The organism is Saprospiraceae bacterium, assembly GCA_016717265.1.
Classification (GTDB): domain Bacteria; phylum Bacteroidota; class Bacteroidia; order Chitinophagales; family Saprospiraceae; genus Vicinibacter.
Window position 1 is genome coordinate 4,057,843 of sequence record JADKFX010000001.1, and the last position, 57,671, is coordinate 4,115,513.

Consider the following 57,671-nt stretch of genomic DNA (forward strand, 5'->3'; position numbering starts at 1 on the left):
ACAGAACAAATTGACGCCATGGAGGTAAGTGGCACGAATCCATTTAAATATATCGTCGTATCCAGGATAATTAGCACCACCTTAATGATCCCGATCCTAATTATTATAGGTGACGCTATAGCTTTATATGGCTCCTATCTTGCCGTAAATGTAAAAGGTTCCGTTAGCTATACCCTATTCTTCCATCAAGTCTTCGATAGTTTACAGTTTAGTGATGTAATTCCAGCTTTTATAAAATCCTTTTTCTTTGGATTTGCGATCGGATTAGTAGGCTGTTATAAAGGTTATAATTCCAGAAAAGGTACCGAAGGCGTCGGAAGATCTGCAAATTCAGCTGTTGTTGTTGCATCCCTTTGCGTTTTTATTGTGGATTTAATCGCTGTCCAAATTACTGAATTTTTGGGATTTTTATGATTCAAACCATCAAAAGCATAGATCCAGATAATTTGTCACCAATAAAATTTGGTGAACCCATTATCGAAATAAAAAATCTAGAAAAAGCATTTGGTAAAAATCAAGTATTAATTGATTATAATCTGGAGATCCGCAGAGGAGAAAATCTTGTAATTCTTGGAAAATCAGGAAGTGGAAAATCTGTACTTATCAAATGTATCGTCGGTTTACTAAGTTATGATGCAGGTTCTTTAAAAGTATTTGGAAATGAAATTTCTGAAATTCCACAACAAGCTTTAGATGAAATGAGGGCTAGAATTGGATTTGTTTTCCAAAGTAGTGCCTTATACGATAGTATGACAGTTCGGGAAAATCTCGAATTTCCACTCCGAAGACATGGTAAAAACAAAACAAAAGAGGAAATAAATGAGTTAGTTGAAGAGACCTTGAATAATGTAGGCTTATTACATGCAATGAATTTAATGCCATCTGAACTTTCTGGTGGCATGAAAAAAAGAATAGGATTAGCTCGTTCCCTAATTCTAAAACCTGAAATTATGCTTTACGATGAACCAACAACCGGATTAGACCCGATAACAGCAAAAGAAATTAGCTATCTAATGCTTCAAGTACAACAAAAATATAACACTTCTTCAATTATTATTTCTCATGATATGCATTGTGCTAAACTTACTGCAAATCGCATTTCAGTTTTAATTGATGGCATCAATTATGCACAGGGTACTTATGATGAATTGAATAATTTAAAAGATCCAAAAATTCATGCTTTTTTTGAATAATTATGAATAAAGATACTCCAAACAACATTAGACTCGGCATTTTTGTAACCACAGGAATAGTCCTCTTTATACTTGGACTATATTATCTGGGTAGTAGTAAAAATATGTTTGGAAATAATTTCCAAATCTATACTTCTTTTGACGATGTAAACGGACTCTCTGAAGGAAATAATGTCAGGTACCTGGGAATAGATATAGGTACCGTTGAAAAGATTAGCATTATAAATGATTCTGTTATCAAAGTAGAAATGTCTATAGACCAATCTTTAAAAAATAAAATTCGCAAAAATTCAACTACAAGTATTGGTACCGATGGTTTGATGGGAAATAAAATAGTGATTATAGATCATGGTACTTCAGACGCACCCTTGGTTTCTGAATCTGATGAAATTTCTTCCGTTAAAGCAATAAATACAGAAATGATGCTGAGAACTCTTGAAAATACAAATTTAAATGTCGCTGTAATATCCCAAAACCTGAGAACCATTACTGAAAATATAAACCAGAGTAGAGGAACCTTATATGCTGTTCTTATGGATACCGTTTTAGCCAAAAGTTTTCGTTCAACTGTTTTAAATATTGAATCCCTTAGTAAAAATTTGAATCAATCTTCAAAACAGGTTTCATCCATAATACAGGAAGTAAATAATGGACATGGCACCTTAGGTGTCCTTTTGAAAGATACTTTACTTACAGATGACCTTCAAAATATAGTACAAAAAATAAAACAAGGAAGTGAACAATTAAATAAAGTCACAAATCAATTTGAATTAATTCTAAAAGATGCACATTCTGGAAAAGGAACAATTTCATATTTATTAAAAGATCCGTCAGGTCCAAAAAATATTAATAATATTCTTTCAAATGTACAAAGTGCTTCCATAAAAATTAATGAAGATCTGGAAGCATTAAAGCATAATTTTCTTTTCAAATCGTATTTTAAAAAGCAAGAGAAAATTAAACTTCAAAGCTTGGAAAAGATTAAAAAACAAGACACAATTTTAAAATAAATCAACAAATAGATTAAAAGATATATCGCTTTTAATTAGAAAAGCAGAAATCCATTACTTTACAAGGTTTAATCGAAATTCTTTCCTGCTTTCCTAGGTATATTATTTATGATCTCGCAAACATCCAATATCTGTTCATCTGAAATTATTAATGGTGGTGCAATTCGCAAAGCAGATGAACAAAACAAAAAACTTTCTGCTAATATTTTATTTTTATAAAGTTTTTGTAACCAGGATATGAGCATGGATTCTGATCCTAATTGTACTGCTATCATCAACCCACTTGATCGGATTTCAAGTATATCTTCATGCAACAAATTACCTTTAAAGAGTTTTTCCTTAGATTCAACGCCTTCTAAAATATTGTGATTTAGTAAATATTTTAAACCTGCCAAACCAGCTGCACAACTTACAGGATGACCTCCAAATGTAGTTATATATCCCAATGCTAAGCGCTTGCTAAAAGCCTCCATTATTTTGTGATCACAAATTAATGCAGCTAAAGGCATTCCAGATCCAATTGCTTTTCCACTTAATAATATATCCGGAATTATATTCGTATTCTGAAATGCAAACAATTTTCCGGTTCTGCCAATCCCTGTTTGAATTTCATCAAATACTAACAAGGAGGATTTTTCAATACATTTCGCTTTCAATTTTTGCCAATAATCGACAGATGCTTGTCTTACTCCGGCCTCGGCTTGGACTACCTCTGTAAAAACTGCAGCCGTTTTATTTGAAATTAAATCCAGATCTGAAATATTACCAAAATCAATAAAACGGATGCCTGGAATTAAAGGTCTGAATTCAGCCTTATGAGCTTCGTCACTTCGCAGCGATTCAGCCCCCAGGGTACTGCCATGGTATGCATTCCTGCAAACAATAATTTCCGACCGATTTGTAACCAACCTAACCAATTTAATCGCAGCATCAATGCATTCACTTCCTGAACTTAAAAAATAACAAGAGTTCAAAGAAGTTGGCAAAAGTGTGGTCAAATATCCAGCAAATTGAACTTGCGGACTTTGAATATGCTCTCCATAAACATTCGTATGCAAGTATTTTTCTGATTGATCCCGAATAGCATTTTTAACATCTTCTATACTATGTCCTATATTATTTACCCCAAAACCAGAAATAAGATCTAAATAAGGATTTCCTTGCCGATCATATAAATAGCAGGCCTCTGCTCGTTGTATTTCAAAACCTTGTGGAATTTCACTTGTTTGTGCAATATGTTCTAAAAATTGTCGTCGTAAGTACATGATTTTAAAACAATGTAAATGAGAATGTTATGGATTCTCAAAGGATAATAGAATTATTTTGATATTTGCAGTAAAATTAAACGGAATAGCATGAATACACAGATTCGAATGAAAAATATACTCATATTAACACTTTTTGCCTTATTTGGATATCAAATAGCAATGACCCAAGAGGAAAACTCTGGATTAAAAGGAATCCAATTCTTTCATGGTACGTTTGCCGAAGCGCTGGCTAAGGCTAAAAAAGAAGATAAATTGATTTTTATGGATGCCTTTACCACCTGGTGTGGCCCATGTCGCAGAATGTCCTCAAATGTTTTTCCAGATGAAGCCGTTGGCGAGTTTTATAACGCAAATTTTATAAACCTTAAGGTGGATATGGAAAAAGGAGAAGGACCAGAACTCGCTCAAAAATATGGCGTAAAATCCTACCCCACATTATTATATATTGGTGCTGAAAGCAAGGTCGTTCATAATGCTTCTGGAGCAAGACCAGCTGATGCTTTTATAGAATTAGGAAGAGAAGCTTTGAAAAAATTTGATAAGTCGGGTTCTTGGGAAAAACTTTATAATGAAGGAAAACGGGATGCAGCAACTGTCTTATCCTATATTAAATCTTTAAATCAAGTTGGAAAACCTTCACTTCGAATTGCAAATGAATATCTTTCAAGTCAAACAGATTTAACAAAACCTGAAAATCTGGAGATCATTTTAGAATCCGCTACAGAAGCAGATTCTAGAATTTTTGATTACCTTATTAAAAATAAAGAAGCTATAATCAAATTAAAAACTAAGGCAATTTATGAAAGTAAAGTTTATAATGCCTGTACAAAAACTATCAAAAAAGCAATGGAATACCGCAATGAAAGTTTATTGATAGAAGCACAAGAAAAAATGAAAAACAACCCGGATAAATTTGACGAATTTAAATATACCACCGATATGGATTATTATGGTGCAACAGGTGATGCAAATAAATTTTTAACAGCTGCTAAAGGCTATTCTTCAAAAATTGCAAAGAATAATGCCATAAAACATAAAGATCTTTCTCAATTATGTTTGAAAAATTTCAAGGAGGATAAAAAAATAATGGAAATTGGTGAGAAATCAGCTAAAAAAGCATTAGAACTTCTTGAACAACAAGATCATTATATCAACTTTGGTCGAATATTATATCACAACGGTAAAAAAACAGAAGCAATAGCCATAATCAAAAAAGGTATTGAAGCAGCAAAATTAAAAGGTGAACCAACACAAATGCTAGATTATATGTTAAGAGATTGGGGTGAGAAAATTTAATATATGACTTCCTAAAAATAGGGATATAAAATCATTGTAAATGCTCTCTAGTGCTCCCTGGTTAAGCTTTGGCGTTAAGAATCTGCCACTAACCAAATGCAGAACCTTTATCTAAAAAGAAAAAAAAATCCTGATAAAATTACCAGGATTTTTTCAACAATTGGCTTAGGCCTTATTTATCTTTTCTTTACCCTTGTTGTAGTACGGGTAGTTTTCACTTTGGTATTTCCTCTTGGCCCAGTTGTAACTTTAGTCTTAGTTTTAGTAACCCTGTAGGAATGTACAGAGTTGCTATGACGTATTTTAACACTTCCTGAAGTTACCCTAACTGGTGTATAAATTCGATGCGCCCGCACAACTCGGTGTGTTTTAACTACTGCAAAACCACTATGATATCGAGCTCTAAATGGATGAAAAACCCTCCAACCCAATGGTCTCCATGGCTTCCACCAATTTGGGTAAACCCTCCAGCGTACAGGAGATACCCAGGGACGATACACAGGGCCATATACAAATCTAACACATGGCCATGGCCAAACATTGATTACAATTGCATCCTCAAAATATGCATCAAAATTTCCATTTGGACCACCCTTTTTCTTCGGTTCCATAGATTCTCCTGAATGCATTACTTTATCTTCAGCTGGCTCCACAATGGTTTGTTCGCCATAAATGTCTTCATCACCGATAATTTGCAAGGTGACCGATTCCTTTCCAGTCTTCTCCATTTCAATTACAGCAATATCCTGATTTTCGGTTTCAGAAACTATCACTTGCAGTACAAAAGCATGCACATCACCATCAGATTTATCAATTACCTTTATATAATCAATATCTCCATCAGCATTTAAATCCAAATTATTGACATGATTGTCTTCAGAGTTGATCATTTTCTCAAAATCCTCAGGGGATGAAGATTTTTTAAACATTTCCAGGGCACCCTGTAAACTAAAATGATCACCCGGCAATCCTGTGGAATCACTTTCTATAGAATCCTGAGCCTTTGTTATACCCATACTCAACAGTGTTATGGTTGCAATTAGTAAGAAAAAATTTAATTGTTTCATATTTAATAATTTTCAATTTATGGACTACGAAATTAGACAATAGTTTAAAATATTCAATTTAAAAGCCGAAAATATAAAATTAAAAGTATCATGACCCAACCATTTTAGCCTTCATTGCTGTCTTTAGAGTTGTACCATTAAACTAATTAAATATGAAACGATTCATTTTAAAAACAACAGGGATACTCTTTGCCTTTAGCCTTATTTTTACTTCTTGCCTTAAGGATGATTGCTCTTTAAAACGCACATTCTATAGATATGATCCCATTTATAAATCATTATCCCAAATTCGATCCGGTTTAAAATTAGTGGATGAAAAGGATCTAAAAGTACCAGGCAAAATTTACATTTATGGTACGCTTCTCCTTATAAATGAAATAAAAGAAGGAATTCACATTTTCAATAATGAAAATCCTGATAATCCAATTAAACTTAACTTTATTTCTATTCCAGGAAACGTAGATCTTTCTGTACGCAATGGTATTTTATATGCGGATAGTTATGTTGACTTACTTTCAATAAATATTAATAACCCCGAAAATCCTACACTTTTATGCAGAACGGAAAATGTATACTCTCCAATTTTTTTTGATCCAGTGAGGGGACTTTTAGTAGATTACTCCAAGACTAAAGAAACCATAACTCTAGATTGTCATTCTCAAAATTTTAGTAGCTTCCGATTTTGGTCAGGCGATATAGTTTTTGATTCAAATTCAAAAACATCTTCAAATTCTGCTGGAAATTTTACCGGACTCACAGGAATTGGAGGATCCATGGCTAGATTTACAATAAATGAGAACTATTTATACACAGTTGATATGACAAGTCTTTATTCATTTGACATTGGTACATCGTGCCCGGATCTTAAAACCAAAAGTCAAATTGGCTGGAATATTGAAACGATTTATCCATATGAAAATAAACTTTTCATTGGTTCTACATCCGGTATGTTTATTTACAGCTTAACAAATCCTGATGCTCCAACACTCGCTGGTAATATGAATCATTGGCGTTCCTGTGATCCTGTAGTTGTGAAAGATGATTTAGCTTATATTACTTTACATGGTGGAACAGAATGCGGTGGCTTTACCAATCAACTGGATATTGTAAATGTCAAAGATATCTATAATCCTACCCTGTTAAAAACTATAGCCATGGAATACCCATTAGGATTAGCTGTCAAAAATGAATACTTATACATTTGTGATCGCGATTTGAAAATATATAGAATAAACGGAAATACTGAAATTCAACTTGTTTCGTCTATTCCACAAATAAATCCATATGACGTTATCGTAATGCCGAATGAAAATAATATAATACTGGTAAGCGAAACTGGCATTACGCAATATGATTCAAAATCTCCAGCACAATTAATTCTGCGAAGTATTATTCCAGTGAAATAAGAAAACTAAACTATAAGCAATTTATATACGCTCATGTGGAAATTAATATTCTTACTCCTGTTGATCTTAACGAATGAGATTACTTTTAGTCAAATAAATGATCCTATTTATAAAATCTACTTGAAGGATGGCACCATCGTAAAAGGCAAGCTGTCAAATTCAAATAAAGAGCATGAATTAATTATAAGTTTGAATGACAGTACCCATTTATATATCGCTGAAAAAACAATTAAAAAAACGAAATTAATTAAAGGCTGTTCCAAGATAAACTCAGAATTAATATCTAATGATTTCCATGAAAAAGGGTTCTATAATATCACGAGTATTGGAATCAATGGTGGGATTAGAGAAAATCAGACATCCTCACTTGGAGTACACATAAATTCAACAACCGGCTACATGTTTTCAAGATATTTTGGAACAGGTCTTGGTTTTGGAATTGACAAATTTGATTATGAAGCGCTACTGAATCCAATTTCTGATCCTTTTATTCAAAACGTTTCTCCTATAACAAACAGTATTCCTGTTTTTCTGGAAATCAGGGGATACTTTTATGGAAAACAAACTGCCTATTATTATTCTCTGAATGCTGGTTATGGGTTTGTAAATAAAAATGAAGCGCTCAATGTTTATAATGCAAAAGGTGGGATGATGTGGTATCCCGCTTTAGGCATCCGTTTTGGAAATAAAAAACATTTTAACGTATGTTTAGATTTAGGTCTAAAATTCCAAAGAATGGAATACATTGTTCCAATTATATTTGATGAAGGGTATGATCAATATAATATGAATTACAAACGTTTTATCTTGCGGATAGGTATTCAAATATAGGGCATGTGCTCTTATGCAACAAAAAAAACGATCCCATATAGAACTCATAGCTGGCTGTGTTGACAATGATCGCAAAGCCCAGGAGCAACTCTATAAACTGCACTTTAAAGCGATGTTTCAAATGTGTTTGTATTACTTTAAAGAGGAGCAAGATGCTTTGGAGGTTTTGAATACCGGTTTTTTACGAGTGTTTCAAAAAATACAGTTATATAAAAATGAAGGATCTCTTGAAGGATGGATACGAAAAGTAATATATCATGTTATTATGTCTGAATTAAAATTGAAAAAATTGGTCAATAAAACGGAATCCATTGAAAATCAAGAAATCGAACAACATGATTTTACCCTGGAAAAAATATTCAAAGAAGATCTTTTAGATATGGTAAGAAGACTTCCACCGGCAACTGCTCATGCATTCCTACTTTTTGCAAATGAAGGATATTCACATATTGAAATTGCAGAAAAATTAAATATTAGTGTGGGCACTTCAAAATGGCATATCTCTAACGCACGTGAATTATTAAAAAAACAAATTGCAAATGAATCATAAACAGGATTATACTAAATTGGAAGATCAAGGATGGAATGATATGAAAAACATCCTGGATAAAAACATGCCTAATAAAAAGAAACGGTTTGCATTTTATTACCCATTTGCACTTGGCGCCATAGTGCTCTTTTTTATTGCGTTTTATTCCATTTCAGAATTCCATAAAAGAAATAGTAAGACATTGCAATCAACTGCTTTGACCGACTTTTCTTGTGACTCCATTTTTGAAAATTTTCCAAGCCCTATTGTGGTTCGTAACAAAATTCAGAATTCTGGAGCGAATTTAATAAACCCTTCGAACAAAACTCATGCTAAGAATAGCATCGTTGATTTTAAAGTATCAAATTCAAAAATTAAGAAACAAAGTATCCCTCAGCCAGAAAAAGATAAAATTTTAACAGCAAATAAAAAAGTTGAAAATGAATCAGAATTTTCAATTTCTCAAAATATCGGGTTTTTAAAAACGAATCAAAGTGAAGCAACACAAAATTCGCACAGAGACTTCTTTGATTTTGCAGTATTACCCGGAATTTTAGCTAATCTAACATGGCAAAATTCATATCCTGTTTTAAATCCTATTTCATATATGCCAGTTCGACTTCATTACCTGCCGCAAACTTCGATCCGTAAATTTGAATTCGGGATACATTCTGGTATTAAATTTGACACAAAACTAAAGTATTCAGCTTATTCCATTGGCACCCATATAGGCTATAATTTAAATCAAAAATGGAGTCTTAGCGTATCTCCTACTTTGAATATAGAACAAGGAAATTTTTTAATCCTGAATGACTTTGAAAACACTATAATTCTAAGTAATTTAGATTCCTTTAAAAATTCTACAACTGTTTTTACAAACATGGATTCCGAAAATTTTGATTCAAAAGTTGGAATAAATAATTCCTTGCTTATTAAATCCAATAAATTATACAATTTGCAGTTTCCCTTAACCGTAAATTATAAAATAAAATCAAATTGGCAGGCATGCCTTGGTATAGAATTTTCTTTACCCATTCAAAAGCTAATTCATACTTCTCAAAAAAATAATATACTCCAATGGAAGAATCAAACAATAGAAAGTTGGAATGTAAAATCAATAAACTATAATTTACAAGCTGGAATCAGATTCTTTCCAATAAAATCTTTTGGCATTAGCTTAGATTATATAGTAGACATTTTTAATTTACAAAATCAAACTTCAATTTTAAAAACATCCAGTACACCCTCAACGAATATTATAGAATTAAAACAAAAGAATTTAAATCATCTAACCATTGGACTTCTATATAAATTCTAAATATTTATGGTCTTATTTGAGTATCCGAATGTTTTTCTTTCAAAAAATTTCGGACTGCATTAAAACTTACTTTGTTTTCTGAAAAATATTCTCTAGCTAACTGACATTCAATTTCTGACGCATTTAATGTTTGTAATATATTTGCCAAATGCATTTTCATATGGCCTTGTTGAATACCCGTAGTAACCAGGGATCTAATCGCAGCAAAATTTTGTGCAAGTCCCGTGGCTGCGGTGATCATCATTAATTCTTCAGCCGAAGGGTTTTCTAATAATTCCAGAGAACGTTTTGCCATTGGATGCAGTGCTGTTAATCCACCAATCGTACCAAGAGCTAATGGGATCTCCAGACTAAAATGAAATTGACCATTTTCTAATTTGCAATCACTTAAACTACAATACCTGCCGTTTCTTGCGGCATACGCATGACCACAGGCTTCAACGGCCCGAAAATCATTTGCTGTAGCTAAAACAACCGCATCAATTCCATTAAAAATTCCTTTATTATGAGTAACCGCACGATAAGGATCTAATTTTGCAATCTGAACAGCTGTATTAAATCGTTCTGCAAATTCTTGCGCATTCATATTTCCTGAAAACTCACCAAGCTGTTCAATTGAGCAACTTACCCAAACTCGAACCAAACATTCTGGGGTATAATTTGATAAAATAGACATGATAATTTCAATATCCCGTTCATCATCGCTAAAATCATCGGATTGTGTAATAAATCGTTCCAGGCTACTACTAAACGATTCTAAACAAGAATTAATAAAATTAGCACCCATGGAATTACAGGTCTGAAATGAAATCAAAAGTTGATAATAATTTGAAAAAGTTTCAAATGTTTTGAGTTCGATTTCGCCTATACCACCGCCTCTTTCAGTCATATTTCGTGTGACATCCGTTGCATCTGATAACATTATAGTTCTAAATGCTGGAAGACTTGCTTTCAATTTTTCTATAGATCCATTCCATTTAAAATGGATTTGTCCTAGCTTTTTCGTGTTGAGTACTTCTGCATGAATTCCACCACGATCCATCCAATATTTTGCAGAAGATGCAGCTGCGGCCACCACACTACTTTCCTCTATCACCATCGGAACGCAATAGGTTTTACCGTTTATTAAAAAATTAGGTGCAACACTATAAGGCATTAAAAAATTACTGATGGTATTTTCACTGAAACCATCAAGAATTTTTTGTTGATCTTCATTGCGATGCCAATAACTCATTAATTCAAACATCACATTTTCCGGATCTTTAAAGAAGTTTTCGACCATCCATTTGATCTTTCCTCGCTTCGATAATTTTGAAAATCCGGAGATACTTTTATTAGTGGATTTATTCATTTTTTAATAGCTTGAAATCAAATTTTGATTTTTAAAAATGAATAGGCAAGATTTAATCCGCGAATTTGTGATTTTACAAATGTGCGCAAACTTTCATAATCCGCTTGAGCATATTTTAAAAATGAAGATGCTTGTCCATAAACTGCAGGAATTTTACTTTTCTGAATTAAATAATATCCATCCAAAAAATGATTTACACCACCAGATATAATCAATTGCTTGCAATGAATTTTGGCAGTTTCGTAAATTTCATTACAATAATCGACCATTTGTTCAGCAGTATGTCCAACCTTTGTTAATGGCAATAAAGCTTGAACTTCATCTCCATGTTGACGTTGCATTTCAAGGATTGAAAAATTAGTACCTCCAAATGCCCCAAATTCAATTGCTTGAAGTGGCAATTCCAATAAGGCTTTTAAACTTGCAGGACCCATTCCTTGTCCTACTTCTTTAACAATCACCGGAAACGCAAAATGATCCAATACTTTCTTAATCGTATCTATTGGCTTGTATTTAAAACGATCGCCTTCAGCTTGCATATATTCCTGCAATGGGTTGATATGAATAATTAATCCATCGGCTCGTAACAAGTCAACTATTTTCTTCAACTTATCTTGTTGTGCATTTTGAAACCATTGTTCTACCTGTGCAACTCCTAAATTAGCATAAAAAGGTAGATCCGGACCAATAATTTCTTTTACATCAAAATCTGAAAAGCTTTCGGGATTATCAATTAATTTTCTACAGGATCCTAATCCAAAACCTAAACCAAATTCCCTACAAGCACGAGCAAGATTCTTATTAATTAATTTAGCCATTTCTGTTCCGCCCGTCATACTGGATACCCAAATTGGATAAGACAGATTTTTTGAACCGAAAGCTGTTGCTTGAATTTCCTGATCTGTAGGGTGATTACTTAATACCGGCTCATAATAAAATCTCGGATCTACTTGATTTATAGGAGTTTGCGAAAGCATCGCTAGTTCAATATGGTCCTTTTTACGATCTGTTGTGCTTTTTGTAATTTTTGCCATGTTAATTTATCCCTGCCAGCTAATAACAAAGAAAAGTAAATTTAGCTTAACCAAACTAGCTTTTTAATCGTTGTAATTCTTAGGAATCACAAACGGTGTTTAAATATTCAATAAATTTGCAAAAATTTCAATCATGAACCGATATATATTACTATTAACCTTAATGTATCAAGTTGCATTGGCACAGATCTCCCCAAATCTTTTAGCTAAACTGGAAATCAATCAAAAAGTCCCTGTCTTAATACAATTTAAAGATAAAGCAGATTTATCCCAATTAAATCCAGCTTGGAGCAAAGTGCAAAAAACGAATTACGTGTATTCTCAATTGGCTAGCCATGCGAGTTCAAGCCAAACGGCAGTTATTTCCTATTTAAAAGATAACAAGATTGAATTCAGAAGTTTTAATATCGTAAATGTAATTCAGGCGGAACTCAATAAAATACAAGTGGAAACATTGTCAAAATTTAAAAAAATTGCCCTCATCAGCTATGATTCACCTACACCAGCTATTTCTGCCCAAGACCAAAGTCATTCCCTTATTCAACGGGGGCCTGCAATAACCTGGGGCATTCAAAGGGTAGGAGCAGATAAAGTCTGGGATCTTGGATACCAGGGACAAGGTGTAATAGTAGGAGGAGAAGATACTGGTATTAAATGGGATATCCCAGCAATAAAAGAGAAATACAGGGGATTCCAAAATGGAAATATTGATCATAATTATAACTGGCACGATGCAATCCATGCCATTAGTCCATTGAGTGGAAATCCAAATAATCCATGTGGTTTGGACTTAAAAGAACCGTGTGATGATAATTCCCATGGCACGCATACTATCGGTACTATGGTTGGACAAACCCCTGAACAAGCAATTGGGATGGCACCATTAGCGCAATGGATTGGATGTAGAAATATGGAACAAGGCAATGGAGCACCTTCCACTTATATTGAATGTTTTAATTTTTTTCTTGCTCCAACAGATTTGAATGATAAAAATCCAAAACCTGAATTGGCACCTCATGTTATTAATAATAGTTGGTATTGTAGCCTTGAAGAAGGTTGTGACCCTTCGAATTATTCAATTATGGAAGAAGTAATAGAAAATTTGAAAGCTGCTGGTATCGTGGTTGTTGTATCCGCTGGAAATGATGGGGCTGCTTGTAATACCTTAAGACATCCACCAGCAATTTATGATGCTAGTTTTTCTGTTGGTGCCTTTGAAGAAAATAATACAATCAGTGATTTTAGTAGTAATGGTCCGGTCAACAACTATAAAGAAGTGAGAATAAAACCAAATGTTGTGGCTCCCGGATCGAATATTTTATCCATGTTACCCGATGGAACGTATGCAGCCTGGAATGGCACCAGTATGGCCGGTCCACATGTTGCTGGATTGGTAGCCTTAATGATTTCTGCAAATCCATTATTAGCTGGGCAAGTACAGCGTATAGAAAAAATAATTGAAGAAACCGCGGAGCGATTTACTGCTGATTTTGATTGCTTTCCATATACTGGTTTAAACCTCCCTAATAATACCTATGGTTTCGGTCTGATTAATGCTGTTGCTGCTATAGAAAAAGCTTTATTAGTTGTAGATATTGATCAAGAAACAAAATCTACCTTTGAATTATTTCCAAATCCTGCAAACGCTGAAATCGAAATTAAACATTCCTTCCCAAATAACACTTTGATCCAAATAAAAGATGTGAATGGAAAATTGATGTTACAAAATAATTTAAAAGCTAATACTGCTAAAATTCATATTGAACATCTATTACCGGGAGTCTATTTTATTTCAAACACAAGTAATCATCAGGTAGTATCATTTATAAAAATGTAGCAGATTATAGAATTTTTTATGAAAAAGCTATTTAATCAAATCAACCGCCTGGAGTTGATCCAAAAAATGAAACAAAGTGAAGAAAAGCGAATCACCCTTTCATTTTATAAATATACCCGAATTTTTAATCCTGAATTTTTTAGAAATCATTTCTATTCTAAATTAGATGAAATTGGCACCTTAGGGAGAATCTATTTAGCAGAAGAAGGTATCAACGGCCAAATTTCAATCCTTGAAAAACAGCATATTCAATTTAAAAATATTATTGATGAAATTGACTTCCTTCGGGGAATTCGTTTGAATTATGCGATTGAAGATGATGGAAAATCTTTTTTTAAGTTGGCAATTAAAGTCCGTAAAAAAATCGTCGCTGACGGCATTGATGATCCTACATTTGATTCTTCTGATTGTGGTATACATCTCAATGCAAAAGAATTTAATGATTTAATAGAAAAGCCAGAAACGATTGTAGTGGATATGCGTAATCATTACGAAAGTGAAATCGGTCATTTCAAAAATGCAATTACACCAGATGTAGTGACGTTTAGAGAGTCATTGCCAATTATTGTAAATCAACTTCAAGAATGTAAGGACAGAGAAATTGTGATGTATTGTACAGGAGGAATCCGCTGTGAAAAAGCGAGTGCATATTTCAAGCATGCTGGTTTCGAAAAGGTGTACCAATTAAATGGTGGAATTATAGAATACGCACGTCAGGTAGATCAACTGGATCTTGAAAATAAATTTATTGGTAAAAACTTTGTCTTTGATGAACGACTTGGTGAACGGATTTCAGATGAAATCATCAGCAGATGCCATCAATGTGGTGTTCTAAGTGACCATCATGTAAATTGCAAGAATGATCAATGTCATATATTATTTCTACAATGTCCGAATTGTGCAGAAAAATATGAAGAATGTTGCTCCAGAAGGTGTGCAGACTTTATAAAACTGGACCCTATAACAAAACATCAAGTTCAGGAATCTTTGGAATTTAATGGCAGTAAATTTTCAAAAGGAAGATATAAAGCAATTGGCAAAGATGAAGCGCTCAATTTAGGTTGAATCCTATAAAGTATAAGCGGAAATCTTGAAGTATTAAAAATAATTGCAAACCTTGAGAACTAAAAATGAAACCGGAAAATATGATACGCATTCTAGTTTTGGTTTCTTTGTTTTTATTTACCACTTGTAATCAAAATGATTTAAAAATTGGTGACATCGCTCCAGCGTTTACTAAAATGGAGTGGATCCAATCCCCACCGTTAATATTATCTGATTTAAAAGGCAAGGTAGTGCTCATTCGATGGTGGACAGATCAATGTATTTACTGTGTACAATCTGCAGATGCATTAAATACATGGCACAAAAGTTATAGTGATTCAGGTTTGGTCGTAATCGGCTTGTATCATCCTAAACCTTTACCTAAACAATGTGATATTGAAGAGATTCGTGAATTTGCTATGGAAAAAGAATTTCAATTTCCAATTGCTATAGACAATCAATGGACAAATTTGAAAAAATTTAAGGCAGAATTAAATCCTGAAAATTTTACCTCGCTTAGTTTCCTAATTGGAAAAGATAGCAAAATCATTTATATTCATCCTGGCGGCGAATACCATGAAACTTTAGAAAAAGGGCATGAAAATTGCGTTCGCGATTATTATGAAATCCAACAAAGGATTCAGCTAGCAATCCGATCAAAATGACTTAGTTTTGCAGAATGAGTAAATGGATATTAAAAGAAATTCAAAAGAAAAAATCCCTGGGCATTAAAAGTCTGGCAGTACTCATTGATCCGGATTATTCAAAAATTAGAAATCTTGAGACCACGATTGAACTATCCAATGAGAGTAAGGTGGATTACTTTTTCATTGGAGGCAGTCTGGTGATGCAAGACCGAATGGATGAATGTGTTAAATTAATTCGTGAAACAAGTAATATACCAATTGTTTTATTTCCCGGAAGTACATTTCAAATTCATGCACAGGCAGATGCATTGTTATTTTTATCCTTGTTATCTGGCAGAAATGCAGATTATCTTATCGGCAAACAAGTAGAATCTTCAATGCGACTATTTGGAAGTAAATTAGAAATCATCTCAACGGCTTATTTATTAATTGATGGGAAAAATAGCAATACTGCATCCTATATTAGCCAAACATTACCGATACCAAATAATAAGCCAGATATCGCATTAGCCACAGCTATGGCTGGACAAATGTTGAATATGCAATTGGTCTATTTAGATGCTGGTAGTGGTGCACAGGAGCCCGTTCCTGTAAACATGATTCAAAAATTAAGTCAATTTATTGAAATTCCAATCATCATAGGTGGTGGAATTCGGGATGCTGAAACCGTTTTTCAAACAATACATGCAGGTGCAGATCTTGTTGTCATTGGCAATATATTAGAGGAAAATCCACAACAATTAAAATCCATGATGAATGTTGTTAGTAATTATTCACCATTGCATGTGAAACGTTAAGGATATGGTCGGATTAATATTGCGTTCTACAGGTAGTTGGTATGAAGTTTTGTTAGAAGAATCTAAAAAGATAATTTCATGTCGGATTGTTGGTAAATTAAAATTAGATAAAGAAAATTTAACAAATCCGGTGGCTGTTGGAGATCGCGTTGAGTTGGAATTGGAAAATGAAAACCAAGGGAATATTCATGGTGTCTTACCCCGAAAAAATTACATTGCACGGCAATCCCCTAAATCAAGATTACAATTACATTTAATAGCATGTAATATTGACCAGGCATTATTAATAAGTTGTATGCGCGATCCGATTCTCAAAATTGGTTTTATCGATCGCTTTTTGTTAACTACAGAGCCACAAAATATTCCTGTAATTATTGTTTTTAATAAATGGGACATTTATACAGAAAGTGATAAATCAGAATTTAATGAACTCAAAAATGTTTATGAAAAAATTGGGTATGAGGTGCATGCAGTATCTTCAAAAGATGCCATGGGGGTTTCCGAATTACGCTTAAAATTAAAAAATAAAACGACGCTCCTATCTGGACAATCGGGTGTTGGAAAATCATCTCTCATAAATCAATTAAATCCAGGACTTAATTTAAAAACCAGTCGCTTATCTGGTTATAGTGGCAAAGGCATCCATACTACTACATTTGCTGAAATGTTTCCTTTAGATTTTGGTGGGTACCTAATCGATACTCCTGGAGTAAAATCATTAACATTCAATAATCTTGATGTTATGGATATCGCGCATAACTATCGGGAATTTTTCAAAGCTTCTGCAAATTGTCGTTTTGGTTCACAATGTACACACCGGAATGAACCTGATTGTGCTGTTAAAACTGAAATAGCCAATGGAACTATTAGTGAAATCCGGTATAAAAACTACCTCAATGTTTTAGAAGAAGTAGAAGCTCAGAATTTTTGGGAACGAAATCGGAAATATTAAATTATTCTTGAATATTAGGAGCTATCTCAAGCAGGCAAGCATAAAAATTAGCAATCGGCAACTTCCAAAGAAAATATATTTATACATGCTTACGTTCGGATAAAAATCTACATAATGAAGAAACAACTTTTCTACTTAATATTTTTCATATTTATTATATCTGATAGTTGCGAGAAGGATAAAATTATTAACAAAAGTATTATTGGAAAGTGGACTTGGATTAAAACTTATTATGGATTTACAAATTCTACTGAAACTTATAAAGATCGAGGATATAACTTCGAAATACTCTTTGATGATTATTACTATTATGAATATAAAGATAATAATTTATTAAGTAAAATGCAATATGATTTAGTTGTTAAAGCAGATAGTAGCATGTATGTAAAGTATGAAAACGGGTTAGAAGAAATAATAAGTTATAGCAAAGATACTTTGTTACTTTATTATTATCAAGGAGAAGGATCATTAGCATATTATACAAGAAAATAGCATGCCGATAACATGTTTTACACGCAGCCCAGCAAGAAAACTTAATCTTTCATTTTTTGGCATTTATAGTAAAACCTGATTCATTATCTCGGGTGAGCGGCGGTTACGGAGCTACTTGTATACAAAAAACCTTCACTACTTCGCCTTGTATCTTGACGACATTCAAGAATAAATAATCTCCTAAACAAGTCAACCCCGATTTATAAAACTGGCTTTCTATTAAACAGAATTCTTAAATAGATTTTGTAATAGGTAATTCAATATAATTTTATAAATTAAATTCAAGATATATTTCAAATTACCTTTCCTATGAATAGTTTACGTCGGTCCTTCCTTCTTACCACGCTTGTACTTCAATTAACGAGTATCAAAATCATTCAAGAATTAGGTAGCGGCTATCCTATTTCTCCTATAAAATTGATACCATACTCCTACTATGCTAATATCAACACAACTAAAATCAAATCTACTTAGAGGCATTTTATTGCAGGGGCAGCATGGATACTTATTTGAAAGTTGTGGCATACCTAAAGTATTCTTAAATGCTTTAAAACCAGACAGTTTCATTTTTACTCTGAAAACATCCTTGATCCCAGATCATTAAACCCAAGCTCTTATAAAATTCTTTGAATTCAAATTAATACCCATATATTTAAGCAATTTTTATTTGAATAGTTATTATGGAAAATCTTAGCTTTTATAGAGCCGGCTTATTTACTGCCATCTTGGTTACTATTTTAATAGGATCCTGGGAATACTATTTGCGTGCTCAAAAAATAAATATTTCTTATGATGATGGCGGATTCCTTTGGTCGAATAAAAGAGCACAAGTTTATTCAAAAGAAAATCCTACAACTGTTTTTATTGGCTCTTCACGGATAAAATATGGTTTGGATATCCCAACCTGGAAAAAACTAACGGGTGAAAATGCTATACAGCTTTCTATCGAAGGCAGCTCGCCTTTACCCGTTTTAAAAGATCTTGCCAACGATGAATTGTTTCATGGCAAATTAATCATCGATGTTACCGAAGGTTTATTTTTCTCTACAGCTGAGCGAAGGATGGAAAAACCAAATGAATACATTGATTTTTATAAAAATTTAACGCCAGCTCAAAGCTTTAGTTTTAAGGTAAATACAATTTTAGAATCTCAATTTGTTTTTTTAAACAAAGATTATTTTTCCTTAAATGCATTACTGGATAAAATACCCGTCCCTAAACGGACAGGTGTATTTAGCGGACCCGACTTTCCAATGGATTTCAGAAATATTTCTTATGAAAGACAGTCTAGGATGACAGATAAATTTATAGCTGATACAAATTTACAAAACAAGGTAAAAGGTATTTGGAAATTTCTTGGATCCCTCCCGAAAGGTCCTCCGCTAATTGATACTAAACTTGATAGTTTTATTACAGAAATTAAAACCTCCATCGACAAAATAAAACAAAGAGGAGGAATCATAGTATTTATAAGAACACCCTCTAGTGGTCCATTCCTTATTACGGAAAATAAAGATTTTCCACGAGAACAATATTGGAATAAATTATTAACACAAACGAATTGTCCGGGAATCCATTTTTCAGATTATCCAGAAACCTCAAGTTTTATTTGTCCTGAATATTCTCATTTAAGTAAACAAGATGCAGTTCAGTATACTACCCAACTTATTCAAATTATTAAAAAGGAAAAACCAGCTAACTTCAATTTATAATTTCTATCAAATACGAATAATTCAATAGATTCAAAATGGTCTTCAATTCATACACGTTCATCGTTTTCTTTATCGTAGTTGTAATTCTACATCATTTACCTTTTAGCTGGAAGCTTAAAAAGATAAATTTACTCTTAGCGAGTTATGTCTTTTATGCAGCCTGGAACCCCATTTTTATTCTTCTATTATGGTTATCTACATTAGTCGATTTTTTTGTTGGTCGATTACTATATAATGAAAATAATCTGATCCGAAAAAAACTATTACTTATAATTAGTCTTGTCGGAAATTTAGGCATGCTTTGCTTTTTCAAATATGGAGGATTTTTACTGGATAATTTTGTATTCTTTGTAAATCAAATTGGATTTGATTATCATCCAGCTGAACCGAACATTATTTTACCTGCAGGAATTTCATTTTATACATTTACTACGCTTTGCTATACGATTGATATGTATCGTAAAGAAAGCAAACCTGTAAAATCTTTATTAGACTTTTCACTTTTTGTAACTTTTTTTCCACATTTGGTCGCAGGACCCATTGTAAGACCTCCACAATTAGTACCCCAATTTGAAAATCCTCACACAGCAAGTCGCAAACAAATGATTCAAGGACTTTTCTTGCTTTCCCTGGGATTATTTATGAAAGTTGTATTAGCAGATAGCATGCTGGCGGAATCTGCTAAAACAGTTTTTGGAGCTTCGCAAGTTTTAGCAACCCTGGATGCATGGATGGGCGTACTTGCTTTTTCAGGACAAATATTCTTTGATTTTGCAGGATATTCAACCTGTGCTATTGGCGTTGCATCTTGCCTTGGATTTAGTTTGCCGGAAAATTTTATTTACCCCTATGCCGCTATCGGATTCTCTGACTTCTGGCGACGCTGGCATATTACCTTATCAAAATGGTTGCGGGATTACTTATATATTCCATTGGGTGGAAACCGCAATGGAACATTCAAAACATATGTAAATTTAATGATCACCATGTTATTAGGTGGACTTTGGCATGGTGCCAATTGGACATTTGTTGTATGGGGAGCCTTACATGGATTCTATTTGTGGATTGAAAAAATGATTGTAGATTTTAGATATAAAAAAATCAACAGAATTGAAAATCAGGAATCCGGAATTGCATCAAAAAATGAAATTGTAATACCTGGGTTTATATCTAAATTTTTTACAAATAAGATTTTTTTAGCATTACTTACTTATTTTCTTGTCAATGTTACCTGGGTATTTTTTAGAGCAACAGATTTTAGTTCCGCATGGAGACTCTTGGCTTCTATGTTTTTACTGGTGCCACAAGGTGCCGTATTGTTAAGTCATTTAAGTATCCTAAAAATTACGATTATTACGCTTGGGACTTTAATTGTTCATTGGATCATGCGAAGCCGGAATTTATTAGTTGAATTTGAAAAAATGCATTGGTTAACTGTAGGAATTATCTGGTCAATTATGCTGTTACTGTTAATAATCTGTCAGGAAAGCAGCAGTTCATTTATATACTTCCAATTTTAATCCAAAATTGAAAATTCTAATTACAATTATACATTAAGAAAGAAACATACCGTTTTCGAATTTATCCATTTCAAAGTTTGTTGCCGAATCGTTCGTAAAGTTTGAAATGCTGCAGTACAACAATCCATTAATTAAGTGACTGTTTCCTTAAAATTATTAAGTTGTATGCAATTTGCTTAATAAATTCAGAAATTCAGATGGACTTAATTCTTCCGGGCGCTGATCAAAATATGAATCCGCTAGAATCGTTGGATCCTGCACATAGGATTTTAAATTATTGCGCAATGTTTTTCTTCGAAACTGAAAAGATGTACGCACCAATTTTTGAATCTGAAGAAACTTTTCTTTAGATAATGCATCAGACTTTCGCCTCAATTCCAAAACTGAAGACATCACTTTTGGCGCTGGTGTAAAAGCCGATGGATTAATGTCGAAACATCTTTTACCTTCATACATCAATTGGGTCATTACACTTAATTTACCATATTCTTTGGTACTAGGGCCTGAAATAATCCGCATGACTACTTCTTTTTGAAACATACCGATCATTACTGGAATGCGCTCAGAATTTAATAAGGTTTTAATTAAAATCTGGGAGGAGATGTTATATGGAAAATTTCCACATAACAAAAATTCATTTCCGTCAAATAAGGCAGTAAAATCTGTTTTTAATACATCTTCACATATCAACTGATCTTCTGTGAGAATTCTATTATGTAAAAGATGATTCTGCATATCCCGATCTGCTTCTACGGCCAGAAATTTTTTATTTAATCTCAATAAAAAATTTGTCAACGCTCCCCGACCAGGCCCGATCTCCAAGATAGAATTGATATCCTGTTGTGCGACCCGATCCGCAATCTTCTGAAGAATAGAATCATTATTCAGAAAATGTTGTCCGTAGGATTTCTTTGCAAATAAACTCATTTTATTATTGTGGATTCGTAGCAAAAACAGTTAGTTCTGTAATAAAACCACGATCATTCATTTCCAACATACTTAATATACTATGTGCAATTTCTGTAGCCTGTAATTTCGTGTCATTAAAAGGTCTAGCATCTCTACCACTATTGATCACAAAATTAGTTTGAACTTCACTCGGGTTCACTTGCATCACGCGAATATTGTATTTCCTCAATTCTGCACGCCAACATTCCGTAAGTGCGGCTAATGCAAATTTACTTGCACAATAAGCCGTTCCCGATGGAAAACCAGATTTTGCAGCAGTGGATGCTATATTTATAATATTTCCTGTTTGAATTTGAATAAAATGCTTTGCTGCCTCCCGTGCACATAATGTTGCCCCTATTACATTGGTTTCCAACAATTTTCTGAAGGCATCAATATCTATACTTTCTAATAAATTAAAATATCCATAGCCTGCATTATTGATAAGTACATTTAAACCTCCCATAGCAGCCTTTGATTTTTCAATCAAATCGATTACTTGATTTTCATTACTGACATCTGCTGTTATTGCTATTGCATTGGTTTCCATAGCTGCTTGTTCTAAATGTTCTCTATTCCTGCCACAAATAACAACCTGAGCCCCTTTTGAAATTAACAATCTTGCAGTTTCCAATCCAATACCCTGACTACCTCCAGTGATCAATACTTTTGCGTTTACTATTTCCATTTTGATTTATTTAAATTTAAACTATTCTTTTTATTAAGGTTACTATAATTTCCAAAATTTTTATTCGCAACAAATTGAAAAAACCACACAAGATGATTTACAGTTACTTTCCGATTGCATTTTTTTAATAAATAATTACATATAAGCTATGTTTTTCCACGCATCAGCATTCAAGCAAAATATAGATTCACAATTTCCAATAATTCCAGTGGCTTATCTGCATGAATCCAATGACCAGCTCCTTCAACTTCTTTAAATTGAGCATGTGGTAAGAATTCAATTATCGTACGTTCATCCTGAGTATTTAGATATGGAGATAAACTTCCTTTCACGAAAAGAACATCTTTTTGAATCGGATGTTTAAAATTAATTTCTTTATTGATTTCTGAATAATTTTCATACAAGGCTTTTAAATTAGGTTTCCAGAAAAAATTTCCTTCTTTATCCCGATCCAGATTTTTTAAAATAAATTGTCGAACTGCAAATTCAGGGATATATTCCATAATTTTTAAATCTGCTTCGATTCTCGTTTTTGTAAGCTCTAAATTTAAAGAAAACATGGCATCAAAGACAGAATCATGGCCTCTTGGATAAGATTTTGGAGCAATATCTAAAATGATAGCCTTCTCGATTTGCGGAGCCGCCTGATGGAGCATTTCCAACACTACTTTTCCACCCATACTGTGTCCTAAGAGATACACTCTATTTAATTGATTCCCCTCTAAAAACTGAATCACATCGAGCGCCATTAAAGGATATGAAAAGCTATCAGTATGCGGGGATTTACCATGATTGCGTAAATCAAGCGTGTAAACAGTAAACTTTTCACTTAAAGTTTTACTAAAGCTTTGCCAATTATCGAGACTTCCAAATAAACCATGCAATATTATTAAAACCGGTCCGTTACCTGCTTTTTTAAAATGCAGTGGAATAGCTGATTGTTCTTTCACTTCAATTCTTAATTTTGCCTTTATATGTCATTTAAACTAGAATCCAATTACCAACCTACTGGTGATCAACCTCAAGCAATCAAGCAATTGGTTGATGGTATTAACAACAGAGAGCGCGCTCAGGTTTTATTAGGCGTCACAGGATCTGGCAAAACCTTTACCATGGCAAATGTTATTGCCCAAGTAAATAAGCCTACCCTCGTAATGACACATAATAAAACATTGACAGCACAATTGTACGGAGAATTTAAAGAGTTTTTTCCAGATAATGCAGTGGAGTATTTTGTTTCTTATTATGACTATTATCAACCGGAAGCTTATCTTTCTGTGTCTGATACCTATATAGAAAAGGATTTACAAATAAATGAAGAAGTAGATAAACTTAGATTGAAAGCCACCTCTTCCCTATTATCAGGAAGAAGAGATATCATTATTGTTGCCACAGTTTCTTGCATTTTTGGGATGGGAAATCCAGAAGATTATAAAACAGGCATTATTCGCTTGCAAAAAGGGCAGATATATTCAAGAAACGCTTTTTTGTTCAAATTGGTAGATAGCTTATATAATCGAACAGAAGGGCAATTAACTAGAGGAGAATTCAGAGTCAAAGGCGATACTGTTGATATCCATCTTCCGTATGCAGATTATGGTTACCGGATTCACTTTTTAGGGGATGAAATTGAAAATATTGATCAAATAGAATTAAGTACCGGAAAGCGTATTATTAGCATGGATTTTGCAGCAATTTTTCCTGCAAATTTATATGTTGCGCCGAAGGATCGTTTAAAGCAGATCATTCGATCCATAGAGGATGAGCTATTCGCACAAACAAAATACTTTGAATCTGAAAATAAATATTTAGAAGCTAAACGAGTTTCAGAAAGAACCCAATTTGACCTTGAAATGATTAGAGAATTGGGATATTGCAGTGGAATAGAAAATTACTCGCGATTTTTTGATGGCAGAGTCCCAGGTACTCGACCTTTTTGTTTATTAGATTATTTTCCAGAAGATTATTTATTGGTAATTGATGAAAGTCATGTTACGATTCCTCAAATCCGGGGAATGTGGGGAGGTGACCGTGCAAGAAAACAAAATCTTGTTCAGTTTGGTTTTCGCCTTCCATCTGCTTTGGATAACCGACCTCTAAATTTTGATGAATTTGAATTGCAGTACAATCAAATAATTTATGTTAGTGCAACTCCAGCAGATTATGAACTTTCTCAAACAGAAGGAGAGTTTGTAGAACAAGTCGTGCGGCCAACTGGATTATTGGATCCTCCTATTGATGTTAGACCTTCCTTCAATCAAATTGATGATTTATTAGAAGAAATTCAAAAAAGAAAAATAAAGAACGAACGCGTATTAGTGACTACCCTGACAAAGCGAATGGCAGAAGAACTTAGTAAATATTTACAGGGACTCAGTATTTTGTGCAAATACATCCATTCTGAAATAGATACTATGGAGCGCGTAGAAATATTACGGGATCTGCGACTTGGAGAGTTTGATGTTTTGGTTGGTGTCAATTTATTGAGAGAAGGTTTGGACTTACCTGAAGTTTCTTTAGTTGCAATCCTTGATGCAGATAAGGAAGGATTTTTAAGAAATGCACGTTCACTGACACAAACAGCAGGTCGTGCAGCCAGGAATTCAAATGGATTAGTAATCTTTTATGCTGATAAAGTTACGGATTCTATGCAAAAAACAATCGATGAAACAAATCGACGTCGGGCTATTCAGATTCATTATAATCTTGAGAATAATATAACTCCAACAACCTTGAGTAAAAGCAGAGAAGAGATCCTCCAAAAGAGTTCTATCCTAGATATGAGAGGCCCTCAAAATCCTTATATTGAAAAAACAGAACCAAGTATTGCAGCAGATCCTCTGATTGCCTATATGAACCGAACACAATTGGAAAAACTGATTCAACAAACGGAACAAAAAATGAAAGCGGCAGCCAAAGATTTAGATTTCATACAAGCGGCTTCCTACCGGGACGAAATGAATGCATTAAAGAAAAAACTAAAGGAAACACTTCATTAATTCAAAAGAAAATAGTTCGCAGAATTTCTTAAATAAATCGACAATAGAGTCCTTATATTTATATCATTCAATGGCTATTTTGCCTTTACTAATAGGAATCCCATTGAATTCTGAAATCTGATAAATGTATATGCCAGCTGGCAAGTTTTCTTTATTTATTGTTGCCTTCTCCTGTTCAAATTTATGCTCTTGCATAAGCGTGCCAAAGAGGTTATAAATGCTTAGGTTATATTGCACTGTCATACCTTGTTCTAAGGTAAATATACATTTTTCACTAAATGGATTTGGTATTATTGAAACATTAAAAGATTTATACTTTTCTGCAACATTTGTGGTACGTACTGATTTCTGACGAACTATAAATGCTCCAAATGTTGGAAACTGAGAAACCGGACTTTGAGTAGAACCAAATGCTTGCGCAGCTGTATGTCCTATCATTGGGATTGTAATCACCCCATCGGCAGGATAAACCCCGGTTAATATATCATTGTCAAAATCTAAAGCATTTATTAATTCATATGGATCTCCAGGAATCAATCCTAACTTAGAAATATCTATTTTTATAGTAGGTTCATTGCTCCAATTATAGATAACGACGTTTGCTCTATTGGGTTCATACTTATTAGGCAATACAAAATATTCCAAACCTGTTGTAGGCAAATCCGGAATAAAGGTATTTTGTGAAAAATCACTTTCCAAAAAACCCCAAAGATAAACACCATAAACAGCTGGGATTCCGCCAATAATTTTATTGCCTTTTACCGAAGCATCAAATATGGGTGTATTATTGAATCCCAATCTAGTTTGACAAGTTAAGTAGTTACTATCCAAAATCATATTTTGGACTCCATAATTCAGTCCAAAAGCATTTACAGGTGGTCGTGGAGTATTGGTTCCGGCAAACGTATAGTTATGCTTAATGACTGTATTCCGAATCGGATTATTGACACCATTTGCAACTACAAAAAAATTATGGGTCCTTGAATTTTTACCGACGCCACCTAAATTCTCTGAAGCAGCACCACCATTAAAAATTATATTTCTTTGCACATCAAAATTTCCTAAAGCTGCTGTAGTCGTGGTCTGCCATATTTTAATTCCATTCCCATAGGTATTACAAATAATATTATTCTGTATTCGTTTAGTTCCAAACGTATCATTTTGCAAATACATACCATGTCCATGACCTTCCAAATTGCCATTATTATTTTCGTTGTTTCCAATATTATAAATAAGGCAACCATAAGCTTCTGAATTTTTTGCTGTTTTCCAGCAATCTAATCCACTACCCGTATCGTGTATAACAAGATTAATGAATTTCATATTTTCTGCCGTACACGTGATACCACCAGCCCGGGTTATATTGCGATTCAACATGCTGGAATTTAAAATCTCCAATCCCCATAACCAGGTATAACTGCAACTTCCTAAAGATAAATAAATGGTATAAGTATGCTGACCATCAATGAGTACTCGCTCATCATTGTAATTTCTAAAAATAATAGCTGCATTTTCAGTACCATTCGTCTTACAACTAAAGGATGTCTGGACATCATAAGTATTCGTGTATCTGCCACCCCGAATCCAAACTGTATCACCCGGTTTTAAAGCGAGCGGATGATTAAATGCTGTTTGCAATAGCCAGGGTTTATCAAAACTTCCATCTCCCATACTAGTAGCCGATGATGAAACAAAAAAACTGCTAGCTTGTAGTGAACTTATCTGCAGTACTACTATCAGAAATAAAAAGTACTTATTAAGCATAAACCTGGTATTTTAAACAAAGTTATTTAAAAAATCTACTAAATAAAATAAATCAATGCTCAAATAAGAATTAGCTTTCGCAAATATTTTAAACCTTTAGGTATAGTTAAACTTTAAAAAATAAATGTAAAATTTATGACCCACAATCTAAAATGAAATTTTAGCTTTATACAAAATCTTCAAAGGGTGCAATAAATACTAAAAACTAGATTCAAAAACAAGCTATTTAAAAATGAAAACGATCTATATTTTAATCATTCTTTGTTTTTCAATTCGAGTACAAGCTGAACTTTCAAAACTTGAACCCTATCTCCTGGTATTAGGAATAGCACAGGATGGTGGATATCCACATATGGGCTGCGAAAAAAAATGCTGCGAACAAGCCTGGGAAGATAATACTAAAAAAAGGTTTGTTGTTTCTTTAGCTTTAGTTGACCCATCAGAAAAAAAATGGTGGCTATTTGAAGCTACTCCCGACATCCGGGAGCAATTTCAGCTATTTAACAAACTCACGAATGAAGTATATCCATATTTACCAGAAGGAATTTTCTGCACACACGCACACATCGGGCATTATACTGGGTTAATGGAATTTGGAAGAGAAGTTTTAAACACTAAGAATCTAAATGTTTATGTACTACCAAAAATGAAACAGTTTCTTTCAACCAATGGACCCTGGAGTCAATTAGTGCAGTTAAAGAATATTGTCATAAATGAACTTCGTGTTGACATTCTCCAAAATTTAAATGCTTCTATCAAAATACTGCCTTTTGAAGTTCCACACCGCGATGAGTATTCAGAAACAGCAGGATTCAAAATTATTGCCAAAACCAAATCATATCTATTCATTCCAGATATCGACAAATGGAGTCTCTGGGAAAAAGATATAATTAGCATCGTTAAAGAAGTTGATTATGCATTTATAGATGCCACTTTTTCTGAAGCAGATGAGTTAATCAATAGAAAAATGGCTGAGGTCCCCCATCCATTTGTCGCTGAAACTATGCAACTCTTTGCCAATGAAACATCAGAAACAAAAGCTAAAATAAAATTCATTCACTTTAACCATACCAATCCAATATTATGGTCTTCTAAAAAACGAAAATTAATACTTCATAAGGGCTTTGGAATTGCTGAACAAGGTGCCCATTATTAATTTCAATTTGCAATCAATTCAGTCTAACATTTATAAATTAATCCCACACAAATTTCCAGTCTCCGTCAGATTGCTTCTTCCAAACGGTATGAAATATACCTTTACTCGTTATGGTACTATCGACAGCATCCTTAGCAGAGAAGGTATAATTTCCATAGGTATATGCTAAATCACAGGAAGCCGATACATCCACAAAGACAGCATCCCATTTCAACACTACATTTTTTAAGTTAGCGGCAATAAAATGATTTTTAATATTCTGTTTACCAGAAATGAGGGTTCCCCCACGACTTAATACTGCATTAGAATCTGCATAATATGAAAAAGCTTCAGCTAATCCCTTTTCACTTGCCAGCTTTTCAAATTTTTTCTCTATCCTAAATATTTCTTGTTTTGCAATCTCGATTTGGGATTGCGTAATTTTTTGGTTACATGCACTTATTTCTAAAAATATTAAGATGCCAATTATTCGCTTCATAAAAATTGAACTTTATAACTAAATATGCAATATTCAACTGTACAATGGTTTCTGTGCTTAAATTAGTTCAACATTAAACTTAGCTGATCAGCTTAGAAAATTATTAATATTGAAACAAGTATCTTAGAATGCAAAGAAACAATTGAAACATTAAAATTATTAGTTTCTTCTTATTGTCATTTGATTTTTCGATATTCTAAATCAAATTCTAACGCCCAAACTTTGCCTCCATCTTTTGAAATTTCACCGAACTGTCGTATTTTATTATTGCCAAGATTTGTAAATGTCATTTTGCGCAAAGCAAGACTGTCTTTAGCATATATAAAAGGGGCTGTTTCAAGTATCATTTGATTATTTAAATAGGAACCTTTTAAATATTCATTCCCTAAACCGAAATTATCCACCCAAGTCTGCTGCCAATTTTTATCAATCGAATTATATCTGTTGAAACTTTTACCTGCATAACGTACATTGTTTTTAACAGTGACACTTGTCCATTCTTCTAAAAGTACACAACTGTCCAAAATAACGGATATCCTACTGTCACCAGCTTTTTTTCCATCTGGACTAAAGGCCTCCCATTCACCTATCCAAAAATCAAATTGACGATACTCTATACCGGAACATGGTCCTTGTCTTGTAGTTTGTGAACACAATTCTTGTGTAAACAAAAGTAGAAATTGAAAAATAAATATATATTTCATGATCTCGAAATTTAATTATTAAAATCTAAATTTACCTAATTTTCCTTCAACCTCCAAATATGCTGGCAAGGCTGCTGAACCATACCATCGAATCAATTCAGGTTCCAAAAGTTTTGCTTTTATTGCAGGATCAGATTCCAATAATAAAAGTGCATCCTCCTTATTGCTTAGGTTCAAAATAAATATCCCCCGGTAACGATCATTTTTTTCCAAGGGTCCTGCAACTGTCAATTTGCCTTGATCTGCCAAACTCCGAATGTTTTTTAAGTGGCCTTCGAAGAGCTCCTTTCTCTTTCCTGCATCCTGCTCAACACCAGTCCCGGTTTTAAGCAATACTAAAATATACCACTTCATGCCATAATCATCTGCTCCATATTTTGCAGTTAAAGTAGAATCAAAATGAACATTAGCAGATTGTGCGTCCATTTTGGAAAGTGAAACAAATAAAACAATTAAGCAACATAAAAATTTTAAATTCATGATAATTAAATTTAATAGTAATGAAACAGAAATCATTTAACTAACGATTCTGTTTATGTTTTGTATCGATATGAAACCCCTAAACCAACAAAATATTTTGGCGAGCTTGGTGATAAGCCAAGACCCCCGGATAAATCCAGTTGCAAATTTGAATTTATCAAAAAAACAAATCCTGCATCTATTCGATGGTCTTCCTGCATTCCATCAGGAACAAAACCATATAGCTCAATATAGGAGCTAAGCTTATCAAGAAATGCCATCCCTAAACTTAAGGTATAAACAAAGCTTGCCTCCGAGTTTTCACCATCCCATGCTGCTCCAAGGTTATAGCCTAAAGAAAATCTGTTGGACAAACTGTGTTGCAGTGTAAATCGGAAAGAAGTTGCCAGGTTTGAAAGCCTTTCTGTTGGACTAGCTAATTTTGGAATTGCTAAATGCCCAATAAAAGAGATTTTAGGAATCCAATCTTTTTCTTCTACTAAGTTTGTTTTAAAACCGATTTCAATAGGTGGCAAGACAACTTTATGCACTCCAAATGATTTATTTGAAAGCAACTCTGCAACAAGCCGTAATTCAAACCTTTCATTCACCCCATAGCGCAATAAACATGTCGGATGTGCTATGGATGTAAAATCCTTATTTAGCTTTTCATAAGTTAAACCACATTCCATTTGAAAGTATTTGGAAGGCACTAAATTTGGTGACTCTGTTTGATCAGGCCTGTCTGTAGAAATGGATTGGCTGGATTGCCCCATCAAAACACAACTAAAAATATTTAAAAAAATGAAAATAAAACTGAAATTGGACCGTAACATTTTTCTCATTTCTTAAATTAATTGTAGATAAATTAAAATTAAAAATAGTACCCCTATTACAATTCGATACCAACCAAAAAATGAAAAGCCATAGGTATTCAAAAACTTCATAAATAATTTGACTGCTATCCAGGCAAAAATAAAGGCAGTAATCAAACCAACACCTAAAAGTAAAAATTGCGTTTGATTAAATTTTAAGGGCGTCTTCAATAAATCATAACCCGTAGCTGCAATCATTGTTGGGACCGCCAATAAAAATGAAAATTCGGTAGCTTGTTTTTTATCTAATCCATTAAATATTCCTCCAATAATGGTTGCACCAGCTCTTGATACACCTGGAATAATAGACAAACATTGAACGAGACCAATGGATACTGCTCGTCTATATGAAATATGTTCCACTTCCAAATACTCGCTTTCCTTTTGTGCTACAATTTTGTCTACAAATATTAAAACAATTCCTCCGAGAATTAATGAAATGGAAACTACCAAGGGACTAAATAGATGCTCTTTAATAAATCCATAGGCTAAAAACCCTATAATAGCCGTTGGCACAAAAGCTGCAAACAGTTTAAAATAAATATCTAATCCAACTAAAAATCGATTAGCATACATGATTGCAATTGCTAAAATTGCACCTAATTGGATTGAAATTTCAAATGTCTTTAAAAATTCAGTATTCTCAATTCCAAGACAATAAGATGTCAAAATCATATGCCCCGTTGAAGAAACAGGCAAAAATTCTGTAAGTCCTTCTACAATTGCTATAACGATTGCTTCAACTAGATTCATATAATTTCAATAACTACCAAATAAAGTTCAAAAATACATGAATTTGAAAAACGAAGGGCTTTTAATAAGCTACCCTCAGGAATTCAATGAAATTAATTAATTTACAACTTTATGCTCCTGATAAGAAATGTTTTACTTATGAAAATTCAAAAGCTTTGGAAATTAATCTTGCTACTTCTGTTAGAGATTCCAGATTTAATAGAATGTCAGAAAATTGATCAATAAATCTTAAGGAAGCAAATTGATAAAGATACCCGACAAAGTTTGATAAGGGCTAATTTAAAAATAAAAAGTTCAGATCCAGTCATAGGCATAGTAAAGGATCTTCAAGGAGAATTTATAATTCAAAATGTACCAGTTGGTAGAATGCAACTGGAATGCACTCATGTTGGCTATGAATCTTATGTATCAGATCCTTTCATTCTCAATACGGCAGACCCTTTTCAAATCCATATCGAATTTTGCGTTCAAAAATATTGAGATGTTTTTGTTTACAAATTATTTCAAAGTTCATAGAGCATATTGAATCCAATCGACAAATATGTTAAATCCGGTTTAAAATTTGCACTTTTTATAGGGTTTGAGGTTGAAATGTTTATTACAAATAAATCACTGTCACAATATACAACAAATAAGAAAATTCTAGATTATGATTCCTTTGTTCTCAAACATTTTCCAACAACCTCGATAAAGCTGTCAATACAGCAAGCATTATCAATCTCCCGGGATCCGAAATTTTGATTTCATTTTCATCATCTGGAGCAATAGACAAATCAATAAACTCCATGACTTCTTCCTCTTTCAATTCTGAAAAGAAAATATCCAAAGCTGTATTATAGTCATTATTCTCATTAATCACCTTCCAGCTTTCTTCTTCAGATTTTGAAATCGCTGCCTCATCAAAAACAGGTATTGTAATTTGTTTTTGAAACGTACCATAAATTCCAAGAAATAAAAACATCAGGTAATCAATTTCTTCGTCAGTCATTAATTCAGAATGAGTCCCAATCAAAATATCTAAGAGAAGACTTTGATCCGATTGAAGATGAACTAATAATTTATCCAGTTCTTTTTCATTATTTTCAAAACGAACAATCGTTTCATCAAGATGGTGTGATTCTATCATGCTTAAAATTTAGGTTCATTTAAACTAAAACAAGTTCAATTTTATGGTTTGAGGTATGCGCTGCTAAAATAACAAGAATTTGTAAACTGTTGATTTAAGAATTTTATAATCCTTAAAATAACAGCTTATTTCTGATCTTTCCACGTCCAAAGATACATACAAGCAATGGATCTGTAGGGCCTCCATTTTTCAGCAATTTGAATCATTTTCTTCTGAAGTTCCTTCCCTTCTAATTCTAAGTTATACAATTTCTTCATGGCCATTTGAATGCCATAGTCTCCAGGAGAAAAAACATCTTCCCTACAGAGGCCAAACATTAAAACCATTTCCACTGTCCATTGGCCAACCCCTTTTATTTGAATTAGTAATTTCGAAATTTCATCTTCACTTAACTTGCTCCAATCTGTGCGATTCAGTTTATGCTCTTCAAAGAATTGAGCAATATTTTTTATATAAGCTAATTTTTGATAAGATAAACCAATACTACGAAGGGTTTGATCCTCTGTTTTAAGGATTGCTTTATTTGTAGGAAATTTATTTTTATATAATTCTAAAAATCGTTTATTAATTACACTTGCAACTTTAACAGAAAGTTGTTGGCTTATAATGGATCCAACAAGATATTCCCTCAAATCTGATTTAGTCCCTGTAACATGCAAGCTTTCGACCGGAATACTTGCCACAAGTTTTTTCAGTTTTGCATCTTTATTTAAGGTACTGATATGCTTCATAAGTTTCAAAAATATGGAAATAATCAGGATCTACTGCAATCTCGATCATAATTTAGAGATTTCTTGACCTGAAGTGGGTACTTTAAATTAAAATTTGATTTGAATTAATCTTTTTATTAATAATTTTGTTTAGCATCCATCAGATAATCATATTAAATCGAATTCGGCATGAGTTTTACAGACAAAATCAATACAGATTTAAAAGAAGCAATGAAAGCACAGGACCAAAAGGCACTGAGGGCTATCCGAGCTATTAAAGCAGCTATTTTACTTGCCAATACGGATGGAAGTGGCAAGGAAGTAGATGATGAAAAAGCGATTCAAATTCTGCAAAAACTTGTTAAACAACGTCGGGAATCCTTAGATATTTATGAAAAACAAGGTCGGGAAGATCTCGCAGTAGTAGAACGGGATGAAATTGCTGTCATTGAAAAGTATTTACCTGCCCAATTAGACGAAGCTTCACTTCGAAGAATTCTTCAAGAATTAATCGTTGAAACAGGCGCTTCAGGTCCAAAAGATATGGGTAAAGTAATTGGCGCTGCTTCTAAAAAACTTGCTGGCCGTGCTGATGGTAAAACGATTTCACTCATGGTAAAACAATTATTGGAAACAAACTAGGCTTTCCCATTCACAAGTAAAAGCTGCTTTACCTTGGTTTAAGAATTTTAATACTTACAAATTAATAAGCGCCTATTCATTCTGAAGGCATTTGAATAGATTCAATTTTTTCAAACCACTCCTCTAGTTTTTCAAAATCGTATAAGCCTGTTTTTTCTTCATTTCCAGGCGCAAATAGAAACCCTTTTATAGTAGAATCCAAAACCGGATTTGTGTTAATATCTGTTTTTAAAATGCATTGCATGGATTCAAAGCTTGCATTTGATTTTTCTATAATGACATATTGAAATTGACTTTGTGGATTCCGTATTAAAAATTGTTCCGATCTAAAAACAATACAATCTGAAGGCAATTCGAATACTTCATCCAGGTAAAATCCGTCTAATTTATAGTCCGATAATGTTGCCTGGTGAGGGGTTGCTGAAACCCCAATAAGTTGCGGACCTTCAATCCATTCACGAAATTGAGTGATTCGGGATCTGATTGCTTTTTCATCCGGATCATCAAGATTAATTCCGATGAAATCAACTTCTTTAGCTGCCAGATAACGTGCAATCGTTAAGTCATTTACAGGAAAGGCAAAAAGGATCGGTTTTTTCATAATTTAGGATTCAAATAAATGGGGATGTACATCTTTCATTTGAAACGATTTTCGATGGTATTTACAAATGCCAAATTGCTGAATAGCCATCCGATGTTTTAAGGTTGGATATCCTTTGTTTTGATTCCAGCCATATAATGGAAATTCTTGATGTATTTCAAGCATATACTGATCTCGGTGTGTTTTTGCTAAAATGGAGGCGGCGGCAATACTTTGGAACTTTGCATCGCCCTTTACAATACAATACTGTTCTATTTCCAAATGTGGAATTTTCTTATTTCCATCAATAATTATAGATGTTGGTCTAATTTTTAAATCCAGCAAACATATTCGCATAGCTTTCAAACTAGCTTGCAAGATATTAATTTGATCAATTTCAATAGGTTCTAACTTGCAAACCGACCAACAAAGAGCTTTGCTCTCGATCTCTGTTCGGAGGATATTTCGTTCTTTTTCATTCAATTTTTTGCTATCATTCAAGCCTAAAATTTCCTGATTTGGGTCCAAAATTACAGCTGCCGCAAATACCGGACCTGCCAGAGGACCTCTTCCAGCTTCATCACACCCCGCTTCATATAAGATATTTTTGTAATATGTTTTTAAATTCATCTAATTTCTAAAGATTATTTTTAGCTTTGCAAGTCGCAAAATAAGGACTTATGCGTTGTGTGTTGATAATCCCCGTTTTCATATTCTTTTCTTTTGTATTTGATGCAAATTGCCAAACAAAATGGCAGTCGGCTACAATCCTTCTCGAAGGCAAAAGTATTAAAGATCTTAATTCTATTGGTATTGCTTTCGATCATGGTCATTTTCATGCTGGTGTTTCTTATCATGGTGACTTTACAGAACAAGAAATTGAACAGATTCGCAAGGCAGGCTTTGAAGTAAAAATAAGTTCGTATCACGAGCCTGAAATAGAATCACGTAATTCCCCGGCAAATTGTAATAATGAACCCGAAATAGCTCCTGAATTTCCACTTCCTACAAATTATCAATATGGATCTATGAATGGATTTCTAAGCCTTTCAGAAATTTATGAAAGTTTAGAGATCATGCATGATTTATTTCCAAATTTGATCACTATAAAAAAAGCAATTGGCAATTATAGAACAACAGATCAAAATCAGATTTATTATGTAAAGATTTCTGATAACCCAAATCAGGATGAAAATGAACCAGAAGTCTTATATACCGCACTTCATCATGCCCGCGAACCTGTAAGTATGTCGCAAATGATGTTTTTTATGTGGCATATTCTGGAAAATTACGGTCGGGATGAGGCGATTACTTCATTGATTAATAATAGAGAATTGTTTTTTATTCCTTGTGTAAATCCTGATGGATATCGCTTTAATGAAGATACGAATCCTAATGGTGGAGGCTTTTGGCGTAAAAACAGAAGCCCAAATGCCGATGGAATTGGAACGGATCTTAATCGCAATTATGAACAAGGTTGGGCTTATGATAATGATGGATCTAGCCCTTCAGGTACTTCAGATACCTATAGAGGAACAGAACCATTTTCGGAAACTGAAACTTCAGCATTGCAATATTTTTGTGAAAACAGACAATTCACCATTGCAATGAATTATCATGCATTTGGAGATTTGCTAATTATTCCATGGGGATATTTGGATAGGCCTACAGTCGATTCTAGTTTGTTTAATAGCATTGCCAAGATAATGACCCGGTATAACCATTTTGAAGTTGGCACTTCCAATCAAACCTTAAGTTATAAAGTAAATGGTGTAGCAGATGATTGGTTTTATGGCGAACAAATATTTAAGAATAAAACCTATGCATTTACACCTGAGGTAGGCTATGCTTTTTGGCCGCAACGAAAAGACATTTTAAGTTTAAATCAATCTACGCAATACATGAATTTAGTGGCAGCCTGGACCGCTGGAGAATGTGCACATTTTACTGAAGAATCTCCAAAATCTATTACTGCTGATACTAATTTCCTGACTTACAATGTAACAAGGCTTGGCGTAGTTCAAGGATCTATAAAAATTCATCTCGAGTCAAATCAAAACTATATTCAATTTATTAATAATGATCTGGAATTACAATTGAATCCTGGTGAAACCAAACAAATTTCAATACCATTCGTAGTAGATGGAAATCCTTCCAGAGGAGACAGTATAGAATTTACAGCATTATTAACAACCGGTGTCTATTCTGAAACCTTAAAAAACAAAAAGGCTTTTGTCGGAAGAGCTGGTTGGGCTGATAACTTTTTAGATGATCGCAAATGGTTTTCTCCTGCTGTTTATGCTTGGATGTTAACCGCCGAAAGTTTTGTTTCGGCTCCAAATTCATTAACGGATAGTCCATTGGCACCCATGGAAGCAAATACAGAGAAAGTATTTCAAAATTCTCTTCCGATTGACTTAACGAATGCAAAATATGCATATCTGAAATTTAAAGCTAAGTGGGATCTGGATGATCTAGTTGATTATGCACAAGTAAGAGTTTCGGAAAATGGCATCCATTTTCAATCCCTTTGTGGCAAATACACTAAATCAGGTTCACAGTTTCAAGAATTTGGCGAACCTGTTTATTGCGGTGAACAAAAAGAATGGGTTTCAGAATGGATAGATTTAAAAGATTATATAGGGAAGATCCTTTTACTTCAGGTGTTTCTATATACAGGATCAAACGAAGCTAAAAAAGATGGGTACTATTTTGATGATATGGAAGTCTTTACAGATCTCACAACCCAAACATTCAACGCAAATGATTTTAGTATGGGTGAGTTGTTTCCACTACCTGCACATGATAAATTTTCGTTGAAATTAAATACGAGTACAAACCTTGCCGAACTGAATTTTGAATTCATTTCCGCTTCCGGTAAAGAACATAAAATAGAATCAAAAATCCAGAAAGGACTGATAGAATTTGAAACTTCTGCCCTGGTTCCTGGTTTATATTTCTTATCCGTTAAACATAAAGATCAAAAGCCATCGCTTTACAAGGTCCTAATACAATAATATGAATACAGATTTTCTTCAAATACTCCAGCTTCAGGAATCTAACAAAGGAAGCTGGTGCGGAGCTATTTCATTTCCTTCCGCCCAAACCATCGAATCTATTTCACCCGTAAATGGTAAACGAATTGGTGCGGTAGGGATCTCTTCCCAATCGGATTATGAAGCGATTGTATCGAAAGCTCAAACGGCTTTTCAATTTTGGCGGAATGTGCCCGCTCCAAAACGAGGTGAAATTGTACGAGAAATCGGAGATGCATTAGTAAAACATAAAGAAGCTCTTGGCCAACTTGTTTCCTATGAAATGGGAAAAAGTCTTCAAGAAGGCTTAGGTGAAGTACAGGAAATGATTGATATATGCTATTTTGCTACTGGCTTGTCAAGACAGTTATTTGGATTGACAATGCATTCTGAAAGACCCAAGCACAGAATGTATGAGCAATGGCATCCTTTGGGAATTGTAGGGGTAATATCAGCATTTAATTTTCCGGTTGCTGTTTGGTCATGGAATGCGGCCTTAGCCTGGATATGTGGCAATGTGGTTATTTGGAAACCTTCTGAAAAAACACCAATTTGCAGTATTGCTTGCCAACATATTGCCCAATCTATCTTTACTAAACATGGACTGCCAGATGGCATTTCCTGTATTATTAATGGGGATTTTAAAATTGGAGAATGGTTGAGTAAAGACTCCAGAATTCCGCTACTCTCTGCAACCGGTTCTACCCGTATGGGAAGAGCAGTTGGTACTGAAGTAGCGAAACGCTTTGGTAAATCGATTCTTGAATTGGGAGGGAATAATGCTGTTATTGTATGCCCAAGTGCTGATTTAAATGTTGTCTTAACTTCCGTATTGTTTGGGGCTGTTGGCACTGCCGGTCAACGCTGTACAACAACCAGAAGACTTATTATACAGGAAAGCATATACGAAACACTCAAAACAAAACTGGCCAATGCTTATACTCAATTAAGAATTGGAAATCCTTTGGATCCACAAAACCATGTTGGTCCATTAATTGATCAACATGCAGTCAACTTATATCTTCAAGCACTAGAACAAATAAACGTACAGGGCGGTAAATTTTTAGTTGAAGGTGGGCTATTATTTGGAGTTGAATATGAAAGTGGATGTTATGTAAAACCTTGCATAGCAGAAGTAAAACATGATTTGAATATTGTGCATGAAGAAACCTTTGCTCCTATTTTATATTTAATGAAATATAGTAATCTTGAAGAAGCGATTGCGATTCAAAATGAAGTACCTCAGGGATTGTCATCATCTATAATGACCCGGGATCTTCTGGAAGCTGAATTTTTCTTATCGCATACTGGTTCTGATTGTGGCATTGCAAATGTAAATATTGGAACAAGTGGAGCGGAAATCGGTGGTGCGTTTGGCGGCGAAAAAGAAACGGGAGGTGGGCGCGAAAGTGGATCGGATGCCTGGAGAGCCTATATGCGCCGACAAACGAATACAATCAATTATGGTACTGAAGTTCCCCTTGCACAAGGGATTAAATTTGATTTAAATTCCTGAAAAAGTATTTGTAATACCTTTCGTAAATAGCATCATTGGGAATTACAAAATAAAACGCCAAAGATTTTGCATTGGATTTAAAATGGAGTTATAAAATTTTCAGCCAAATTCAAAATACAATGAATCGTAAACATTTGTTTATACATTTTTTTAACTAATAGCCAATTTATTTCTTCCAAATTCTCATCGTTCAAAATACGGCGTGGTGAACATTTTTCAAAACCTATACTTTTGAAGATTCGTTTCTAAAATGAACTAAAGTTGCATCCCAATAAAACCAAAAACCTAAAAAGAAAAAATGTGAATTGCAGCAAGGAGCATAGTAAAGCGCCTTATTTTGAAAAAGTCTTTTGGTTTTTTTTACCGACTGAAAAGTACAAAATATCCTTTGGAAATTATAGTATGATAGTCTACTAATAATTTAAAAACATAGTTTGATCAATTCATCAAAACATTTTTAAATTCCGCTTAAAGTGCCTTTGTAAATCAAATTTTCATTGCTTATAAATCTTTAGAATAGTCTATCTAAATTACAGCACAACCCATTTACCAGCTTTAAAAAATGAGCCAGATTTAAATTGCCAAATCAACGTTTCAGCAAGCTCAATTTGAAATTCAATTTCTATGGTATTTTTTCCAGCAGGAAGAAACGGCAATCTCTTCTTAAAGATAATTTCACCAATCATATTTCTAAAACAAATTTCAATATCTTCCAATGGTTCTTCAAAATTTGAAACAAAATATAATGGCATAGATTTCTTGCCAGGATTTGGATAAACCCATATCGGAATCTCCTTAATTTCAGCAATTGGATTGGAAGCTGTTGGCATTTGTTTATCAATTGGGAATCTATAAAAGCTCAATGCGCCAATTTGATTTTTATTCAATAAATAAGGTCCTTGATATACCGTGTTAAAATCATGGTAATTTACTTCTGGTAAATAGGTAATCGTATTTACTATTCCAGGTTTTTTTAATTCCAGTATGACTGCATTACCTTTTACTTGAATATTTTTAATTACTTTCCATTGATCCTCTAATGCAAAATAATCCTTCAGGGAAATGGTTGTTCCATTCAGAATACTATCTTTTGGAGGCAATAATGTTGCACTATCTTTTTGAAAAACCAAAGTAATTTCTGAATAATCTTGTTTGCTGAAATATGCCTGTTTTATATTCGGTGCATAAAAATCGGCTTGATCAATTCCATTATAAAATTCCTTTTGAACTAATGGGAATATATTTTTTGCCAGAGCAAGATATCCATCTAAAGTATAGTGGCAACCATCATGTCCGGGTAATCCCATCGTACTAATGACTTCAATATCAGTAAAATTTTTTGGCAAGCTTCGTTGAATTTCTCTTACTGCAGCATGATCACCAGCTCCACAACCCTGATGTATTTGAACTACAAATATTTTTTTTACATTCGGATAATCGATTTTCCAATCATCATATAATGTTTTAAAATTATCAAAATAAAAAGCACTTGCATTGCTTTCGCCTTGATACCAAAAGATTGCTTTTGCTGCTGACGCCAAGTTTGATTTTTGGGCGCGATATAAGAGACTACCATATATATTTACAGGCAAAGCAGGATTTATATCATCCCGCTGATGTTGTTGAATGGAGGTACCACCTACCCCACCATTTAAAATACAAACCGGAACTTTATATTCACTTATAATAGATTTTGCTAAATCCATACCCCAAGCACAAATATCGGGGCCACCTCCATAACCTGCAGCTGAAGCAATCGTCCATTGAGTATCTGCTTTGCTACTTGAATAATTTTTACCAAAAGTTCTGCAATACAAATTAGTATATGGATTTCCTCCAAAAATACTATTGGATTGACCAGTAATAATGTAAACATCCCCTGCAACTAAATGATCTCTTCTTGCTATTAATGTATCTTCTGTTGAATTCTTTAGTTTGACTTCTATTGCATAATTTGCTAATTCTGATTTTATTTTCGCAGTAAACAAAAATGGTGCTTTTTGATTCAGATCATACACCAATGCATTTGTAATTTCTGAAATGAGTGCTTGCTCTCTATACACTAAAAGTTGAATAGAATCATATACTGGATTATCAATATTACCACGAATCTCAAAATGTGCTTCTCCATTTGAATCCCTTGGAAAAAAATGAAAATTACCGGGTATATTTGTAAACCTTGTATCCTGTGGAGGTGGATCCTTAATTTTATACTTTAATTTTAAATCTGCTTCTATTTTTTTGCGCTCGGCTATATCCAAATATCGATCGTACAATTGAATTTCTGAAATATCCCCATTAAAATAATAACCTCCCTGGTAAGCAGAAATAAATATTGTATTGTCGAGATTTTTTGGACAAAAGGATGAATCTTCAAATAAACCATTTAGAATGAGGCTTCCTTTTTGAGTTGTATTATTGTATTGTGCTATTATAATTGTGGATTCATATCCGGGATCAAAACTTGCACTAACCTGATTATTAAAATCTCCATTATGCAAAATTTTTGGAGACGTCGCACCTGCCATCCAAAGGGTATGAGAATTCCCTCCTAAAATATTATTTGACGGACCATTTGCTTTACAAACAACAATAATTGTATAATCCTTATCAACCGGAAATATGGAAGGCATATTCATAAAAGTGGACGCCCCATTAAACCTTACGGCCGGTCTGCCTCCAATACTTTGTGCGATATACTCAGCTTGATTTGCAGCTGTATTCTGAGTAGCTTTCACATTTCTTTGTGGATCTAGCCATTCTTTGACTTTTCCATTTGAATTGGTGACACCCAATGACGCATCCAAATGAAAGAGTGGAGCAGGAGATTGGGCAAAAGCAAAAACAGTGGACAAAATATACAGAATGATAAATTTAAAATCAGGAAATCTAGGCATCCGAAAAACTTGAATTATGACCAAATATAGTTGAATCTTAATTGTCGGCTATATTAATTTAAATCAAGATTGAAATTTTAATAAAAGCGGTTCCTAATATTCAAAAAATCGGAATAAGTTAAAATGTAAAATCGGAACTTTGGACCTACTATTTAATACCATTCAACCAACAATTCTAACAACTCAATGGTTAATTCATTGGGATCATTGGATTTTACTTTTAAAATACATTTAGAGATCGAACTTTGCAGGGTAATTATAATACTCACATTTGAAGTCAAACAACATGAAATTTTTAGGTTTAAATTATTTTAAAATACTTATTGCAATCCTTTTAATTCCCGGGAATAGTAATGGACAAAGTGTCCAAACAATTCGAGGAACCATTCTTGACAAACAATCTGAAACGCCTATATTAGGAGCTGCCGTTTCTGTACTAAGTGCTACCCCGGTATTGGGTAATGTCACGGACATGAATGGAAACTTTGTCATTCAAAATGTTCCTGTAGGCCGACATATTATTCAGATAAGTTATCTTGGATATCACGAATTATTGATTCCAAATACCCTTGTGTCATCAGGCAAAGAGGTAGTGCTTGAAATTAAAATGGAAGAAGCTACTCATTCCCTGGAAGAAATTATTATTGCAGCAGATGCAGATAAAGATCGTCCGATCAATGAACTTGCTACTGTTAGTTCACGCCAATTTAATGTAGAAGAGGTAAGGCGATATTCTGGTGGTCGAAATGACATCGCAAAATTAGTAGGAAACTTTGCTGGTGTGGCTGCTAATAACGACCAACGAAATGATATTATAATCCGGGGAAACTCACCTACAGGAGTACTTTGGCGTATGGAAGGAGTCCCCATTCCAAATCCAAATCACTTTACAACAATTGGAACAACGGGCGGACCTGTTTCTGCTTTAAATCCGAACATGATTTCTAATTCTGATTTTCTAACTTCCGCATTTCCTGCCGAATACGGAAATGCTTTAGCTGGCGTATTTGATATCGGATTGCGTTCTGGAAATAAAGAAAAATATGAATTCACCGGCCAGTTAGCAGCATTTAGTGGTTTTGAAGCAATGGCTGAAGGTCCAATGAATAAAAAGAATGGCGGTTCTTTTTTAGTAGCTTATAGGCATTCCTTTGTTGAAATTGCGAATAAAGTTGGCATTAGTTATGGCACTACCGCCGTTCCAGCATATAAAGACCTTTCTTTTAACCTTAATTTTGGACAAGGGAAATATGGTAAAATTTCATTGTTTGGTATTGGTGGTTACAGTAAAATTGAATTTTTAGGAAAAGAACTTGATACTACTGATATTTTTGCGGATCCAAGCCGCAATGCTTACAATATTTCTAAATTTGGTGTGGTAGGATTAAAACACAATATTTTATTAAACAGTCATTCCTATTTAAAAACCATTTTATCTACTTCTTACACAGCCAATCTTTACCAGGAAGACGATCTCCGTTATGATGATCAGGGCAATTACCGAATTGTAGATTTCAATGAATCTTTAACAGATTACCGTTTGTCCTCTTTGTATAATAATAAACTGAATTCAAGATGGACCATACGTGCCGGATTTTTAGCCACTTTTTCAAATACATCTACCCTTGTCAAAGAACGCGAAGATACTCCGGATATCGACGGTGATGGCAAGCCAGATTGGTTTACTGGAAGAGATTATCAAGGCAACTTTCTCAGCTTGCAAGAATATGCACAAGTGCGGTTTAAACTCAATGAAAAATGGACAATTAACGCAGGTACACATGCTTTATACTTTGATATTACAAATCAAATTGCATTGGATCCTAGAACTTCAATAGAATGGATTTTTTCAGCAAAACAAAGCCTTTCATTTGCATATGGTCTGCATCATCAAATTCAACCCTTACCTGTTTTTTTACGTCAGGAACGTTTGACAGATGGGACCTATATCCGGGCAAATCAAAATCTTGATTTTACAAGAAGTCATCATTTTGTTTTAAGTTATGATTTAAAACCTTCGAAAGACTGGAGAATTAAAGCGGAAACATATTATCAATCCTTAGATAAAGTTCCTGTTGATCCATTTCCATCAACGTTTTCCATGTTAAATGCAGGAGCAGATTGGGTTTTTCCTGAAAATACAAGTTTGGTAAATGAAGGCACCGGAAGAAATATTGGCATAGAATTTACCCTTGAGAAGTTCTTTTCAAAAAGTTATTATACCCTTATTACGGCATCTGTATTTGATTCAAAATATAAAGCTTCTGATAATATAGAACGCAATACAGCATTCAATGGGGGCTATGTTTTGAATATCTTAGCTGGAAAAGAATTTAAATTTGGTAAAGCAGGACGGAATGCATTTACAATGGATACAAAATTTACAACAGCTGGAGGTCGATATGATACACCCGTTGATTTAGAAGCTTCATTAGCTGCCGGTACAGAAAAAAGAAAAGAAAGCGAAGCGTATTCTGAGCGTTATGATAATTACCTTCGCTGGGATATTAAATTAGGATACCGAATGAATCATTCTAAGAAAAAGATTTCACAAACATTTTATCTTGATTTTCAGAATGTCACGAATCATAAAAATATTTTCAGAAAACAATATAGTGACTATAACAAAAAAGTAGGTACGCTTTATCAAATTGGATTCTTTCCGGACATTTTATATCGTATTGAATTTTAATTAAAGCATTAAATTCAACTGCATAAAAATGAAAATAAACGCTCATAGTATTTGCATCGATGATCGGAATATAATTTTGATCGGACTACCCCTTATGAGTGTACTGATATCCATGTTGTTATTTCATGAACATTATACAAGTGGAGATTGGGGATATATAGCCGTTTGCATTCCATTGTCTTTAATTTATACGGGTGCTTTTTGGTTTTCACTTCGATGGTTTTATATTCGAATTCGACAGAAATATCCAAAATTTAACCAAATTGGCAAACGCATCGGTCTCTTGGCATGTGCATTTTTGATTGTATATTTTTTAGTAAATTTTGGATTGGATGCATTCCTAAATTGGTTAATTCCAAGTCATATTGAGGAAAAGAATTTATTATTTGAAGGCATTGCAACATTGATTGTATCTTCCTTAATTATGTCTATTTATGAAGGTATTTATTTTTATAAAGAACTTGAAACTACTGTAGTTGAAAAAGTAAATCTGGAACGCCATTATGTTGAATCACAACTTGAAAGTCTGCGCAATCAGGTAAATCCACATTTTTTATTTAATAGCCTCAATACACTTGTTTATTTGATTCCAGAGGAACCTGCTAAAGCAGTAAATTTTGTGCGTCAATTGAGTAAAGTTTATCGGTATGTCCTGGAAAGTCGGGATGCTCAGGTGATTTCTTTGAATACTGAATTATCGAATTTAGAATCCTATATTTTTCTTTTGAAGGAGCGCTTTGGCGAAAATCTGGAAGTCCTAATGCCCAATGAAAAATTATCAGAAACTATGGGTATCGTACCGCTCACATTGCAGATGTTAATAGAAAATGCAATCAAGCACAATATTATATCCAAAGACAGACCCTTGCGAATAGAGCTACTCATTAAAGTAGATTGTATTATTGTGCAAAATAATTTACAACGCAAAAACCAAGTTACCGATTCAACCGGGGTCGGACTAGAAAACATACAAAGCAGGTATCAATTATTGAGTGAAAAAAAAGTGGAAGTTACAGAAAGCATAGATCGTTTTATCGTGCGTTTACCAATTATTCTATTACATCCAAAAGAATTATAGCATGCGCGTATTGATCATTGAAGATGAATTGCCTGCGAGCAAACAGATTACTAAAATAATGGAGAATCTATTTCCAGAATTTGTCGTCCTGAATGTGTTGGATTCTATTGAAAGCAGTATTCGATGGTTGCAAACAAATCCAGCACCAGATGTTATTTTTATGGATATCCAAATTGCGGATGGTTTGAGTTTTGATATATTTAAGCAAGTGAATATTACATCCAAAGTTGTTTTTACAACAGCCTTTGATCAATATGCAGTTCAGGCATTTCGGGTAAATGCAATAGACTATTTATTAAAACCAATCGAGCCGGAAGAATTAAAGCGTGTAATTCATAAAATCAGGACACAAACAAATTCAACGGAATCCTTAAATTTTGAATTACTGAATAAAATGATTCAAAAAGAAAAAATTAAAGAACGTTTTTTAGTGCGCAATGGTGCACATCTTATTTCAATAGCCAGCGACGATATTTTTTTGTTTCAGTCTTCAGATGGATTAACCCAAGCTATTACGAAAGATTATAAAAAGTACTTTGTAGACTATACACTTGAGAAATTAGAAGACCTTTTACAAGCTGAAAAATTCTATCGGATCAATAGAAATTTATTAATTCATCAACAAAGTATTCAACAGATAGTGCCTCATTTAAATGGCAGACTAAAACTAAAATTGGAACCACCTGGAGATGAAGACATTTATGTAAGTCGCGAACGGGTGCAAGGATTTAAAGAATGGTTAGGTGGATAATTGATTTTTGATTTCATACTTTAGGCTATATTTGGATCAGAAGTTCAAGGATTTGAGGTTTACCGCAACACTTCCTCTTGAACAAAAGTTTAAATTCCTAACTTTGCGGCCCAATGAACTACCTTACCCTAGAACATATTACTAAAATACATGGAGAAAAAGTCCTTTTTGAGGATCTTTCGATCATGATTAACCAAGGCGATAAAGCTGCCATTGTAGCTCGGAATGGTTCCGGAAAATCATCGTTGATGCGTATTATTGCTGGGGAAGACAGCTCAGATGGTGATAAAGCAAGTGTATACCTTAATAAAGATGTTAGAGTTGGGTATCTTGGTCAGGATCCAGACTTTGATCACGAGGATACTATCCTGGATGCTGTTTTGAGTTCTGAAAGTGAGGCTATGGAGCCTTTAAAAGCTTTGTATAGAGCTCAAAATACTCACGATCCCAAAGAAATTGAGAAAGCATTGCATCAAATGGACGAACATCATGCCTGGGAAATGGATACTACCATGCGTGAGTTATTTGGTAAATTTCAATTGCCTGGTTTTGATTTTAAGGTAAAGCATCTCAGTGGAGGACAAAAAAAGAGGCTGGCTTTGGTGCGATTATTAAGTGTTAAACCTGATTTCCTTATTCTAGACGAACCTACCAATCACCTGGATCTGGAGATGATAGAATGGCTGGAACGCTTTTTAGAGCAATCGCAGATAACCCTTTTTATGGTTACCCATGACCGGTATTTTTTAAATAATGTTTGCAATCAAATATACGAACTGGATCGAGGTATTTTATATAAATACCAAGGGGATTATGAAGATTTTTTGGAAAAGAAATCGATCCGAATGCAGCAAGAGTCAATTTATAAAGACAAGACCGAAAAATTACTTCGTAAGGAACTCGATTGGGTGCGAAGGATGCCTAAAGCCAGAACTACAAAAAACAAAGCGCGTGTCGACCGATTTTATGATCTGAAAGAAAGTCTTGATGGTCCAAAAGAGCAAGGTACTATAGAATTTGAAATCGACCAGCCGAGATTAGGTTCAAAAGTGTTAGAATTACATCATGTCACAAAATCCTTTGGAGAGAAGAAAATTATTGATGGATTCACATATAAATTCAGACCTACAGACAGAGTAGGAATTATTGGTCCGAATGGTTCTGGAAAAACCAGTTTTATTAAATTGATAACGGGTAATTTAAAATCAGATCAGGGTAAAATAATTATTGGTGAAACCGTTCAATTTGGGCATTATGAACAAGATGGCTTGCAAGTGCGGGATGACAAAAGGGTCATTGATGTAATTCGGGATATAGCCGATTACATTCCATTAAAAAAAGGACACAAATTATCAGCTGAAGGATTATTAGAGCGCTTTTTATTTCCAAGACCACAACAACAAGTGTTGGTATCTCAATTAAGTGGAGGTGAAAAAAGGAGATTGTATTTATTAACCGTATTGATTTCGAATCCAAATTTTTTGATATTGGATGAACCTACCAATGATTTGGATATTATTACTTTAAATGTTTTGGAAGATTATTTATTGGAGTTTCCGGGCTGTATTGTAATTGTAAGTCATGACCGGTATTTCATGGATAAAATAGTACAACATGTTTTTGTTTTGAATACGGATGGAAAGATTCAGGATTACCCTGGGAATTACTCAGATTATCGCGCCTCTTTATTGAATCAACCAAAAGTAACTTCAAATTCTGAAAAAGAAAATCCGCAGATCAAAGACAAAGGCAAAGAAAAAAAGCAAGGATTTAATGAAAAGCGCGAGATGAATCAAATTGAAAAGGATCTCGAAAAGTTATCTAAAGAACGGGAACTTTTAGTCGCTAAATTTAGTGATAGCACCATGGATAACCAGGAAATTTCAGTCATTAATAAGCGACTTACAGAAATCCAGGATTTATTAGATCAAAAAGAATTGCGCTGGATGGAATTGGTAGATGCCAGTTCCTGAAAATATAAACCCGCTTATAAACTTAATGGAGATTCAACAGTTTAAATATATAAATTATAGTATTTGAGTTCCGGTAAGATTACAACCATTATTATTTTCAGTGTCCTGGTTATCCTGGGCATCTCGGTAATGCAGGTTTATTACATCAAACAAACTTTTAATAAAGAAGAAACCTCTTTTCATCAATCTGTAAGTATCGCGCTTCGCAATACTGCTCAGGGAATTGCAAAATACAACAAAGCAAAATTAACGGAAAAGGGTTTAATCGTTCGAGAAGCCAGTAATTTCTATGAAGTAAATGTAAACACGCCAATAGATCAATCTGTGCTAGCCGTTTTGTTGGAAACAGAATTTGAAAAACAAGGTATCGCCATTCCATTTGAGTATGGTATTTATGATTGCTCGAGTAATGAATTGGTATATAGCGAATGCTGTAATGTTCCCAATCAAAAAAAAGTAGCTGTTAAGAAAAACAAGAAGTCTAAAAAGAATGATGTTACCAATTATTTTGTTGTAAAATTTCCAGAAAAAGAATCTTATGTCTACCAGAAAATGGGCTATGTAATCTTTTTTTCTGGTTTATTATTGGCAGCTTGTTTAATATTGGTTTCTGCTATTTGGATTATTTTACGACAAAAACGGTATTCGGATTTAATGAAAGATTTTGTCAATAATATGACTCATGAATTTAAAACCCCGATTTCATCCATAAAAATTTCTGCAGATGTATTGGTAAATAATCCAATGATAGAAGAGGATAAGCGTTTATTCCAATATGCAAATATTATTCGCGATCAAACGAAGCGTTTAAATGATCAGGTAGAAAAAGTTTTACAAATTGCAAAAACGGAATCTTCCACTTTTAGCTTAAAAAAGGAAGAACTGGATTTGCATGAGTTACTTAAAGAAATTTGTAACCATCAGCAAATGCGGATTCAGGATGCCGGAGGTTCTATAACTATGGAATTGAATTCCAAACGATATAAAGTAAAAGCAGATCGCTTTCATATGGTAAATGTCTTGTCTAATATTTTGGATAATGCAATTAAATATAGTGAAGAAAATCTACAGATAATATTGCGAACTTTTGATTTAAATCATGTTTGTGTCATTGAAATAGAGGACAAAGGAATTGGAATTAAAAAGGATGATTTACCCTATTTATTTCAAAAATTTTATAGGGTTTCTACTGGTGACATCCATAATGTCAAAGGATTTGGTATTGGTTTATATTATGTAAAACGGATCTGTGACGAACATGGTTTTGAACTTAGTGTAGAAAGTGAATACAAGAAAGGAACAATTGTACGTATATTGGTCAAAAATTCTCATAAATGAAAAAAGCAAGGTTATTATACGCCGAAGATGACGAAACCTTATCTTTTATAACGAAAGACCATCTGGAATTACAAGGGTACGAAGTATTGCATTGTTCAAGCGGTGCAGCTGCATTCGAAAAATTTAAAAGTGAGAAATTTGACCTGGTAATTTTAGATGTTATGCTTCCTGAAATGGACGGGTTTACAATTGCTGAAAACATCCGTAAAAAGGATCATCAGATTCCAATCCTTTTCCTGACTGCAAAGTCAATGAAGGAAGACCGGATTCATGGTTTAAAACTAGGCGGGGACGATTACCTCACCAAGCCATTTAGCATTGAAGAGTTGATTTTAAAAATTGAAATCTTTTTAAGACGATCTAAAGTCTTTGAAGCCCCGACAGAAGAAAAAGAAATTCAGGTAGGGATATACGTATATATGCCTTTAGAATACCAATTGGTATTAAATAATGATGCCCGTATTCTAACTCAACGCGAAAGCGAACTACTAAGTTTCTTGCTTAAGAATAAGAATAAAGTAATCAAAAGGTCAGTAATTCTGGAGACCCTTTGGGGTGAAGACGATTACTTTATGGGTAGAAGTTTAGACGTATTTATTTCCAGGCTTCGGAAGTATCTAGGCGAAGATCCGGATATAAAAATTGACAACATCCATGGTATCGGATTTAAGTTTGTATGTCCTTAGATTTAAAACGATTCTTCCCTATTTTACTAATTATTTGTTGGTTTACCGTGCTTTCTGTAAGTCAAAGCAGCAATCCATTTGACATTCGAAAAGCTCAAGTTTCAATTGACAGTCAGTTACTTATAAAAAAAGATAGCAGCGAAAACGTAGTCATAAATCCATTTGAATTACGACCTGGTTCAAAGAGCAGTATTGCAGGCACTCCAGGTCAAGCCAAAAGTCAAATCATGAGCTGGATAAATAAACCAGCGAATACCAGGCTGCAGGCTTCTGAAATTCAATCCCTCTTATTTTGGGCACTTTTATTTTTAAGTTTTTTACTGGCTATTGCCTTGAATATCAATCGGAGTGTCACTATTAAACTCTATCGAAGTTTGATAAACCTTAATTTCCTGAGTTTACTATACCGGGAAAGCAAAGAAGAAAATCTATTGATATATTATTTGCTCTATGGTTTATATTTTATTGGTGCCAGTCTTTTTATTTATCTCAGCATCATCCATTTTAAAGGACTTAAAGAGCCCATTTATATACTCTATATTGCTAGTGGTGTGCTCTTAATTTATGGCATCAGACATCTCAGTCTCAAGCTATTAGGAATGATATATGGCATTTACAAAGAATCCGACCGGTATTTGTTCAGCATTGTTATATTCTCTTGTATTATGGCAATTTTATTAATTCCAGCTGATTTTATCATCACTTTTGTGAATCCTGATATTGGCAGGAAGTGTATTTGGTTAATTTGCTTGATTTTCGTTATTTTATATATATATAGACAACTTCGAGAAATAATATTTGCAGTCAATTTATGGCGGGGGCATATTTTTCATTTTTTGTTATATCTTTGCACCTTCGAAATCGCACCTTTAGTCCTAATGTTCGTTTTTCTTGAGAGGCAGGGTGTGGTATAAAAGCTGAAGGAAATGCCGACTAAAACGACTACCATTGCAGCCAACAAAATCAATAGGTACAAGAAGGTTAAATCCATTTTGTTATCTCAACCTAAGCCAGAAAGATCTCCCTATTTTGAGTTAGAAGCTAAGTATCATATTCAATTAGATTGGCGTCCTTTTATTCAGGTTGATGGCTATTCAGAGAAAGATTTTCGTCGCCAGAGGATTCGCCATGATGAGTTTCCAAATGTCATTTTTACCAGTAAAAACGCAATTGAAAACTATTTTCGACTAGCAGAAGAAATGCGGTTTAAGATTAATGAGATGAATAAATATTTCTGCGCTACAGAATCCGTTGCTAATTATTTACAGAAATTTATTCTATTCCGAAAGCGCAAGGTGTTTAATGGCACTAAATCCGTTACAGAATTAACCAGTTATTTTAATAAACATAAAGAATCCGGACCATTTTTAATTCCTTGTTCGGAAGTCGGAAATCCCGAAGTTGCAAATTTCTTAAAATCCCTTAAAATAAAATTTCATGAATCTCCAATGTACCGTACGGTAAGTGCAGATTTATCTGATTTAAAAGAAATTAAATACGACGTCATTGTATTTTTTAGTCAATTGGAAATCAAATCATTATTTGACAATTTCGCAGATTTTACACAAGGTGATACTCGGATTGCTGCTTTCGGAACTCCTGCAGCTAAAGCTGTTGTCGATGCAGGTTTAATACTTGATATACAAGCTCCGACACCCGAAACACCTTCTATGACCATGGCTTTGGAAGAATATCTTAAAATAGCTAATAAATAATCTGTAAGGGAGTAGGCTTAAGGCATTTTGCTTACAGGAAGAAAGCGGAAGACTATTTTATTTGTAATTCCAGTACTTCATTGCGTATATTTCACATTCATCTTTGCGTTTAGCTTATTTATTTCCGAGGTCACTGATGCTGAATATTGATCAAATAAAATTCCAATTAAAAGAACCTTTACCTGGCAAAGCTGCACATTTGAGACTGGCACCTTTTGCAGCCCGATTAAATTATGCTATCCCAGATGATGTGCATATAGCTGCTGTTTTAATCTTAATTTACGAACGAAATCAAGAATATTATTTTCCTTTAATCACACGACAGTCAAATCATCCTGCAGATAAACATAAAGGACAAATTGCATTACCTGGAGGTCGCAAAGATCCTGCAGACATAGATACTCAAGCCACAGCATTACGAGAATGTGTTGAAGAAATCGGCATCTCTGAAGATCAGGTTGAAATTCTTGGAGCTTTAAGTCCTATTTACATTCCGGTTAGTTATCATCATGTCTATCCTTATGTGGCATATTACCATGGCAAACCAGAATTTAATTTACAGCAAACAGAAATTTATGCCCTTCATGAAATTCAATTATCAGAATTACAAATTCCTGATTACCGTAAAAATATAGAATTAATAACCACGGAAGGTCCATTGCGTGAAGTCCCGGCTATTCAAATAGGAGATCTTGTCATATGGGGAGCCACAGGTATGATTTTGGAAGAGTTTTCGGAACTTGTAAATAGGCTGTAGGCCTTTTGGATTAATGTTAAGAAGGGATGGCTAGAAGTGTTTAGACAGAATTTTTGATTTGTTGGTTTGAGAGTGTCAAATTATATTCACGCAACTTCATAATAAATTTATTCATTATTTCTCAACTGGAGAACATAACGACCATTCTTCATGAAATTCCAGCATACAGAATATTTATCTAATACCTTTCATTTCATCAGTTTAAAAACACATTGCCTGAAGCCTATTTAATATAGACAGCTCCAACTGACTGTGTTATTCATGCAATTATGTATTTTTGAAACTTAATTCAAGAAGATGGGATCAGATTGTTTTGAAGTGATTGGTGGACATAAACTCAAAGGAGAATTGCAGCCACAAGGCGCCAAGAATGAAGCCTTACAAATATTGTGTGCAACTTTACTAACGGATCAGCCGGTGACGATTCACAACATCCCTGACATTTTAGATATCCGACATTTGATACAATTAATTGGAGGATTGGGAGTAAAAGTAAGTAAACACGATACTCATAGTTATACTTTTCAGGCATCAGATATTGATCTGGAATATTTTGGGACCCATGAATTTCAGAACAATGCAAGAAAAATAAGAGGTTCCGTAATGTTGTTGGCACCATTATTAGCTAGATTTAAACGAGCTGTATTACCAAAACCAGGAGGTGATAAAATTGGTAGAAGACGATTGGACACGCATTTTCTAGGTTTGCAAAAGTTAAATGCACAATTTGTATTCGACGAATCTAAATCAGAATATAAAATCACGGCAGATCATCTCACTGGAGCTTATATTTTAATGGATGAAATCTCTGTCACAGGCACTGCCAACGTACTTATGGCTGCTACGCTTGCAAAGGGAACCACCACTATATATAATGCTGCCTGCGAGCCTTATATTCAGCAACTTTGTAAAATGCTCATACGAATGGGTGCCAAGATTTCTGGATTAAGTTCGAATCTATTGGTTGTAGAAGGTGTAGAAAAATTGCAAGGTACGAGTCATACTTTATTGCCGGACATGATCGAAATCGGTAGTTTTATCAGTTTAGCGGCTATGACACAATCTGAATTGAAAATTAAAAATGCAGGTGTACAACATTTAGGAATAATCCCATTTGTTTTTGAAAGAATGGGCATAACATTAAAAATCCAAGGTGATGATATATTAATACCTGCACAAGAAGAATATGAAATTCAAAGTTTTATGGATGGCTCCATTATGACTATATACGATGCACCCTGGCCAGGATTTACACCCGATCTTATGAGTGCCTTATTGGTGATGGCAATCCAGGCAAAAGGCAGTGTATTAATTCATCAAAAGATGTTTGAATCCCGCTTGTTTTTTGTAGATAAACTCATCGATATGGGTGCCCAGATTATCCTTTGTGATCCACATCGAGCTACGGTCATTGGTCTCAACAGAAAATACCAATTAAAAGGAATCGAAATGACTTCTCCAGATATACGTGCAGGAGTTGCATTATTAATTGCAGCTATGTCGGCATCGGGAAAAAGTAAAATTCATTCTATACATCAGATTGATCGCGGTTATGAAAACATAGATCAACGATTGAATGCGGTAGGAGCAGAAATAGTAAGGAATTAAATACTCTAGTTTAAAAAAATTTAATTTAGAATTTTGTAGGTTTAAATTAACTTATGTAAACTAAAATTTAGATCAGAGAACTTTTTTATTAATATATCCTTGAAATAGAAATTTAATTTCGTCTGTCAATATGAAGAAAAATTTATTTATAGCATTTGAAGGCATTGATGGAAGTGGAAAAAGCACTCAGGCAAAACGATTAGCAAGACTTTTAGAAAATGCAGGACATAAAGTTTACAGCACCTTTGAGCCAACGGATAATCCGATTGGTAAAATGATCCGGGATATTTTCAATCATAAAATGGAAGCAGATCACCGCACTATTGCAGGATTATTTGTGGCAGATAGACTAGATCATTTATTAAATAAATCAAATGGTATATTGAAAAAATTGGATGAAGGATATACTGTCATTACCGACCGATATTATTTTTCATCTTATGCATATCACGGCACTCACATGGCCATGGACTGGGTAATTCAGGCCAATGCCCTAAGTGCTGAACTACTACGTCCAAACCTAAATATTTACATTGATATCAGTCCTGAAATCAGTATGCAACGCATTCAAAGTGGGCGAAATTCTACAGAACTTTATGAAACACTGGAAAATCTTAGGAACGTACGAGAAAAATACATAGAAGCATTTGAAAAGCTTAAAACTCAAGAACAGATTTTTATAGTCGATGGTAATCAGAGTCCGGAAATTATTGGACAAAACATTTGGATAAAACTTAATACCTTAATTGGAATTTGATCTTCCATCAGTGTCTTTAACTGAGTACTTATACTGTGAATCCCTACTATAAAAAGTAAAATGAATATTTGCAAACTACTTGTAAATTTCAATCTCCACAGAATTAAATCTGAAATTCTAAGTATTAGACTTCAATATTTTAGAAAAATAATCAATTCATGATGAATCTATTTATAAGTATTAAAAATCCAAGGGAGTTCATTAGAACTATGAGTATTTATAGGAAGTAAAATCATAAAAGGATACAGATTCGGCAATTTAAATGATACTCTGGTGGGTTCATTAAGAATCAATAAAATAGGTATATAGAATCATCGTTAACCTTGGATAAAAGTTAAAAGTGACAACCGATAAAGAAGTATTAAACAGAAGCATTTCAAAATAAAATTTAAAAAAACTGTTTTATTTAAAAATTAAGATTTATCTTTAAAACACGGATCTCTGAATTTGGAGAATTTAAAAAATAAATATCATATGTAAGAGTTTTTTAATTTAATTATACAACACCTTATGACACCTAAACCCCCTATTGATTTACAAAATGAATCACAGCAATCTCATTTCAAAAATGCTACAAAAGCTTTACCCCGAAAAGTTAGAATTCAACATATCTTCCATAAGAATTCCGATTGTTGTGGCATTTATTTCCAATACGACAAAGAAATCATAGAATTTATAAAGAGTTTACCAGGACTATTTTATAGTAAAACCTACCGATGTTATTATTTTTTTTACGAAGATAATCGATTTAAAGAGTGCATTGAAAGTTTCCATAATGCTGGAATATTTCCAGATTACCGAGGACTTAGCCTTAGCATTAAAAAAAGAGTAGAAAATAATATAAAATTAACAAATTCAACCATATTAAATTCAAACAAAACGGATTGTTATGAAAGCAGTAAAAACTTTGCAGATCAATTCGGCAACTATTTAGAGCAATTGCGTTACAGTTCATCGACTGTTAAAACATATAAAAATGCATTGTTTGTTTTTTTAAATAGTATGAATAAAAATCCTGCAGAAATACAAAATGTAGATCTTGAAATTTTTAATCAGGAGTATATATTAAAACAAGGATATTCAGTCTCTTATCAAAATCAGGTGGTGAATGCTTTGAAACTATATTTTGAAAAATATCAAAATAAATTATTAGATATAAATCAATTAGAGCGTCCCAGAAAATCAAGTCGATTGCCAAAAGTAATAGATAAAAAGCAAGTGGAACAATTATTAAAAACGATAGCAAATAAGAAACATCAAATGGCACTCAGCTTGATATATAGTCTTGGTTTGAGAGCAGGTGAACTGATCAATTTAAAAATCAAAGATATCAACGGAAATCAAAAAACGGTTACTATAAGACATGGCAAAGGGGACAAGGACAGGGTAGTTCCAATTAGTGAAAAAATGCTAATATTTCTCCGAAATTACTACAAGATATACAAGCCAAAAATATATTTAATAGAAGGTCAATTTGAAGGAATGCCTTATTCAATAAGAAGTTTGGCCTTAGTTTTCAGGGCACAAAGTGAACGGATATTAGGTCCGAACAATTTTACATTACATAGTTTAAGGCATAGTTTTGCTACTCATAATTTGGAAGCTGGAGTTGATTTAAGGTATATCCAAGAATTACTAGGACATAAATCCAGCAAGACAACTGAGATATATACCCATGTGAG

Annotated in this window: 51 protein-coding genes (2 of these 51 only partly in view); 33 read left to right on the forward strand and 18 right to left on the reverse strand. The window is 33.7% G+C overall.

The annotated features are described in order from the left end of the window. The 3 genes in view from IPO86_15755 to IPO86_15765 are tightly spaced (at most 2 nt apart) and all read left to right on the forward strand, a layout consistent with a single transcriptional unit that may run on beyond the window. Nucleotides 1-414: the 3' portion of an ABC transporter permease gene (locus IPO86_15755; GenBank protein ID MBK9729562.1), read on the forward strand. The gene continues 339 nt to the left of window position 1, outside the view; 414 of the gene's 753 nt are visible here — the last part of the coding sequence; the start codon falls outside the window, past its left edge; its stop codon occupies nucleotides 412-414. Then, nucleotides 411-1,193 (forward strand): ATP-binding cassette domain-containing protein, encoded by a 783-nt coding sequence (locus IPO86_15760; protein MBK9729563.1) that lies wholly within the window; start codon nucleotides 411-413, stop codon nucleotides 1,191-1,193. Before IPO86_15755 ends, IPO86_15760 begins: the two co-directional genes overlap by 4 nt. Before the next feature lie 2 nt (nucleotides 1,194-1,195). Further along, complete coding sequence (locus IPO86_15765) at nucleotides 1,196-2,203, forward strand: MCE family protein (protein ID MBK9729564.1); 1,008 nt, start codon at nucleotides 1,196-1,198, stop codon at nucleotides 2,201-2,203. 68 nt (nucleotides 2,204-2,271) lie between these two features. Here the strand turns inward: IPO86_15765 and IPO86_15770 are convergent, their stop codons facing one another. Further along, nucleotides 2,272-3,471 (reverse strand): aspartate aminotransferase family protein, encoded by a 1,200-nt coding sequence (locus tag IPO86_15770; GenBank protein MBK9729565.1) that lies wholly within the window; start codon nucleotides 3,469-3,471, stop codon nucleotides 2,272-2,274. A gap of 87 nt (nucleotides 3,472-3,558) precedes the next feature. Here IPO86_15770 and IPO86_15775 point away from each other — a divergent pair, with 87 nt between their 5' ends. Further along, entirely contained in the window at nucleotides 3,559-4,767 is a 1,209-nt protein-coding gene (locus IPO86_15775) for a thioredoxin family protein (GenBank protein ID MBK9729566.1), read from the forward strand. A 176-nt stretch (nucleotides 4,768-4,943) separates the two neighbouring features. Here IPO86_15775 and IPO86_15780 read toward each other — a convergent pair whose 3' ends face one another. Beyond that, entirely contained in the window at nucleotides 4,944-5,834 is an 891-nt protein-coding gene (locus IPO86_15780; GenBank protein ID MBK9729567.1) for a hypothetical protein, read from the reverse strand. 152 nt (nucleotides 5,835-5,986) lie between these two features. Between IPO86_15780 and IPO86_15785 the strand changes: the two genes are divergently transcribed. From IPO86_15785 to IPO86_15800, 4 genes are read left to right on the forward strand one after another with little or no spacing between them, the layout of a single operon-like run. Next, nucleotides 5,987-7,240 (forward strand): hypothetical protein, encoded by a 1,254-nt coding sequence (locus IPO86_15785; GenBank protein ID MBK9729568.1) that lies wholly within the window; start codon nucleotides 5,987-5,989, stop codon nucleotides 7,238-7,240. A gap of 33 nt (nucleotides 7,241-7,273) precedes the next feature. Next, the gene (locus IPO86_15790) at nucleotides 7,274-8,071 is read left to right on the forward strand and encodes a hypothetical protein (GenBank protein MBK9729569.1); all 798 of its coding nucleotides are present in this window, start codon (nucleotides 7,274-7,276) and stop codon (nucleotides 8,069-8,071) included. 13 nt (nucleotides 8,072-8,084) lie between these two features. Further along, nucleotides 8,085-8,621 (forward strand): sigma-70 family RNA polymerase sigma factor, encoded by a 537-nt coding sequence (locus IPO86_15795; GenBank protein ID MBK9729570.1) that lies wholly within the window; start codon nucleotides 8,085-8,087, stop codon nucleotides 8,619-8,621. After that, nucleotides 8,611-9,918, forward strand: coding sequence for a hypothetical protein (locus IPO86_15800; protein MBK9729571.1), 1,308 nt, complete (start codon nucleotides 8,611-8,613; stop codon nucleotides 9,916-9,918). The genes IPO86_15795 and IPO86_15800 overlap by 11 nt, the downstream gene beginning before the upstream one ends. Before the next feature lie 4 nt (nucleotides 9,919-9,922). Here the strand turns inward: IPO86_15800 and IPO86_15805 are convergent, their stop codons facing one another. Together IPO86_15805 and IPO86_15810 are read right to left on the reverse strand one after the other, a co-directional pair. Further along, entirely contained in the window at nucleotides 9,923-11,269 is a 1,347-nt protein-coding gene (locus tag IPO86_15805; GenBank protein MBK9729572.1) for a hydroxymethylglutaryl-CoA reductase, read from the reverse strand. Nucleotides 11,270-11,286: 17 nt separating this feature from the next. Next, the gene (locus IPO86_15810) at nucleotides 11,287-12,303 is read right to left on the reverse strand and encodes a type 2 isopentenyl-diphosphate Delta-isomerase (GenBank protein MBK9729573.1); all 1,017 of its coding nucleotides are present in this window, start codon (nucleotides 12,301-12,303) and stop codon (nucleotides 11,287-11,289) included. Nucleotides 12,304-12,436: 133 nt separating this feature from the next. On the opposite strand from IPO86_15810, the gene IPO86_15815 reads away from it, so the two are divergent. The 8 genes from IPO86_15815 to IPO86_15850 all read left to right on the forward strand — a co-directional run bounded on the left by IPO86_15815 (nucleotide 12,437) and on the right by IPO86_15850 (nucleotide 21,304). Continuing rightward, nucleotides 12,437-14,140: a S8 family serine peptidase gene (locus IPO86_15815; GenBank protein ID MBK9729574.1), complete on the forward strand. Its 1,704-nt coding sequence runs from the start codon at nucleotides 12,437-12,439 to the stop codon at nucleotides 14,138-14,140. Nucleotides 14,141-14,158: 18 nt separating this feature from the next. Further along, the gene (locus IPO86_15820; GenBank protein MBK9729575.1) at nucleotides 14,159-15,205 is read left to right on the forward strand and encodes a rhodanese-related sulfurtransferase; all 1,047 of its coding nucleotides are present in this window, start codon (nucleotides 14,159-14,161) and stop codon (nucleotides 15,203-15,205) included. Between the two features lie 80 nt (nucleotides 15,206-15,285). Continuing rightward, entirely contained in the window at nucleotides 15,286-15,849 is a 564-nt protein-coding gene (locus tag IPO86_15825) for a redoxin domain-containing protein (GenBank protein MBK9729576.1), read from the forward strand. Between the two features lie 14 nt (nucleotides 15,850-15,863). After that, a complete protein-coding gene (locus IPO86_15830; GenBank protein ID MBK9729577.1) occupies nucleotides 15,864-16,628 on the forward strand; it encodes a geranylgeranylglyceryl/heptaprenylglyceryl phosphate synthase in 765 nt (254 codons plus the stop codon). A 4-nt stretch (nucleotides 16,629-16,632) separates the two neighbouring features. After that, nucleotides 16,633-17,580 (forward strand): ribosome small subunit-dependent GTPase A, encoded by a 948-nt coding sequence (rsgA, locus tag IPO86_15835; protein ID MBK9729578.1) that lies wholly within the window; start codon nucleotides 16,633-16,635, stop codon nucleotides 17,578-17,580. Nucleotides 17,581-17,694: 114 nt separating this feature from the next. Further along, nucleotides 17,695-18,072 (forward strand): hypothetical protein, encoded by a 378-nt coding sequence (locus IPO86_15840; protein MBK9729579.1) that lies wholly within the window; start codon nucleotides 17,695-17,697, stop codon nucleotides 18,070-18,072. A gap of 680 nt (nucleotides 18,073-18,752) precedes the next feature. Further along, nucleotides 18,753-19,784 (forward strand): hypothetical protein, encoded by a 1,032-nt coding sequence (locus tag IPO86_15845; protein ID MBK9729580.1) that lies wholly within the window; start codon nucleotides 18,753-18,755, stop codon nucleotides 19,782-19,784. Nucleotides 19,785-19,819: 35 nt separating this feature from the next. Further along, nucleotides 19,820-21,304, forward strand: coding sequence for an MBOAT family protein (locus tag IPO86_15850; protein MBK9729581.1), 1,485 nt, complete (start codon nucleotides 19,820-19,822; stop codon nucleotides 21,302-21,304). A gap of 156 nt (nucleotides 21,305-21,460) precedes the next feature. On the opposite strand, the gene rsmA is transcribed toward IPO86_15850, so the two are convergent. From rsmA to IPO86_15865, 3 genes are all read right to left on the reverse strand, one after another. Beyond that, nucleotides 21,461-22,231 carry a ribosomal RNA small subunit methyltransferase A gene (gene rsmA / locus IPO86_15855; protein ID MBK9729582.1) on the reverse strand — a complete coding sequence of 257 codons (771 nt, stop codon included), beginning with the start codon at nucleotides 22,229-22,231 and terminating at the stop codon, nucleotides 21,461-21,463. A gap of 4 nt (nucleotides 22,232-22,235) precedes the next feature. Continuing rightward, complete coding sequence (locus IPO86_15860) at nucleotides 22,236-22,940, reverse strand: SDR family oxidoreductase (protein ID MBK9729583.1); 705 nt, start codon at nucleotides 22,938-22,940, stop codon at nucleotides 22,236-22,238. A 170-nt stretch (nucleotides 22,941-23,110) separates the two neighbouring features. Beyond that, a complete protein-coding gene (locus IPO86_15865) occupies nucleotides 23,111-23,890 on the reverse strand; it encodes an alpha/beta fold hydrolase (protein MBK9729584.1) in 780 nt (259 codons plus the stop codon). 24 nt (nucleotides 23,891-23,914) lie between these two features. Here IPO86_15865 and uvrB point away from each other — a divergent pair, with 24 nt between their 5' ends. Continuing rightward, nucleotides 23,915-25,939 carry an excinuclease ABC subunit UvrB gene (gene uvrB / locus IPO86_15870; protein ID MBK9729585.1) on the forward strand — a complete coding sequence of 675 codons (2,025 nt, stop codon included), beginning with the start codon at nucleotides 23,915-23,917 and terminating at the stop codon, nucleotides 25,937-25,939. A gap of 63 nt (nucleotides 25,940-26,002) precedes the next feature. Here uvrB and IPO86_15875 read toward each other — a convergent pair whose 3' ends face one another. Then, complete coding sequence (locus tag IPO86_15875) at nucleotides 26,003-27,703, reverse strand: T9SS type A sorting domain-containing protein (protein ID MBK9729586.1); 1,701 nt, start codon at nucleotides 27,701-27,703, stop codon at nucleotides 26,003-26,005. 232 nt (nucleotides 27,704-27,935) lie between these two features. Here IPO86_15875 and IPO86_15880 point away from each other — a divergent pair, with 232 nt between their 5' ends. After that, the gene (locus tag IPO86_15880) at nucleotides 27,936-28,859 is read left to right on the forward strand and encodes a pyrroloquinoline quinone biosynthesis protein PqqB (protein ID MBK9729587.1); all 924 of its coding nucleotides are present in this window, start codon (nucleotides 27,936-27,938) and stop codon (nucleotides 28,857-28,859) included. Nucleotides 28,860-28,896: 37 nt separating this feature from the next. Here the strand turns inward: IPO86_15880 and IPO86_15885 are convergent, their stop codons facing one another. The 7 genes from IPO86_15885 to IPO86_15915 form a co-directional block, all read right to left on the reverse strand. Then, nucleotides 28,897-29,337 (reverse strand): DUF4440 domain-containing protein, encoded by a 441-nt coding sequence (locus IPO86_15885; GenBank protein ID MBK9729588.1) that lies wholly within the window; start codon nucleotides 29,335-29,337, stop codon nucleotides 28,897-28,899. A gap of 176 nt (nucleotides 29,338-29,513) precedes the next feature. Further along, nucleotides 29,514-30,041, reverse strand: a complete 528-nt coding sequence (locus IPO86_15890) for a hypothetical protein (GenBank protein ID MBK9729589.1) — start codon at nucleotides 30,039-30,041, stop codon at nucleotides 29,514-29,516. Between the two features lie 18 nt (nucleotides 30,042-30,059). Beyond that, nucleotides 30,060-30,521: a hypothetical protein gene (locus tag IPO86_15895; GenBank protein MBK9729590.1), complete on the reverse strand. Its 462-nt coding sequence runs from the start codon at nucleotides 30,519-30,521 to the stop codon at nucleotides 30,060-30,062. A gap of 53 nt (nucleotides 30,522-30,574) precedes the next feature. Next, complete coding sequence (locus tag IPO86_15900; protein MBK9729591.1) at nucleotides 30,575-31,276, reverse strand: transporter; 702 nt, start codon at nucleotides 31,274-31,276, stop codon at nucleotides 30,575-30,577. Nucleotides 31,277-31,348: 72 nt separating this feature from the next. Next, nucleotides 31,349-32,128 carry an undecaprenyl-diphosphate phosphatase gene (locus IPO86_15905; GenBank protein ID MBK9729592.1) on the reverse strand — a complete coding sequence of 260 codons (780 nt, stop codon included), beginning with the start codon at nucleotides 32,126-32,128 and terminating at the stop codon, nucleotides 31,349-31,351. A 664-nt stretch (nucleotides 32,129-32,792) separates the two neighbouring features. After that, nucleotides 32,793-33,254 carry a hypothetical protein gene (locus tag IPO86_15910; GenBank protein ID MBK9729593.1) on the reverse strand — a complete coding sequence of 154 codons (462 nt, stop codon included), beginning with the start codon at nucleotides 33,252-33,254 and terminating at the stop codon, nucleotides 32,793-32,795. A 125-nt stretch (nucleotides 33,255-33,379) separates the two neighbouring features. Further along, nucleotides 33,380-33,985 (reverse strand): DNA-3-methyladenine glycosylase 2 family protein, encoded by a 606-nt coding sequence (locus tag IPO86_15915; GenBank protein ID MBK9729594.1) that lies wholly within the window; start codon nucleotides 33,983-33,985, stop codon nucleotides 33,380-33,382. A gap of 168 nt (nucleotides 33,986-34,153) precedes the next feature. Here IPO86_15915 and IPO86_15920 point away from each other — a divergent pair, with 168 nt between their 5' ends. Then, nucleotides 34,154-34,606, forward strand: coding sequence for a GatB/YqeY domain-containing protein (locus tag IPO86_15920; GenBank protein ID MBK9729595.1), 453 nt, complete (start codon nucleotides 34,154-34,156; stop codon nucleotides 34,604-34,606). Between the two features lie 76 nt (nucleotides 34,607-34,682). Here IPO86_15920 and IPO86_15925 read toward each other — a convergent pair whose 3' ends face one another. Beyond that, on the reverse strand, nucleotides 34,683-35,207 hold the full coding sequence (locus IPO86_15925; protein MBK9729596.1) for a hypothetical protein: 525 nt from the start codon (nucleotides 35,205-35,207) through the stop codon (nucleotides 34,683-34,685). A 3-nt stretch (nucleotides 35,208-35,210) separates the two neighbouring features. Then, complete coding sequence (locus tag IPO86_15930) at nucleotides 35,211-35,816, reverse strand: ribonuclease HII (protein ID MBK9729597.1); 606 nt, start codon at nucleotides 35,814-35,816, stop codon at nucleotides 35,211-35,213. A 50-nt stretch (nucleotides 35,817-35,866) separates the two neighbouring features. Here IPO86_15930 and IPO86_15935 point away from each other — a divergent pair, with 50 nt between their 5' ends. Both IPO86_15935 and IPO86_15940 read left to right on the forward strand, forming a co-directional pair. Next, entirely contained in the window at nucleotides 35,867-38,203 is a 2,337-nt protein-coding gene (locus tag IPO86_15935; GenBank protein ID MBK9729598.1) for an immune inhibitor A, read from the forward strand. A gap of 1 nt (nucleotide 38,204) precedes the next feature. Beyond that, the gene (locus tag IPO86_15940) at nucleotides 38,205-39,737 is read left to right on the forward strand and encodes an aldehyde dehydrogenase family protein (GenBank protein MBK9729599.1); all 1,533 of its coding nucleotides are present in this window, start codon (nucleotides 38,205-38,207) and stop codon (nucleotides 39,735-39,737) included. Between the two features lie 530 nt (nucleotides 39,738-40,267). On the opposite strand, the gene IPO86_15945 is transcribed toward IPO86_15940, so the two are convergent. Further along, nucleotides 40,268-42,634, reverse strand: a complete 2,367-nt coding sequence (locus IPO86_15945; GenBank protein MBK9729600.1) for a hypothetical protein — start codon at nucleotides 42,632-42,634, stop codon at nucleotides 40,268-40,270. Between the two features lie 286 nt (nucleotides 42,635-42,920). Here IPO86_15945 and IPO86_15950 point away from each other — a divergent pair, with 286 nt between their 5' ends. The 12 genes from IPO86_15950 to IPO86_16005 all read left to right on the forward strand — a co-directional run. Continuing rightward, nucleotides 42,921-45,326: a TonB-dependent receptor gene (locus IPO86_15950; GenBank protein MBK9729601.1), complete on the forward strand. Its 2,406-nt coding sequence runs from the start codon at nucleotides 42,921-42,923 to the stop codon at nucleotides 45,324-45,326. A 28-nt stretch (nucleotides 45,327-45,354) separates the two neighbouring features. Then, nucleotides 45,355-46,404 carry a histidine kinase gene (locus IPO86_15955; protein ID MBK9729602.1) on the forward strand — a complete coding sequence of 350 codons (1,050 nt, stop codon included), beginning with the start codon at nucleotides 45,355-45,357 and terminating at the stop codon, nucleotides 46,402-46,404. A 1-nt stretch (nucleotide 46,405) separates the two neighbouring features. Continuing rightward, entirely contained in the window at nucleotides 46,406-47,155 is a 750-nt protein-coding gene (locus IPO86_15960) for a response regulator transcription factor (GenBank protein MBK9729603.1), read from the forward strand. Between the two features lie 113 nt (nucleotides 47,156-47,268). Beyond that, nucleotides 47,269-49,128, forward strand: coding sequence for an ABC-F family ATP-binding cassette domain-containing protein (locus IPO86_15965; protein MBK9729604.1), 1,860 nt, complete (start codon nucleotides 47,269-47,271; stop codon nucleotides 49,126-49,128). Between the two features lie 63 nt (nucleotides 49,129-49,191). Beyond that, nucleotides 49,192-50,466, forward strand: a complete 1,275-nt coding sequence (locus IPO86_15970) for a HAMP domain-containing histidine kinase (GenBank protein MBK9729605.1) — start codon at nucleotides 49,192-49,194, stop codon at nucleotides 50,464-50,466. Beyond that, nucleotides 50,463-51,152 (forward strand): response regulator transcription factor, encoded by a 690-nt coding sequence (locus IPO86_15975; protein MBK9729606.1) that lies wholly within the window; start codon nucleotides 50,463-50,465, stop codon nucleotides 51,150-51,152. Before IPO86_15970 ends, IPO86_15975 begins: the two co-directional genes overlap by 4 nt. Next, nucleotides 51,143-52,066, forward strand: coding sequence for a DUF4271 domain-containing protein (locus IPO86_15980; GenBank protein MBK9729607.1), 924 nt, complete (start codon nucleotides 51,143-51,145; stop codon nucleotides 52,064-52,066). Before IPO86_15975 ends, IPO86_15980 begins: the two co-directional genes overlap by 10 nt. Nucleotides 52,067-52,078: 12 nt before the next feature. Continuing rightward, nucleotides 52,079-52,867, forward strand: a complete 789-nt coding sequence (locus IPO86_15985) for a uroporphyrinogen-III synthase (GenBank protein ID MBK9729608.1) — start codon at nucleotides 52,079-52,081, stop codon at nucleotides 52,865-52,867. A 136-nt stretch (nucleotides 52,868-53,003) separates the two neighbouring features. Beyond that, the gene (locus tag IPO86_15990) at nucleotides 53,004-53,624 is read left to right on the forward strand and encodes a CoA pyrophosphatase (protein MBK9729609.1); all 621 of its coding nucleotides are present in this window, start codon (nucleotides 53,004-53,006) and stop codon (nucleotides 53,622-53,624) included. A gap of 297 nt (nucleotides 53,625-53,921) precedes the next feature. Continuing rightward, a complete protein-coding gene (murA, locus tag IPO86_15995) occupies nucleotides 53,922-55,232 on the forward strand; it encodes a UDP-N-acetylglucosamine 1-carboxyvinyltransferase (protein MBK9729610.1) in 1,311 nt (436 codons plus the stop codon). A 130-nt stretch (nucleotides 55,233-55,362) separates the two neighbouring features. Continuing rightward, entirely contained in the window at nucleotides 55,363-55,989 is a 627-nt protein-coding gene (gene tmk, locus IPO86_16000) for a dTMP kinase (protein MBK9729611.1), read from the forward strand. Nucleotides 55,990-56,499: 510 nt separating this feature from the next. Continuing rightward, nucleotides 56,500-57,671, forward strand: partial view of a tyrosine-type recombinase/integrase gene (locus tag IPO86_16005; protein ID MBK9729612.1) — the 5' portion only. Its footprint extends 52 nt past the window's final position; 1,172 of the gene's 1,224 nt are visible here — the first part of the coding sequence; its start codon is at nucleotides 56,500-56,502; its stop codon lies beyond the right edge, outside the window.

Bases quoted from the DNA above. Each gene is read 5' to 3' on its own strand.
- IPO86_15775 (MBK9729566.1), top strand. From the start codon at position 3,559: ATGAATACACAGATTCGAATGAAAAATATACTCATATTAACACTTTTT.
- IPO86_15900 (MBK9729591.1), bottom strand. From the start codon at position 31,276: ATGGGGCAATCCAGCCAATCCATTTCTACAGACAGGCCTGATCAAACA.
- IPO86_15920 (MBK9729595.1), top strand. From the start codon at position 34,154: ATGAGTTTTACAGACAAAATCAATACAGATTTAAAAGAAGCAATGAAA.
- IPO86_15980 (MBK9729607.1), top strand. From the start codon at position 51,143: ATGTCCTTAGATTTAAAACGATTCTTCCCTATTTTACTAATTATTTGT.
- IPO86_15785 (MBK9729568.1), top strand. From the start codon at position 5,987: ATGAAACGATTCATTTTAAAAACAACAGGGATACTCTTTGCCTTTAGC.
- IPO86_15850 (MBK9729581.1), top strand. From the start codon at position 19,820: ATGGTCTTCAATTCATACACGTTCATCGTTTTCTTTATCGTAGTTGTA.
- IPO86_15795 (MBK9729570.1), top strand. From the start codon at position 8,085: ATGCAACAAAAAAAACGATCCCATATAGAACTCATAGCTGGCTGTGTT.
- IPO86_15820 (MBK9729575.1), top strand. From the start codon at position 14,159: ATGAAAAAGCTATTTAATCAAATCAACCGCCTGGAGTTGATCCAAAAA.
- IPO86_15875 (MBK9729586.1), bottom strand. From the start codon at position 27,703: ATGCTTAATAAGTACTTTTTATTTCTGATAGTAGTACTGCAGATAAGT.
- IPO86_15945 (MBK9729600.1), bottom strand. From the start codon at position 42,634: ATGCCTAGATTTCCTGATTTTAAATTTATCATTCTGTATATTTTGTCC.
- IPO86_15880 (MBK9729587.1), top strand. From the start codon at position 27,936: ATGAAAACGATCTATATTTTAATCATTCTTTGTTTTTCAATTCGAGTA.
- IPO86_15940 (MBK9729599.1), top strand. From the start codon at position 38,205: ATGAATACAGATTTTCTTCAAATACTCCAGCTTCAGGAATCTAACAAA.
- murA (MBK9729610.1), top strand. From the start codon at position 53,922: ATGGGATCAGATTGTTTTGAAGTGATTGGTGGACATAAACTCAAAGGA.
- IPO86_15800 (MBK9729571.1), top strand. From the start codon at position 8,611: ATGAATCATAAACAGGATTATACTAAATTGGAAGATCAAGGATGGAAT.
- IPO86_15805 (MBK9729572.1), bottom strand. From the start codon at position 11,269: ATGAATAAATCCACTAATAAAAGTATCTCCGGATTTTCAAAATTATCG.
- IPO86_15895 (MBK9729590.1), bottom strand. From the start codon at position 30,521: ATGAATTTAAAATTTTTATGTTGCTTAATTGTTTTATTTGTTTCACTT.
- IPO86_15910 (MBK9729593.1), bottom strand. From the start codon at position 33,254: ATGATAGAATCACACCATCTTGATGAAACGATTGTTCGTTTTGAAAAT.
- IPO86_15760 (MBK9729563.1), top strand. From the start codon at position 411: ATGATTCAAACCATCAAAAGCATAGATCCAGATAATTTGTCACCAATA.
- IPO86_15780 (MBK9729567.1), bottom strand. From the start codon at position 5,834: ATGAAACAATTAAATTTTTTCTTACTAATTGCAACCATAACACTGTTG.
- IPO86_15925 (MBK9729596.1), bottom strand. From the start codon at position 35,207: ATGAAAAAACCGATCCTTTTTGCCTTTCCTGTAAATGACTTAACGATT.
- uvrB (MBK9729585.1), top strand. From the start codon at position 23,915: ATGTCATTTAAACTAGAATCCAATTACCAACCTACTGGTGATCAACCT.
- IPO86_15950 (MBK9729601.1), top strand. From the start codon at position 42,921: ATGAAATTTTTAGGTTTAAATTATTTTAAAATACTTATTGCAATCCTT.
- rsmA (MBK9729582.1), bottom strand. From the start codon at position 22,231: ATGAGTTTATTTGCAAAGAAATCCTACGGACAACATTTTCTGAATAAT.
- IPO86_15810 (MBK9729573.1), bottom strand. From the start codon at position 12,303: ATGGCAAAAATTACAAAAAGCACAACAGATCGTAAAAAGGACCATATT.
- IPO86_15830 (MBK9729577.1), top strand. From the start codon at position 15,864: ATGAGTAAATGGATATTAAAAGAAATTCAAAAGAAAAAATCCCTGGGC.
- IPO86_15825 (MBK9729576.1), top strand. From the start codon at position 15,286: ATGATACGCATTCTAGTTTTGGTTTCTTTGTTTTTATTTACCACTTGT.
- IPO86_15890 (MBK9729589.1), bottom strand. From the start codon at position 30,041: ATGAAATATATATTTATTTTTCAATTTCTACTTTTGTTTACACAAGAA.
- IPO86_15975 (MBK9729606.1), top strand. From the start codon at position 50,463: ATGAAAAAAGCAAGGTTATTATACGCCGAAGATGACGAAACCTTATCT.
- IPO86_15885 (MBK9729588.1), bottom strand. From the start codon at position 29,337: ATGAAGCGAATAATTGGCATCTTAATATTTTTAGAAATAAGTGCATGT.
- rsgA (MBK9729578.1), top strand. From the start codon at position 16,633: ATGGTCGGATTAATATTGCGTTCTACAGGTAGTTGGTATGAAGTTTTG.
- IPO86_15960 (MBK9729603.1), top strand. From the start codon at position 46,406: ATGCGCGTATTGATCATTGAAGATGAATTGCCTGCGAGCAAACAGATT.
- IPO86_15860 (MBK9729583.1), bottom strand. From the start codon at position 22,940: ATGGAAATAGTAAACGCAAAAGTATTGATCACTGGAGGTAGTCAGGGT.
- IPO86_15935 (MBK9729598.1), top strand. From the start codon at position 35,867: ATGCGTTGTGTGTTGATAATCCCCGTTTTCATATTCTTTTCTTTTGTA.
- IPO86_15965 (MBK9729604.1), top strand. From the start codon at position 47,269: ATGAACTACCTTACCCTAGAACATATTACTAAAATACATGGAGAAAAA.
- IPO86_15765 (MBK9729564.1), top strand. From the start codon at position 1,196: ATGAATAAAGATACTCCAAACAACATTAGACTCGGCATTTTTGTAACC.
- IPO86_15845 (MBK9729580.1), top strand. From the start codon at position 18,753: ATGGAAAATCTTAGCTTTTATAGAGCCGGCTTATTTACTGCCATCTTG.
- IPO86_15915 (MBK9729594.1), bottom strand. From the start codon at position 33,985: ATGAAGCATATCAGTACCTTAAATAAAGATGCAAAACTGAAAAAACTT.
- IPO86_15790 (MBK9729569.1), top strand. From the start codon at position 7,274: ATGTGGAAATTAATATTCTTACTCCTGTTGATCTTAACGAATGAGATT.
- IPO86_15985 (MBK9729608.1), top strand. From the start codon at position 52,079: ATGCCGACTAAAACGACTACCATTGCAGCCAACAAAATCAATAGGTAC.
- IPO86_15990 (MBK9729609.1), top strand. From the start codon at position 53,004: ATGCTGAATATTGATCAAATAAAATTCCAATTAAAAGAACCTTTACCT.
- IPO86_15930 (MBK9729597.1), bottom strand. From the start codon at position 35,816: ATGAATTTAAAAACATATTACAAAAATATCTTATATGAAGCGGGGTGT.
- tmk (MBK9729611.1), top strand. From the start codon at position 55,363: ATGAAGAAAAATTTATTTATAGCATTTGAAGGCATTGATGGAAGTGGA.
- IPO86_15905 (MBK9729592.1), bottom strand. From the start codon at position 32,128: ATGAATCTAGTTGAAGCAATCGTTATAGCAATTGTAGAAGGACTTACA.
- IPO86_15840 (MBK9729579.1), top strand. From the start codon at position 17,695: ATGAAGAAACAACTTTTCTACTTAATATTTTTCATATTTATTATATCT.
- IPO86_15815 (MBK9729574.1), top strand. From the start codon at position 12,437: ATGAACCGATATATATTACTATTAACCTTAATGTATCAAGTTGCATTG.
- IPO86_15955 (MBK9729602.1), top strand. From the start codon at position 45,355: ATGAAAATAAACGCTCATAGTATTTGCATCGATGATCGGAATATAATT.